The organism is Collinsella sp. BIOML-A6, from assembly GCF_009875845.1.
Lineage (GTDB): Bacteria > Actinomycetota > Coriobacteriia > Coriobacteriales > Coriobacteriaceae > Collinsella > Collinsella aerofaciens_H.
The window spans coordinates 1-46,179 of sequence record NZ_WWSL01000020.1 but is presented as its reverse complement, the minus strand read 5'-3'; the positions used below and the strand labels follow the sequence as shown (position 1 = coordinate 46,179).

Annotated in this window: 40 protein-coding genes and 1 tRNA gene; 6 read left to right on the top strand and 35 right to left on the bottom strand. The window is 60.8% G+C overall.

The window, feature by feature from the left end; translation table 11 throughout:
* Positions 1–119: 119 nt before the first annotated feature.
* From GT495_RS07695 to GT495_RS07620, 16 genes are all read right to left on the bottom strand, one after another.
* On the bottom strand, positions 120–404 hold the full coding sequence (locus tag GT495_RS07695) for a ribbon-helix-helix domain-containing protein (protein ID WP_152074060.1): 285 nt from the start codon (positions 402–404) through the stop codon (positions 120–122).
* Entirely contained in the window at positions 404–670 is a 267-nt protein-coding gene (locus tag GT495_RS07690) for a hypothetical protein (RefSeq protein ID WP_148332421.1), read from the bottom strand. Before GT495_RS07690 ends, GT495_RS07695 begins: the two co-directional genes overlap by 1 nt.
* Positions 671–728: 58 nt before the next feature.
* Positions 729–1,088: a DUF192 domain-containing protein gene (locus tag GT495_RS07685; protein ID WP_161162155.1), complete on the bottom strand. Its 360-nt coding sequence runs from the start codon at positions 1,086–1,088 to the stop codon at positions 729–731.
* Positions 1,085–1,561, bottom strand: coding sequence for a hypothetical protein (locus tag GT495_RS07680; protein WP_161162156.1), 477 nt, complete (start codon positions 1,559–1,561; stop codon positions 1,085–1,087). The genes GT495_RS07685 and GT495_RS07680 overlap by 4 nt, the downstream gene beginning before the upstream one ends.
* On the bottom strand, positions 1,561–3,726 hold the full coding sequence (locus GT495_RS07675; RefSeq protein ID WP_240128160.1) for a hypothetical protein: 2,166 nt from the start codon (positions 3,724–3,726) through the stop codon (positions 1,561–1,563). The genes GT495_RS07680 and GT495_RS07675 overlap by 1 nt, the downstream gene beginning before the upstream one ends.
* The gene (locus GT495_RS07670; protein ID WP_161162157.1) at positions 3,698–4,210 is read right to left on the bottom strand and encodes a TadE family protein; all 513 of its coding nucleotides are present in this window, start codon (positions 4,208–4,210) and stop codon (positions 3,698–3,700) included. The genes GT495_RS07675 and GT495_RS07670 overlap by 29 nt, the downstream gene beginning before the upstream one ends.
* Positions 4,173–4,391: a hypothetical protein gene (locus GT495_RS07665; protein ID WP_152074064.1), complete on the bottom strand. Its 219-nt coding sequence runs from the start codon at positions 4,389–4,391 to the stop codon at positions 4,173–4,175. The genes GT495_RS07670 and GT495_RS07665 overlap by 38 nt, the downstream gene beginning before the upstream one ends.
* A 1-nt stretch (position 4,392) precedes the next feature.
* Positions 4,393–4,752, bottom strand: coding sequence for a hypothetical protein (locus GT495_RS07660; RefSeq protein ID WP_161162158.1), 360 nt, complete (start codon positions 4,750–4,752; stop codon positions 4,393–4,395).
* A 164-nt stretch (positions 4,753–4,916) separates the two neighbouring features.
* The gene (locus tag GT495_RS07655) at positions 4,917–5,150 is read right to left on the bottom strand and encodes a hypothetical protein (RefSeq protein ID WP_152076574.1); all 234 of its coding nucleotides are present in this window, start codon (positions 5,148–5,150) and stop codon (positions 4,917–4,919) included.
* 10 nt (positions 5,151–5,160) lie between these two features.
* On the bottom strand, positions 5,161–5,802 hold the full coding sequence (locus GT495_RS07650; RefSeq protein WP_161162159.1) for a type II secretion system F family protein: 642 nt from the start codon (positions 5,800–5,802) through the stop codon (positions 5,161–5,163).
* Complete coding sequence (locus tag GT495_RS07645) at positions 5,799–6,725, bottom strand: type II secretion system F family protein (RefSeq protein ID WP_156063575.1); 927 nt, start codon at positions 6,723–6,725, stop codon at positions 5,799–5,801. Before GT495_RS07645 ends, GT495_RS07650 begins: the two co-directional genes overlap by 4 nt.
* Positions 6,698–8,026, bottom strand: coding sequence for a CpaF family protein (locus GT495_RS07640; RefSeq protein WP_161162160.1), 1,329 nt, complete (start codon positions 8,024–8,026; stop codon positions 6,698–6,700). Before GT495_RS07640 ends, GT495_RS07645 begins: the two co-directional genes overlap by 28 nt.
* The gene (locus GT495_RS07635; protein ID WP_161162161.1) at positions 8,023–9,672 is read right to left on the bottom strand and encodes a P-loop NTPase; all 1,650 of its coding nucleotides are present in this window, start codon (positions 9,670–9,672) and stop codon (positions 8,023–8,025) included. Before GT495_RS07635 ends, GT495_RS07640 begins: the two co-directional genes overlap by 4 nt.
* Positions 9,672–10,331, bottom strand: a complete 660-nt coding sequence (gene cpaB, locus GT495_RS07630; RefSeq protein ID WP_370457620.1) for a Flp pilus assembly protein CpaB — start codon at positions 10,329–10,331, stop codon at positions 9,672–9,674. The genes GT495_RS07635 and cpaB overlap by 1 nt, the downstream gene beginning before the upstream one ends.
* 252 nt (positions 10,332–10,583) lie before the next feature.
* Entirely contained in the window at positions 10,584–11,537 is a 954-nt protein-coding gene (gene rsgA, locus GT495_RS07625) for a ribosome small subunit-dependent GTPase A (protein WP_192924189.1), read from the bottom strand.
* Between the two features lie 482 nt (positions 11,538–12,019).
* Positions 12,020–14,701, bottom strand: coding sequence for a cation-translocating P-type ATPase (locus tag GT495_RS07620; protein WP_161162162.1), 2,682 nt, complete (start codon positions 14,699–14,701; stop codon positions 12,020–12,022).
* Positions 14,702–15,142: 441 nt separating this feature from the next.
* On the opposite strand from GT495_RS07620, the gene pyk reads away from it, so the two are divergent.
* Both pyk and GT495_RS07610 read left to right on the top strand, forming a co-directional pair.
* On the top strand, positions 15,143–16,603 hold the full coding sequence (gene pyk / locus GT495_RS07615) for a pyruvate kinase (protein ID WP_156597667.1): 1,461 nt from the start codon (positions 15,143–15,145) through the stop codon (positions 16,601–16,603).
* Between the two features lie 418 nt (positions 16,604–17,021).
* Complete coding sequence (locus tag GT495_RS07610; RefSeq protein ID WP_161162163.1) at positions 17,022–18,095, top strand: hypothetical protein; 1,074 nt, start codon at positions 17,022–17,024, stop codon at positions 18,093–18,095.
* Here GT495_RS07610 and GT495_RS07605 read toward each other — a convergent pair.
* The 6 genes from GT495_RS07605 to pheS all read right to left on the bottom strand — a co-directional run bounded on the left by GT495_RS07605 (position 18,092) and on the right by pheS (position 25,697).
* Entirely contained in the window at positions 18,092–18,940 is an 849-nt protein-coding gene (locus GT495_RS07605) for a hypothetical protein (RefSeq protein ID WP_161162164.1), read from the bottom strand. The two genes, GT495_RS07610 and GT495_RS07605, sit on opposite strands and share 4 nt — an antisense overlap.
* Positions 18,941–19,020: 80 nt before the next feature.
* Positions 19,021–19,791: an energy-coupling factor ABC transporter ATP-binding protein gene (locus GT495_RS07600; protein ID WP_161162165.1), complete on the bottom strand. Its 771-nt coding sequence runs from the start codon at positions 19,789–19,791 to the stop codon at positions 19,021–19,023.
* A gap of 44 nt (positions 19,792–19,835) precedes the next feature.
* Positions 19,836–20,672 (bottom strand): energy-coupling factor transporter transmembrane protein EcfT, encoded by an 837-nt coding sequence (locus tag GT495_RS07595; protein ID WP_161162166.1) that lies wholly within the window; start codon positions 20,670–20,672, stop codon positions 19,836–19,838.
* 4 nt (positions 20,673–20,676) lie between these two features.
* Complete coding sequence (gene cbiM, locus GT495_RS07590) at positions 20,677–21,735, bottom strand: cobalt transporter CbiM (protein ID WP_161162167.1); 1,059 nt, start codon at positions 21,733–21,735, stop codon at positions 20,677–20,679.
* Positions 21,736–21,982: 247 nt separating this feature from the next.
* Positions 21,983–24,436, bottom strand: a complete 2,454-nt coding sequence (gene pheT / locus GT495_RS07585; RefSeq protein WP_161162168.1) for a phenylalanine--tRNA ligase subunit beta — start codon at positions 24,434–24,436, stop codon at positions 21,983–21,985.
* A gap of 184 nt (positions 24,437–24,620) precedes the next feature.
* Positions 24,621–25,697, bottom strand: a complete 1,077-nt coding sequence (gene pheS / locus GT495_RS07580) for a phenylalanine--tRNA ligase subunit alpha (protein WP_161162169.1) — start codon at positions 25,695–25,697, stop codon at positions 24,621–24,623.
* A gap of 505 nt (positions 25,698–26,202) precedes the next feature.
* Here pheS and GT495_RS07575 point away from each other — a divergent pair.
* A complete protein-coding gene (locus tag GT495_RS07575; protein ID WP_161162170.1) occupies positions 26,203–27,777 on the top strand; it encodes a carboxypeptidase M32 in 1,575 nt (524 codons plus the stop codon).
* A 284-nt stretch (positions 27,778–28,061) separates the two neighbouring features.
* On the opposite strand, the gene glmM is transcribed toward GT495_RS07575, so the two are convergent.
* The 7 genes from glmM to GT495_RS07540 all read right to left on the bottom strand — a co-directional run bounded on the left by glmM (position 28,062) and on the right by GT495_RS07540 (position 37,601).
* Positions 28,062–29,393, bottom strand: coding sequence for a phosphoglucosamine mutase (gene glmM / locus GT495_RS07570; RefSeq protein ID WP_161162171.1), 1,332 nt, complete (start codon positions 29,391–29,393; stop codon positions 28,062–28,064).
* 3 nt (positions 29,394–29,396) lie between these two features.
* Positions 29,397–31,727, bottom strand: a complete 2,331-nt coding sequence (locus GT495_RS07565; protein WP_161162172.1) for a DUF4012 domain-containing protein — start codon at positions 31,725–31,727, stop codon at positions 29,397–29,399.
* Between the two features lie 149 nt (positions 31,728–31,876).
* Positions 31,877–32,899 carry a DMT family transporter gene (locus GT495_RS07560; protein WP_192924188.1) on the bottom strand — a complete coding sequence of 341 codons (1,023 nt, stop codon included), beginning with the start codon at positions 32,897–32,899 and terminating at the stop codon, positions 31,877–31,879.
* Positions 32,900–33,337: 438 nt separating this feature from the next.
* Positions 33,338–33,610 (bottom strand): hypothetical protein, encoded by a 273-nt coding sequence (locus tag GT495_RS07555; RefSeq protein ID WP_192924390.1) that lies wholly within the window; start codon positions 33,608–33,610, stop codon positions 33,338–33,340.
* Between the two features lie 384 nt (positions 33,611–33,994).
* A complete protein-coding gene (locus GT495_RS07550; RefSeq protein ID WP_233539623.1) occupies positions 33,995–34,900 on the bottom strand; it encodes a TVP38/TMEM64 family protein in 906 nt (301 codons plus the stop codon).
* Positions 34,901–35,082: 182 nt separating this feature from the next.
* Positions 35,083–36,870, bottom strand: coding sequence for an ATP-binding protein (locus tag GT495_RS07545; RefSeq protein WP_370457619.1), 1,788 nt, complete (start codon positions 36,868–36,870; stop codon positions 35,083–35,085).
* Positions 36,867–37,601, bottom strand: a complete 735-nt coding sequence (locus GT495_RS07540; RefSeq protein ID WP_161162173.1) for a response regulator transcription factor — start codon at positions 37,599–37,601, stop codon at positions 36,867–36,869. The genes GT495_RS07545 and GT495_RS07540 overlap by 4 nt, the downstream gene beginning before the upstream one ends.
* A gap of 259 nt (positions 37,602–37,860) precedes the next feature.
* Here GT495_RS07540 and GT495_RS07535 point away from each other — a divergent pair.
* Both GT495_RS07535 and GT495_RS07530 read left to right on the top strand, forming a co-directional pair.
* A tRNA-Val gene (locus GT495_RS07535) sits at positions 37,861–37,935 on the top strand.
* 402 nt (positions 37,936–38,337) lie between these two features.
* Positions 38,338–39,024 (top strand): DUF5710 domain-containing protein, encoded by a 687-nt coding sequence (locus GT495_RS07530; protein ID WP_161162174.1) that lies wholly within the window; start codon positions 38,338–38,340, stop codon positions 39,022–39,024.
* 38 nt (positions 39,025–39,062) lie between these two features.
* On the opposite strand, the gene GT495_RS07525 is transcribed toward GT495_RS07530, so the two are convergent.
* Both GT495_RS07525 and GT495_RS07520 read right to left on the bottom strand, forming a co-directional pair.
* Complete coding sequence (locus GT495_RS07525) at positions 39,063–39,347, bottom strand: hypothetical protein (protein WP_161162175.1); 285 nt, start codon at positions 39,345–39,347, stop codon at positions 39,063–39,065.
* 122 nt (positions 39,348–39,469) lie between these two features.
* Positions 39,470–40,552: an HNH endonuclease gene (locus tag GT495_RS07520; protein ID WP_161162176.1), complete on the bottom strand. Its 1,083-nt coding sequence runs from the start codon at positions 40,550–40,552 to the stop codon at positions 39,470–39,472.
* Between the two features lie 215 nt (positions 40,553–40,767).
* Between GT495_RS07520 and GT495_RS07515 the strand changes: the two genes are divergently transcribed.
* The gene (locus GT495_RS07515; protein ID WP_161162177.1) at positions 40,768–41,259 is read left to right on the top strand and encodes a hypothetical protein; all 492 of its coding nucleotides are present in this window, start codon (positions 40,768–40,770) and stop codon (positions 41,257–41,259) included.
* A gap of 100 nt (positions 41,260–41,359) precedes the next feature.
* Here GT495_RS07515 and GT495_RS07510 read toward each other — a convergent pair whose 3' ends face one another.
* From GT495_RS07510 to GT495_RS07495, 4 genes are all read right to left on the bottom strand, one after another.
* On the bottom strand, positions 41,360–42,826 hold the full coding sequence (locus tag GT495_RS07510; protein WP_161162178.1) for an ATP-binding protein: 1,467 nt from the start codon (positions 42,824–42,826) through the stop codon (positions 41,360–41,362).
* Between the two features lie 429 nt (positions 42,827–43,255).
* A complete protein-coding gene (locus tag GT495_RS07505) occupies positions 43,256–44,104 on the bottom strand; it encodes a PTS system mannose/fructose/sorbose family transporter subunit IID (RefSeq protein WP_192924133.1) in 849 nt (282 codons plus the stop codon).
* Positions 44,104–44,877, bottom strand: coding sequence for a PTS sugar transporter subunit IIC (locus tag GT495_RS07500; protein ID WP_117563725.1), 774 nt, complete (start codon positions 44,875–44,877; stop codon positions 44,104–44,106). The genes GT495_RS07505 and GT495_RS07500 overlap by 1 nt, the downstream gene beginning before the upstream one ends.
* Positions 44,878–44,958: 81 nt before the next feature.
* On the bottom strand, positions 44,959–45,993 hold the full coding sequence (locus tag GT495_RS07495; RefSeq protein WP_022094037.1) for an SIS domain-containing protein: 1,035 nt from the start codon (positions 45,991–45,993) through the stop codon (positions 44,959–44,961).
* Positions 45,994–46,179: the final 186 nt, after the last annotated feature.

Below are 46,179 nucleotides of genomic sequence, written 5' to 3'. Positions count from 1 at the left end.
GGGGCTAGTTCCGCGTTGCGCTAGCTGCGGAAACGCGGGGGCCGTTCAAGCTGTTGCGTTGAGATTGAAAATCAACCTCGGCCACGACCTCGATCCTATAGAGCGGCACGTCAGAGGCATCAACCCGCCGCAAGAAGTTTTTCACTCAGGGCCGCACGGGCAAACTCACTTGGCGTCATCCCCTCGGCAGCCGCCCGTCGACGAATAGCTTCCTTCATTCCCAGAGGAATCTTGACCGATAACGTTGCCGTTCCCTCACCCGAGAGTGGAGGCCGTCCATGCACGAGCCCACCAACGGTGTGTTCGCCATCCGGAAACTCTCCGCGCTCGTACGACTCACACCACGCGTCAATCATTTCATCCGTTACAACCTGACCATTGGCGGTCGTATATGTCTTGCCCATCATCGACCCCTTTGCCGAGCTCGCTCGATCTCTTGCCAGAATTTCTTCTGAACCGGAGACAAGGCATGAATAATGAGCCATCCACGAATAAGTTCGACCGCAACAAGTTCCACACTTCGACCGTCTGGAAGCCATCCAATGGCAAGCCATCTCGGCGGCTCGTCTTCCGACTCGCGGCGAATACACTCAGTAACCGCGAGCCAGGCACCAAGCACCTGTTTTTCCGTCAGGTGCTTCTTGGCGTTGGGATGGATCTCAACATCCATGCATCTCCTCCTCCATCCTACCCAATTTCGTATGACGAAAGTCAGTTGTCGTCAATTCTTACGCCGGCACTTGTTGAAAGGCAGGGGGCGCGGTGAAGATTGAGGGGCGCTCCAGCGTGGCCCAGGCGCATGGGTGGGAGCACATGCTCCAAGGGCGAATGCTTTCGTAGCAAGCGAGAACATTGCCATTTCGATCGATAAAGGCGATGTCGATGGGATAGGCCATAAAGCAGGTGTGAACCGATGAACAGCGCGGAAACGCCATGACAAGCGGCAGTCCGCTGGCGGCAATCGGCCGCCGTCCCAGCATGCCGCGCAGACGCACGGTAAACGACTCCGCCACCACAAACTCGGCCGGCGTCCAGCCCAACCTGTTGAGCGCCCGCGCGTAGGCGATATAGGACGAGACCGCGGTCACATGACCACCCCCGGACGCCATGGATCGACCGTCACCGCGCGTTCATGCGTGAGCACGGCCGGCGCCCCCAGGGAAACGCCGGCGATGCTCAGCGAACTCGGCCACGGCTCGTAGTGCATGGTGCAGGTATAGGTCCTAAACGTGCCAGTTAGAGAGAGCAGACCACCATTCGATGACGTCGTGCCCTGCTCGCTCGAGACCTCGACCTGTAGGTCATATCCCTCCATGGCATCCTGAATCTGAGCTTGAACGGTCGCGGAAGCGTCAATGGAGCTCTCGTCACCCTCCCCGCCCGGCGCCACAGCGTGCGCCAGCACGATGTCGGGCACCACGCGGTCGAAGCGCGCGACCGCGCCGGCAAAGATCATGACGTTGTACGCGATGAGAGCCAGCACGAGCAGGACAGGCGTGACCACGGCCATCTCGACCGTCGCCTGGGCACGCTCCTCGCGCAGGCCCGTGCGAATGCCCATTACGACCCACCGCCAAAAGCTCCCACCAGCGTGGCAACATCGACCGTGAGTGGGATGGAGCCGCCGCCGGGCAGCGGGATCTCCGCAAGTGTGAACACCGCGCCGCTGATGGTGCGCTCGACGTGATATTCCAAGGCCTCGCAAAGTGCCTTGGGGTCAGTCACGCCCAAGGGGATTTTTCGCAGGGTATCTTGAGTTTTGGAGATGTCTGCGATATCGGATCCCGGACTTTTGATGACATTGACGGTATCGGTCAGCACCGGTTTTCGCAGACGCAAATCGCACGGTTCGAGTCCCAGCGCCGCCACGGAGGACGAGACGGTGTCACCGAGCCAGGACGCGATGGAGCCCAACGCGCCGCTACCGCCTCCCAAGTCACCGATCAGCTCTCCCACAAGCTCGTCGGCCGCACCCTGGATGTCTCCGTACCCCACAAGCAGGCGGCCCCAAACATCCATAACGCCGTCGAGCACGCCGGCAACGCCGCCCGAACGCTCCTCCAGCGTCGAGAAAAACCGCGAGAGAACGTTATTTTGTGCCGTCGCATCATCGGGCGCGAGCACTGCGGCAGAAATTGCACCACGATCGCCAAGCTCAACTGCCGTGTTAAACGAAGAGTTGAGCTCGTCGGGACTGGAGATGGCGCCCGAGACCGCAAAGGCGACCACGCCGTTGCGACCGGGCGGGGCGATGCGCGGGCGCTCACCGGAAAGTTCTTTGATGGCGGTATCGAACGCATTGCCCGCACGGTCGGCTTCGTCCTCAGTTTGGCGCTCGAGCTCGAGCTCCTTGTTGCGACAGTCGACGTAGTCCTCCAGGGCGTCTTTAAACTTGTCAAAATGATACTCGAAGCCGTTTTCGATAGAGGTTGAAGGCGCCGCAACAGCACCAAGCGACGAAACGCCAAAATGGCATTTACTGCATTTGTCCTGTCCATCGTAAGCGGCAACCGAAGCAAATCCGCTCGGCGTTCCTTTCTTGTAGTTAGGGCAGGTCGTCCCGTAATGCAGATATGCCTTGTCATCGTTCACGCTCGTCGGCCATACCGCATCGGTGTAGAGTTCGGTCGCCCGAACCTCATCAGAGTTGCGCGGCAGCAGCGGAATATAGGAGGAGACCCTGTCTCCGTTCTCGGTTATATATGCCCGATCGACCTCTGCGCTCGCATAGGTATAAAACGCCTTACGCGCCGCAGACTCCGCCTTCATCTCGACACTCGGGCCTTGGGGCTTCTCATTTGCCAGACGCCAATGGTAGTAGTCCTTCGCGCGATCAAGGGCAACTTGAGGCTCCCACGTAACGCTCGATGAGTAATGCGGATTTTGAACACCGGAGAGATCACTTAGGCTTTTTGCGCGCTCCCACATACAAGAACAGCTGCCGACCGAACCTTTATCCGATCCACCGCAATCCGCTAGCCAGGCGCGCTCTTTAGCCTTTGCCGTCTCCTCCGATGCTTTTTGTAGCTCCTCGGCCGCGCGCTCCAGATCTTCCGACGCATCTTTAATGGCATCAGTCGAGATTTCGGATCCTTCGAGCGCAACAAAATCCGACTCGGATGTTCTGGGCACGGCAAGCGCCGTACCGGTATAGGTCACGCCATCGGTATCCTGCGCCGACACTGCCTGCATGGCGCGCGCGGCAACCAGGTACGGCAAGGCAGTCTCGATCTTTTGCAGGCCCTTTGCCGCGCTTTTGGCAAACTTGTTACGCGTTTTAATGATCTGGGTTCCCGTATCGATGATATCGCTGCCGACAACCTCGGCGCCCGGAATGAGAATGGCAACCAAGCCGGTGCCGATCGTGGCAAACCCCGCCAGGCCCAAACTCAAAATGCTCGCATCCACCACCGTGGCGGCTGTGTGATAGGACGACACCACGTTGGCGCCCGCCAGCGCACCGCTATCGGCCGCCACCTGGGTGTCTCCGGCGCGCGACATGCTCCATATCGCCGCGGTCGACGAAAACAGCAGCGTAAGCACCACCAGAATGACAACCGCAGAGGAGAGCGTGGTATAGGCACCGTCTTCGATAAACAAGTCGATACCGGCACGGCCCATAAAGCCGCCCCGCTTGCGGCGAGCGCCTGGTCGACGGCGGGCCGCAAACCCTTGTGTCACCCGCAGCAGGCAGCGCCTAATCCCATGCAGCAATCCATGAATCATAATCTCCCTCCAGCCATTCGGGACGCGATCGATACGAGACGTCAACCTTGAGCTCGACATAGCCGCCCTCACCCGCACTGCCCATGGCCTGCACAAATGCACCGATCACGGGCAGCGGCTTAACCTCGCCGGCAACAGACACGGACGAAACGCCACCGGTACCGGCCCGCCCCAACTCGATATCCCACGACAGCGGCCCGCCGGCATGAAAAATCGAGACGTTGGGCACCGCGGCAAGTCTGCGGCGAGTGAACTCCTTAAGGTCATCGTCGTCCTCCACCGTCGTCGTGGTCATAAGCCGCGCGGTCTCGGCGGCGGCAGACTCCATGACCGCGCGCGTATAGAGCAGGCACACCGGCTGCAACGCGAGCAAGATAAGCGTCAAAAACGTCGGCAGCAAAAAGGCGGCCTCGACCGTAGACTGCGCCCGATCCTCGCACGCGATATCAATACAGAGCGATGTCCTTGGCACCCGTTGCGGCATCGATAACCGACGATGGGGCGACGCCATGAGACGCTGCCCGCTCGACCAGTGCCGCCAAGCGCCCATCGGCGCCAGCGCGCCAAAGCCCCGCAATCGCCAACACAATCGATAACAACGCCACGGTGACGATGGCGTATTCGACGGTCGACTGAGCAGATTCCTCACGCAGGACATTAGGCATTTCACGACCCCTCCTTTAACTCCGTTGTTTGCGGAACCAGACGCACGGCACGCAGGCGGCACGAGGCATCGCCGGCATCCGCAGCAACCGTCACCATATCGACCCAGCCCCGCCCATCGCGCACGATGGCGCCCCATACGTTGCCTTTAATATCGAGATAGCCGCTCAGGGCGAGCTGGGCCGTGGGCACCTCGCGGTAGGCGCGCAGCAGGTCTGCCGCTGCCTCGGTCATCGGCCGGTCCTCGGACCATGCGAGTCGAACCGCGATCGTGTTGTCTGCAGACGACTCCGCGCTGGCCGCCCGCTCGTCGAGTGCCTGCAAAAAGGTCCGAGCCGTGACGGCGGCATTCTGACCGCCCATATCTCCCGCGTCTTCCGCTTGTGACACCGCTGCCGAGCCCGATCCCAAATCGGCAGTAGCACCTGGACGCTGCTGCCGCGCAACACCCAGCCCCCAAAGCGTCACCGCTATCGCCACGAGCAAACAGACGAGCACCGGCGGCGAACCAACAGGCCGCCTGCCTCCTACAGGCTGTTGATGCCGTCTTTGATCGCGTTCCATAGTTCTTCGACTTTGCTCTTAAACGCGACGATGGCGATAATCGCGATCACCACGAGCACGCCGACCAAGATGGCGTATTCGGTCGTGCCCTGCGCGCTCTCCTCCCGCAACAGCGCCTTGGCACGCTGGCGAGCGCGGATTGCCCGGCAAAAAGCCCAGCTCCATGCCTTGCCCGCAATGTCGGTCATCGTGTTCATGTATTCCTCCCTACATCATCCCGCCTGCTCCCAGCAGCGGGCCCAATATGGACAGAAGCAACGCCGGTAAAATGAGCGTGCCGGTGGGAATCAGCAACTTGACCGGTGCACGCTCGATCTCGCGCTCGACTGCGGCGCGATGGGCCGCACGGATCTCGCGACTTTGAGCAGCCAGCGTCTCGGCCAGCGGAGCGCCCAGGGCAAGCGCCTGCCCCACCGTGATGGCAAAGGTCTCGAGCGCCCTCACATCCAAATCACGCGCGGCAGCCAACAGCTCGGCCTCGCGCGTCCCCACGCCCACCTGCCACGCCATGCAGGCTCGCTCAAGACGGACGGCCAGCACCGACCGACGATTGGCACAGAAAATCTCGAGCGCCGCGTCAAACGAAAGGCCGGCAGAAAGCCCCAGGCGCACCACGTCGATCATCTCGGACACCTCACCGAGCGACACCCGCGCCGGGCCGCCCGCCCCAACCACACCCTTCATTCGCGCGGTCAGGGTATCAATCACCGAGCAGCCCACAGCAATGACCAGTACCGCCTCACGCTTGCACGTCTCTGCAATCTTGCGAGCATCCGCACGCTCCAAACCTGTCGCGGCAAATACGCTCAGGGCACACAGACAAGCCGCGACCCCGACCAGGGCGCTCATAACTCCACCCGCATAATGCGCCGGATAACTACCAGGGCAACGACGTTGAGGGCAAGTCCCAGCACCACGGCGCCCGCACCAGCCGGTGTCGCAAGACCGCGACGAAAGTCTGCCGAAAGCAAGGCCAGTACCGCACACATGCCTGCCGGCATCGCCGCGACCATGTGTGCCGACATACGCGCCTGTGACGTCTTAACGTCCAGACGGCGTTTGAGCTCAATGCGCTCACCCACCATGCTCGACGCCTCGGACAGCAAGCCGGCAAGCGGAGCCCCGGTACGCTGCGATACTTTGAGTGCCAAGGTGACAAGCGAAAGGCCGGGGGCATCGATGCGAACGAGTAGGTCATCGAGTGCGTCGGTCGCCGAGATACCGCAATCGATTGCCGCCGCCACCCGCAAAAACTCGGTATGCACCGGCTCTTGCGCATGGGCGCCCACAAAGCGCATGCCCTGTGCCAGCGAATGCCCCGAGGCAAGCGACATGGATAACGCTGTGAATGCCTCGGGCATGGCCTCTTCTACATCATGCTGTTCGCGTCGGCGATCGAAGGTGTCACGCGCGGCGCCCACGCCAAACGGCGTCGCCAGCCCCAAGACAAAGCCGATGGGCGACAATGACGCAACGGCCAGCAAAACGCTGCAGATACCGCTCGACAGCAGCAGAAATGACAGACGAGACGCGTTATCCTCAATAGCAAGCCCAAGGCGATCTGTGGGGATCAGCGACACCCACGAGCGGGCAATCTTTGTCAGCAGGTCGTTTTCCGCCACCTCACGCGGCAGCTTCTCCGCCATCGATTCGAGCGTCTGGCGCGCCAGCTCCGCCGGCGGCATCCGCGGCACACGAGGTTCTGCCCCACACGCCGTCGCGACAGAAAGCCCCGCCAAACCCCCTACGACGAGGGGCATAGCGATCTCCATTCGTCCACCTCCTCTTGTGTGAGCGTTCCCGACCGCAAGCCCTCCGCAATAAACGGCGGCTCGCGGTCGAGCGTCCAGGTGCGTTCGGCGGCATCGAACGTCACATAGCGTTCGAGCTCAACACCGCCCGACACGCCGCGGCGAACCCCCGAATATGAAGCCACAAAGCGCCTGCCATCTGCATGACGCTCGGACATCACGATGCCGTCGAGCGCCATGGCGATCTGCTCTTCGATAAGCTCACTCGGCAAATCGATGCCGTAGCGCGCAAGCAGCGTCAGGCGAACCACGGTCTCCTGCTCGGTACCCGCATGGAGCGTGGTGAGCGAGCCGTCGTGGCCCGTGTTCATGGCTTGCAGCATGTCGCAGCACTCGGCACCGCGCACCTCGCCCACGACGATGCGGTCGGGGCGCATGCGCAGAGCATTGGTCACCAGGTCGCGAATCGTCACCGCACCCTCGCCCTCGATTGACGCCTCACGCGCCTCCAGACGAACAACGTGTGGGTGATGTGCAAACTTGAGCTCGGCGGAATCCTCGATCGTCACGATGCGCTCGCCGGTGGAAATCTCGCACGACAGCGCGTTGAGCAGCGTGGTCTTGCCCGACCCCGTGCCTCCCGCAACTGCCAAGTCCTGCCGCAACGACACCGCGCACGACAGCAGCTGCGCATACCAAAGCGGCAGTGACCCCAACCCCACAAGCTCGTCCAACGAACAGATACGGTCCGAGAACTTACGGATGGTGAGGATTGGCCCGTCGATCGCCACGGGTGGAATCACCGCGTTGACGCGATAACCCGTCTTGAGGCGGGCGTTGACGATGGGGCTACGCTCGTCGATACGACGGCCGAGCGGCGAAATGATGCGGTCGATGAGCACACGGATCTGCTCGTCGTCCTCAAACGCATGCTCGATGGGATACAAAACGCCGCTGCGCTCAAAAAAGGCAGAGCGACAGCCGTTGATCATGATTTCGGTAACGGTGTCGTCCTCGATGAGCGGCTGCAGCGGTCCCAGGCCCACCACGTCATCTAGGATCTCGTCGATGATGGTCTCACGCTCAGGCGTCGCCAAGTCGGTCGGCTCTTCCACGTTGAGTGCCGCTTCCACCGCCGGACGTAACTCAGAGCGGGCAAGGGCCGGATCGACGTAGGCACTGATGCGCGCCACCTCGTCGTAGCCCATGCGGTCCATCACCGCACGCTTGGTGCGGCGTTTGACGGCACGGTGGCGCCCCGCATCAACGGGGGCAGCCGCGGCGACCGCGCCGGCGGCTTTAATCCTCGTCTGCAGACTCATCGCGAATCACCCTCACGCGACCAGGGAAGACGAATGCGCGGGCGCTCGGTGCGGGTCGCGCGGTCGGCGACCATATCGCTCCAGGGACCGACGGCGCAGCCCAGCTCCACGAGCATCTCGCGCGTGGCCTCGCGCACGCTGGTCGCAAAAGCGCTCGTCTGACCCACCGCCTCGTCGGCGCGACCGAATGCCATGAGCGCGGCCAAGTCCTGACCGCCATCGGCAATGCGGATCTTGGAGCTCAGTGCGCAGGCAATCTCGAAGCGCATGGCGACGTCCTCGTCGGCACCGCGCGCACCAAACCGGTTGAACACGGCGCTCATGCGCGTGCGTGGCACGCCCACACGGCTCGCCAGCTCAATGACGCGCGAAGCGGATGTCGCGGACGATACCGCTGCATCGCCTACGACCAGGCAACGGTCGCTCGCCGCCACCGCGGCGGCCACGGCATCACCCCAAAAGACCGAGGTGTCGACAAAGACCACGTCGGATTCGCGACACAAAACATCGAGCAATAACTCCACCGGACGTGCCATGAGCTCGGCCTTCTCGGGGGCCGCGACAGGTCCCCAGAGCGTGACGCCCGGGGCGACGCGCATCGATGCGGCCACGATATCCGGCTCGGCAAGTGCACCCGCCGCCGACGGCTCGATAAGCATCGCCATATCGTGCGGGGCATCGACACCCAGCAGATCGTATAGGTTTCCAAACATGAGGTCCAAGTCGAGCACAGCGGCACGCAAACCCAACAGCGACGCCGCATGCGCCATGGTGGCAACGATCGTCGACTTGCCGCAACCGCCCGAACCCGAAACGGCGCAGACAACCGGTGCCCGACGCGACGGAATCGAAGCGCCCGCCGACGGCGCGGGAGCTGACGGTGCAGGAACCGGCGACACGGACGCGGGCGACAACATCCCCGTCTCCCCCGCCGCGGTCACGCGCTGAGCCCAAGCCGGCATGGCAGGCTGCCCGGGCTGCGGTTCCGAAGCCAAAGACGCAACGGCACACGGCTCGTCAGCCCCGGCAAAACCCTCGACCTCGTCGAGCTCATCGGCCAGATTTACGCCGTGCACGTATCCCATTTCTTCAGCCAGAACGTCATCGCCATACGGTACCGGCCCTCCAGCGTCATCGTATGCAAGGGGATCCCGGGGGCGCCGACCATGCTCGGCTTCCGCTTTTCCATATTCATCAACACGCGGGCCTCTTGTAGCGCGAGGCGCCCCGGGTTCCCTATCAGCAAAAGCATCGGGCTCAATCGTCATGCGCCGATCGGAATCAACCGTTCCCTCACCCGCGCGCCCGTTGCCGCACAAACTGTGCGCAGCGATGACCTCGGTCGCCCCCGCGCGAAACAGCCCTTCGATATCCGACGGGTCGAGTGTCTCGATCAACACGACGACGCGACTCACACGGCCCTCGGCCGTCAGGCGCGCAACGGTCTTCCGCACGTCTTCGGTATCGAACAGAGACGCCGCGATGATGGCGGCACCGCGGCGCGACGGAAACGCCCGCGCCATGGATACCAGCCCGTCCAGGTTGCCCACGCGAAGCACCTGCGCGCCCACATCGCGACCCTCGACTTCCTGCTGTAGCAGCCCGTAATCGCCGCACGCGCAGCACGCAAGCCAGATCGCCTTCATCACTCGTCGCCTCCGCTCTTTTTGCCGCGCGCCGTGGCGGGAATCGTCAAGCTGACCGTCCCCTTTCCCGAGGCCCCCAGCAATTCCTTGACATCTTCGGGGTCTGCCGCCAGCGTCACCCACTCGATCTTGCCTTCACGCGTGGTGCCGGCATCTTCGCTGGTATCGATCACGTACGCGCCGCACAAACGATCGGTCACGCCATCTTTTTGCACGTACACGTCCACATAGCTGCCCACGCCCGTGGCGCCGCCGACCGAGTGTTCGGCATCGACCGCCACCGAAACGGCAACCTTGCCTTTAGGCACCTCGAGCTTGCGGCTCTCGGCCTTGGTGTAGACATTGCAAATCACGGCGTTTTTGGGAATGCGCGAGGTCGTCACCTCGCCGCGCACCTGACGCAGCTCGGTCGCCGCATCACGCGGCAGCAGACTCGCCAGCCATTCCTGAGTTATGACATTCGTCTCGTCGAGGGTCTCGCCGGCATCGATATCGCGCGCCGCGACGCACACCTCAACGCGGTCGCCGCCGTATTTTGCCAACGTCTCGGCCTGGGCCTGCTCGGCTTGCGAGCGGATCGACGAGCTGTAGACCACGCAGAGCACCGCGGCAAACACGCCCGCGACCAGACTGATGGCGATGCGCTTGCTCTTGTTCACGGCCGCTCCTCTCATGGCGGTGCCGGGCAAATGCCCGTGCCACCATTGTCTGGGCGGCCAGGGCGCAAAGCTGCGCAATCGCAATCTTGGTTTTACGTGTCAAACCAATTGCTGACCAAAAGCTGACCAGCCCGTCAAGCTCGTGGCAAGGTTTTGGTCAGAACGTCGGCAAAACGCATATTTCGAGGCACTTTGGCAGCAAAAAAGCCGCCTCCCAAGCAGTTGGGAGACGGCTGTCATAGGAAAAATCAATTACAGATGGACATCGGGGTCGAGCATTTGGGCACTCACGCGCATGGATGACGCCAGGTTTTGGAACGTCTCCAGGCGCTGGCTGTCGATCTGTCCCGCGTCCTCGGCCTCGCGAACGGCACAACCCGGCTCATGGGTGTGCGTGCAATCGCCAAACCGGCACGCGTGCGACGCCTCGACGATCTCGGGGAAGGCACGCGCCAGACCCCGCTCATGTCCCACGAGCGGCAGACTGCGCAGGCCCGGGGCATCGGCGATCACGCCGGCGTCGCCCGGCAGTGCCACCATCACACGCGCAACCGTGGTATGGCGACCTTGGTCATCACGCTCGCGCACGCCGCCAGTGGCCAGTGCATCGTGGCCCAGCAACGCATTGAGCAGCGTTGACTTGCCGGCGCCCGACTCGCCCAAGATCATGGCACAGCTCCCAGCCGGCACGCAGGCGCGCACCTCGTCCAGGCCGAGGCCCTCGGCAGAAGACGTCACGATTACGTGCACGTCCGGACCCACCAGACGGCGCACGCGGTCCAGATCGCGCTCGAGCTCATCGGCCTCGCAGCGGTCGGCCTTGGTGAGTACCACCACCGGCTCGGCGTCGCAGTCGAGTGCCAACACCAGTGAGCGCGCCACGCGGTCGAGCAGCACCTCGCCGGCGCCGAGCGCCTGCACAATCAGCACGCTATCCACGTTGGAACAAAGCACCTGGCGCTCACCGCGAGCGCGTCCGCGCCAACGCTCAAAACTCGTACGGCGTGGCAGCACGCACTCGATTACGCCCATGTCATGCCCGGGCGCACGACGCACCGCCACGCGGTCGCCCACGGCGGGCAGCAGAACTTCGTCCTCGCCACGCGACTTGGCAAACCCCACGGCATGCTCGGCACGGAAGGTATCACCGGCAGTCGCCACCAGCGGAAACCCGCGATCCAGGCGCACCACGGCGCCCAGCTGCATCTGCTCGGGCTTCTCGGCATGGGTGCAAAAATCATCGAAGGCAGCCCGCTGAGCATCATCGACCGGCAGGTCATCGAACGCCGGAACATCCTGCAGCGCATCGAGTCCCGGCACGCTTGCCAGCAGCTCCTCAGCAGATGCAGGGGCTTCGGTCGCAAGCTTTCGACGACGATCGCGCTTGGCCCGCGCCCCCGTCGTCTTTTTCTTCGCCTTCGCCTTAGCCTTAGCCACAAACGCCTCCCAGCACCAAAAATCACAACTGAGCAGGTATTTTACCCATAAAAAAGAGTCGGTCGAGCAACTGCTCGACCGACTCACACACTTTCCCTCAGCCCTTTATCATCCGCGCGGGAGAAAAGCCAGCAAGGATACCGCAGGGCCCGCCCGCCGGGAGGGGTTTCCTAAGGGCACATCCCGCAGCCGCAAAGCGGCGAGGACGTGCCCGTGGAAACCCCGCAGGCGGACGGGCCCGGACAGGAACGTTACTCTTTTTCGACCGCGCGCATGATCGCCTTGTAGATCTCCATCAGCGGAATGATCAGGAAGGCCAGACCCAGCGCGGCGATAACGCCCTTGAGCTCAAGCGTCACGGGGCCAAAGAACATCTCGGCAAGCGTCGGCTGCACGGTCACGATCACCGTCAGCACCAACGCCAGCGCGGCCGATGCCCACAGCCACTTGTTCTGCTTCTTCATCTTAAACAGCGACGTGCGACGGCTGCGCATATTGAAGCAGTGGAAGATCTCGACCATGTTGAGCGTGATGAAGGCCATCATCACGCCTTCCTCGTCGGCATTGCCGGCGATCATATCGGCGATGTGGATGTAACCCATGTCAAAGTACACGCCCACAAAGAAGCTCGCCAGCACCAGCACGGTGATGATCAGGCCCTGGACCACGCAGTCCAGACCCATATTGCCGGCAAAGACGCCGTCCTTGGCGTTGCGCGGCTTGCGCTTCATGATGTCGCCCTCGGCATCCTCCATGCCCAGCGCGAGCGCGGGGAAACAGTCGGTGACCAGGTTCACCCACAGCAGCTGCACCGGTTGAAAGATGGTAAAGCCGATGAGCGTGGCGATAAACACCGAGAAGACCTCGGCAAGGTTGGCCGAAAGCAGGAACTGGATGACCTTGCGGATGTTGTCGTAGATACGGCGACCCTCTTCGCAGGCACCGATGATGGTGGCGAAGTTATCGTCGGCAAGCACCATGTCGGCGACGTTCTTGGTAACGTCGGTGCCGGTGATGCCCATACCCACGCCGATGTCGGCGCGCTTGATGGACGGGGCGTCGTTGACGCCGTCGCCCGTCATGGCGACGATCTGGTCACGCGACTTCCAAGCCTCGACGATACGGGTCTTGTGCTCGGGCTGGACGCGGGCGTACACGCCGTAGTCCTCGATGTGTGCATCGAGCTCCTCGTCACTCATGCGATCGAGGTCGGCACCGGTAATGGCCTGGCTGCGATAGGCGACGATGCCCAGCTGCTTCGCGATGGCCACGGCGGTGTCGATGTGGTCGCCCGTGATCATGACGGTGCGGATACCGGCGTCGTGTGCCTCGCGGATAGCGTCAGCCACCTCGGGACGGACCGGGTCGATCATGCCGGACAGGCCGCAGAAGACCAGATCGTGCTCGAGCGCAGCGGGGCTGCAGTCGGCGGGAACCTCGGCGTAGGTGCGGCTCGCCAGTGCCAGCACGCGCAGGGCCTCGTCGGCCATGGCCTTGTTGGCTGCCACGAGCTCGGCGCGGCGCTCCTCAGTCAGCGGAACGACCTTCTCACCGTCATAGATGTGGGTGCACAGGCCGATCACCACGTCGGGCGCGCCCTTGGTGTACTGCTCGTACTCGCCGTCCAGGGTCTCGACGACCACGGACATCATCTTACGGCCCGAGTCGAACGGCGCCTCGCCCACGCGCGGGTGCTCGGCAGTCAGGCCAGTAAGACCAGCCTTGCCGGCATCATTGACGAGTGCGCACTCGGTCGGCTCGCCCACGGCCTCGCCCAGCTCCTCGTCCCACTGGGCATCGGAGCACAGCGCCATGCCGGCTAGGAACTTCTCCTTGGGCGCGGCGAGCTCGTGCTTGACGACGGTCATCTTGTTCTGGGTAAGGGTACCGGTCTTGTCGGAGCAAATGGTCTGTGTGCAGCCAAGGGTCTCGACGGCAGAGAGTTTGCGGATGATCGCCTGGCGCTTGGCCATCTTGGTCACGCCGAGCGAAAGGACGATGGTCACGACGGCGACCAGGCCCTCGGGGATGGCGGCGACGGCGAGCGAGACGGCAACCATAAAGGTGTCGAGCAGGGCAGTCGGGTCGGTAAGGACGTTGCCCACACCGTGGCGGAGGATGTCAACGCCAAAGATCACGACGCAGATGACGAGCACCATAATGGTGAGGATGCGGCTGAGCTCGGCAAGCTTCACCTGCAGCGGTGTGAGCTCTTCCTTGGCCTCGGCCAGGGCGCCGGCAATCTTGCCCATCTCGGTGTTCATACCGGTGCCGACCACGACGGCGCGACCACGGCCGTACACCACGGTGGAACCCATGTAGCACATGTTCTTGCGGTCGCCGAGCGGCACGTCGTCGGTGCCCGCGGCGAGCTCGATCACGTTGGCGTGCTTCTCGACCGGCACGGACTCGCCGGTGAGTGCGGCCTCCTCGATCTTCATCGTGGCGCTCTCGAGGACGCGGCAGTCGGCCGGGACGGAATCGCCGGCCTCGAGCATGATCACGTCGCCGGGCACGAGCTCGGAGCTTGGCAGGTGCACGAGCTTGCCGTCGCGCAGCACCTTGGACTGCGCTGCGCTCATCTCCTGCAGCGCCTCGAGGGCCTCCTCGCTTTTAGCCTCCTGGACCACGCCCAGCACCGAGTTGACGATAACGACGAACATGATGATGGCGACGTCGGCAAAATCGGGCTCGCCCTTGACCATGCCCGTGAGCGCGCTGATAACCGCGGCCGCGATCAACATGATGACCATGGGGTCGGCCATCTGCTCAAAGAACCGCTTCCACAGCGGTGTCTTCTCGGCTTCCTCAAGCTTGTTAGGGCCTGTCTTGGCAAGACGCGATGACGCCTCGCCGGTGCTCAAGCCGAGGTCCTCGTCGACACCTTGGTCGCTGAGCACCTCCGCCGCGGCGGACAGGTATTCCTTTTGCATATAGAGTCCCCTCCTGGGATTCGGGCCACTCAGCAGATTGATGCCCGATCATAATTCCCAGGAGAAGGGCAAGGGCTCATCAAGGCTGCCGTGCTGAGCGGCAGTTGATAGTGGAGCTATGGTACCCCAAAGCAGCGCGTCTAGCCAAAACAATCCATTTGGAAATACGGACTGTAAGCAACGGTGCAGACCGTGTGATGTTCGACATTGATAAAACGCTTTTTCTTCGGCGCATCGTCAAACTGAAATATCGCCCAGATAGCAGCGGTTAGAACGGTTGATAAAGATTTTTCATATACCGTTTTCCTGCAAAAAATGAACTTCTAATTCGGCATGCGGGCGATTTTTTGGGGTATTCGGTCGGCATTTCGTTATAATCATCTCGGTTTTATTTCTTATGGTTTATCTATCAGCGCAAGACGATGTCAGATGGAGGTCTGAATGTACAAGCGCACCAAGATTGTATGCACCATGGGTCCCGCCTGCGATAGCGACGAGACCATCCGCGAGATGATCAAGGCGGGCATGAACGTCGCCCGTTTTAACTTCTCGCACGGCTCCTACGACGAGCACCACGATCGCATCGAGCGCGTCCGCCGTATTTCCAAGGAGCTCGGCATGCCCGTCGGCATCTTGCTCGACACCAAGGGCCCCGAGGTCCGCACCGGCCTTTTGGTCGACGGCAAGAAGGTTGCCGTCAAGACCGGCGACAAGATCGTCGTCACCGCTCAGCCCACGTCCGAGGATTTCCACGGCACCGCTGAGCACATCTCCCTCGACTACCTGGCTCTGCCCTCCGAGGTCGAGAAGGGCTCCCTCATCCTGATCGATGACGGCCTGGTTGCCCTCGAGGTCGAGTCCGTCAGCGGCCAGGACATGACCTGCGTCGTTAAGAACGACGGCCTGATCGGCGAGCGCAAGGGCGTCAACATGCCCAACGTCAACATCTCGCTGCCCGCCATCACCGAGCGCGATCGTCAGGACATCCTCTTCGGCCTGACCGAGAACATCGACTACATTGCCGCTTCCTTCATCCGCGACGGCGAGTCCGTCCGCGGCATCCGCAAGCTTTGCCGCGAGAACGGTGGCGAGCACGTGACGATCTTCCCGAAGATCGAGTGCGCCCTGGGCGTCGAGAACTTCGACGATATCCTCGAGGCTTCCGACGGCATCATGGTCGCCCGTGGCGACCTGGGCATCGAGATCAAGCCCGAGCTCGTTCCCCACATCCAGAAGGAGATCATCGCCAAGTGCAACGCGGCCTACAAGCCCGTCATCACCGCTACGCAGATGCTTGACTCCATGCAGCAGAACCCGCGCCCGACGCGCGCCGAGGTTGCCGACGTTGCTAACGCCATCTACGACGGCACCGACGCCGTTATGCTCTCTGGCGAGTCCGCTGCCGGTAAGTACCCGGTCGAGGCTGTTAAGATGCAGGCCTGCATTGCTCTCGAGACCGAGAAGTACCTCCCGGCCCACGCTCCGCTCGAGGTTCCGGCTGATGCTCACGGCACCCGTGTCGTTAACAACGTTGTGGGCCTGTCCGCTGTGAACATGGCCACCACCGTTGGCGCCAAGTGCATCACCGTGCCGACGACCACCGGTCGTACCGCTCGCCTGATCTCGCACTTCCGTCCCAATATGCCGATCTGCGCATTCTCCCGCCACGAGTGGGCCGTCCAGCAGATGATCATGTACTGGGGCGTTATCCCGCATCAGGCTGCCATCACGCAGGGCACCGTCAATGGCACGATCGTCAAGGCGATCGAGACCGCTAAGGAGCTCGGCTACGTCGAGACCGGCGATCTGACCGTCGCCACCGCCGGCGATCCCCGCATGAGCGTCCAGCTCGAGGACAAAGTCTCCTCGACCAACGTCGCTTACGTCGCTCAGGTGCGCTAAGTCTTACTTGCAAGCAGATTTGCATTGTAAAGGACTCGGAAGGCAATGCCTTCCGAGTCCTTTTTCTGTGCCAATGCCGACACACGGCAAAACACGCACTCATTTCTTTACCAAAAGCGCGAAATCCACCCTTCGAGGCCCCAAAAATAAAGTCCCAAACGCTAAAAGTGTTCGCCCGGTGGCAAAACCACACCTTACCCGACGCTGCTAAATCGTTTTAGCAAGAGCCGAATCGACCGTGTTTTCGGAAGTGCGGGGAAAAATTGCTTACCCCCGAGCACAAGCCCTTTTATTTCAATAAAACCCCTGATAAAGTTGGCTTAAATACCGCTTGTGCCTGACCTATTTGTCTTTTTCCCCGCACTTCCGAAACGGATAGTTTTTCTAGCCCAATCACCGCTCAAACGATCGGATCGCTATGTCATTTCTTGCTTGCGGACCCACGGCTTTTCAGTACTATCGCATCCCACCCCAGATACTGGGACTCTATCCGGCAATCCTGCCGCCCGACCATGACCATCGCTTGGTGCATTACTCAAAACAACCAGTATTTAAAGACTTGCTCGGCACACCAGTTTGGAGATTCGTAGGCGAAAGAAAACAGCGCGCGAACGGAAAGCTATTTCACAGCCGTCTGCTAACCCAAGAGCCGCCTCCCGGGTCGTTTAGGCAGACTGAGCATGGGTTTGATGTCACATCCCCGGAGTTCACACTGCTCAACCTTTCTACGCAGGTCTCACGCAACCAGCTACTCATGGCTTGCTACGAGATGTGCGGCTCCTTTGCAGTGTTTAGGCCCTGCGAGCGAACGCAACAACAACTTGATGAAGCTATTTCGCTTAAGTTCATTCCGCCTGACTGTGGTTGGAAACGCGTTGTCGACAACAACGGCAATGACACCAATTTGTGGAAGCGCACGCCGCTTCTTTCCGCAGCGGATATCTCCGCGTTCGCCAAGCAGGCCGCAGGCCTGCGCGGCGTTAAACAACTGCGCTGGGCGGCCGAGCACATGACGGGGCAGACCGCCTCGCCCTTCGAAGTACAGACCTCCATGCTTGTCTCGCTCCCCCGCAACGAGGGCGGCATGGGCATCAACATCGCAAACAACGTGCGCATCCCACTCAGCGACGCCGCGCGCTCACTGTATGACAAAACCTGCTGCTACGCTGACATCCTCATAGAAAGCAGCACCGACAGCATGGGCGTTATCCTTGAATGCCAAGGCCGCTCCGCCCACGATGGCGAAGCCGCAAGTCTCTCCGATGCCGAGCGCACCACCGCCCTCACCAGCATGGGCTATGACGTTATCCAGATAACCTATGAGCAAATCAAAGACGCGAAGAGCTTAAACAACATCGCCGAGCTCATCCATAAAAAGGCGGGGCTCCCCTACATCCCAAAGACCGATCAGGAACGCGCCAGCGAAGATGCCCTGCGGCAAGAGCTACTTGTCGATTGGGATGAGCTATTCACTGCCGGGCCGGCCAGCTAGCAGCTAGTGATCAGGGGCAGCGCAGGCACATCGGGCGATTCGACACGGGCGGCAAAACCCGTCTCGGTCAGCTCGACAACCTCGGTAAACGTTGCGTTGAAGAACTCCTCAGTTAACAGGCGATACGGCGGATGATCGGGCTCTCCGGGGTTTTCACGTACAATCTCGTGCATGACGCCGATGGTCTTGAGCACATACTCCTTATGGATGGGATACTGCCCAAAACGCGTCGCAGCGGTATACAGGCGATCAGTCGCACGCGGAATGGAAACAATGCCCAGCGTCTTACCAAACCAGTCGAAATCGCCTTGCTTTTTAATGCGGAACTCCTCACACGGCTTGCCGCCGTGCGCCTCCAGATACTGGTTCACACGCGTGTTCCATACCGTGTCGGCCACCAGATGTGACCAGACGCCCAGCGTTAAATCGAGCAGCGACTGCGCCACGTCCTCGGACGCAAGCGAGAACTCGCAGGCGCCGGGACCGGCAACCGGCTCGGCATCCTTGTAGCGCTGGGGATAGTGCACGCGGTTCAGTCGCTCGCGTTCCTCGATAATCGAGGTCGCCGCGGCCGGTGCACCGGTGGGCGAACTTTTAAGCAACGGTGCCACATAGGTATCCCAGAACTCATGCTCACGAGGCTTTGGGATAGGCTCAGGCTTGGCAAAGTGCGTAATGCGGTACGGGATGGGATCGGAGATGCCAGGGACCATATAGCCCACGAAGATATCCGGAACCACGCAGCCAAACAAAAAGGCATTGCGGTCGCGCACGCTATCGGCAAGCGCACCGGTGCGCTCCAGCAAACGCTCCGTCTGAGCGATATGAATGTTCCAGCTTGGCATAGCCACCCCCATAAAAAACCTGGATAACTATACCATCACGGCAAAGCCGCGCGGGCGGCTACGCACGCTCTACGCAGCAACTAGTTCGTAGCACCGCTTTCGGTTCCATACGACGGCGAAGGCGCCTCGACCACATGGTGATATCGATCGATATAGATTGCACGGGCACCCAGGCGTCGCACCAAATCCTGGTGATGCGTACTCATCAAGACCGTCTTACCCGCCGCGACGTAGGCCAGCAAGAAGTTGACCACGATGTCGCATGAATCCTCGTCGAGCCCATTGGTAGGCTCGTCGAGGATCAAGATATCCGGGTTCATCGACACCACCGCAGCGAGCGCAACGCGCTTCTTTTGCCCGCCCGAGAGCTGATAGGGAGAGGCGTCGGCAAGGTCAGCAACCTGGAACAGCCCCATGGCATCGCGCACGCGACACTCGAGCTCGTCTGCCGGCAGCCCCATCTGCGCGGGACCAAAAGTAACTTCCTCGCCCACCGTAGCGCAGAACAGCTGGGCGTCGGCATTCTGGAACACAAAGCCCACGCGCTGATGAAAACGCTGAGCGGCCGCGGAATCCTTTAGAAACGCCGCATCGATCACGTGCCCGTCAAACAGATATGCCCCTGCATCCGCGAGTTCAAGGCCGTTAATAAGGCGCATAATCGTCGTCTTACCGCAGCCGTTGGGACCGAGCAGGGCAACGAGCTCCCCACGATCGACCTGCAGCGACACACCATCGACAACCGTATGCCCCGCATAGGAAAACACCACGTCGCGCAGCTCGATGAGCGGCGCGACCTCGGCGCCGCCCGCACCGTTCGTGCCCGCCGCACTATTCATATCGATCGTCAAAACGTCGCCCTTCCCTATTCATATCGACGGTCCGACCGCCAGCACTACAGCACAGCGCACAGCACCGCAAACAGCGCCACGGCAGCCGCATAAACCGCGTCGCGCCAGCCAAAGCCGCTCCGTGCAGGCGCCGGATACACGCCGGCAAAGCCGCGGCACAGCATGGCCTCGTCCATCGCGTGGCTGCATTCCATCGCCTTGATAAACGTCATGCCCATGATACCCGCCAGCGAGTCAGTGCGCGAAAAACCCGCAGGCACACGACCCACGCTGCGCAGCATGACCGATTCGCACAGATCATGCGCCGTGCGGCCCAGCACCTCGATATGCTTGAGCGCCATATCGAACGTAAAGATAACTTCGTCGGGTAGATGCAGCATCTTGAGCGCCGCCGACATGCGGCTCCACGTGAGGGTCCACGAAACGCCCAGCACCAGCGACACATTAATAAACGTCTTGAGCGCGATCTTGAGCATGGCACCCGTGGCAGACGCGCCCAGCAGCAGGGCAGGCAGCGCCAGAACCACCGCAAGCCCCGTGGCGCCGAGCGCCGGTACAAAGGTCGCGCGCAGCCCGCGTGCGGGGCGCACCGCGACCAGCACCAACGCGATCGCCGCCATCAACATCAGATACAGCGGGCTTTGCGTCAGACACACGCACAGAACGCAGACGAACATCCCAACCAGGCGTACCGGGGCCGAAACGAAAGAAAGGGCGCGGTCGATTATCGACCCGCCCTTGTGTGCGCCACCGCCCAGGCGGACCCGCTCAAGCAGGCTCGCCAGGTGCAGGACGTTCTTTTGCATCCCGCGATGACGAGCGCCCGTGGGCTCGTAACGCTGCTCGGCCGCAAGCCAGCTAGGCAGCTCGACCATCTGCATGCGCTCAGTTTTCCTTAACCGTCAGCGAGATCAGGCGGAATGCTATGGTGAGCACCGCCACGCCAATCACACCGGACAGGATATACATGGCAGCCTGGCCGGCAAAGTCAAAACCCTGCTCCTCGGAATAGGCCTGCAGGTAATCGCCCGTGGGCAGGGAATCGGCAAAGGTCGGGGTATCGAGACCGACCGAAGCCTGCAGGCTGTCGTCGCCAGCCTCCTGAACGGCGGTCGCGGCGCCCTCGGCGTCCCACTCACCCCAGGCGTCACCCGTGGCCAGCAGGCCCAGCGGCGTGGCCACGACAAGCACGGCAACCAAGATGAGCGTGGGGACCAGCGAGGTCTTCTTGGCGGTTGCGCCCTCGGCGTTCAGCATGCCGTCGGAAGCCTCGGGGCCAACGATAACGCTCGGCGCCGTCTTCTTAATGAAACCGTAGATGGCGGCCGTCGCTACGCCCTCGACTACGCCGGCAACCAGCATATGCGGGATCAACATGGCCGGAATAGCCACGGACAGCGGGAAGGGGCAGTAAAGCGGAGCACCCGAGGCGTTGGTGAAGAGCATCGGCTGAATGCCAAACTCGATCGCCGCGCACAGGGCCGCCAGGCACAGGCCGACCCAACCGCCCACGATGGCAGAAACCGAGGTGCCCCAGCTCTTGTCGTGCAGACGGCTGTTGAGCGCACGGAACACGATAGCAGCGACGAACGGCAGCACAAAGGCCATGTTAAAGCAGTTGGCGCCAAAGGACAGAACGCCGCCGTCGCCAAACAGCAGCGCCTGCAGCGCGAGTGCAACCGAGACGGCAATGGCAGCAGCCTCGGGGCCCAGCAGCAGCGCGATGAGCGAGCCGCCAACAGCGTGACCAGTGGTGCCGCCAGGCAGCGGCACGTTGAACATCATGAGCAAAAAGGAGAATGCGGCGCAAATGCCCAGGAACGCCATGTGCTCGCGATCGAGCGTGGCGCGCACCTTCTTGATGCAGTGGACCCAAACAGGCACCATCGCCACCGCCATGACGGCATCGGTTTGCGGGGATAGATAGTTATCTGGAATGTGCATGTACGCCTCCCGGTTGTCGGCGCACGGAATTGCGACGCCGCTTGAATCACCTTGTCAGTGTTACGTATTGTCAGATTCGTAACACGCCGCGGGCTATCATAGCAAACCGGCGCGCCGCCAACAAAGCAGCACGCCGTTTTGCAATACATATGTAACATATGAAGGCTCAGCGATGCCTTTTCCAAACACCGCGGTCAGCAGGACCCAAAAGCAACCGCCACTAGGCCCTGCGCTCCCGGCGCAAGCTCTAGCCGCGGACCTCGCCGTTTACGCCCTTGCACACCTTGGTGACGATCTTCTGGTGCGCCTTCTCGACCTCCTCGCTGGTGAGCGTGTGGTCGTCGGAGCGATACGTAAGCGCAAAGGCCATGGACTTTTTGCCCACGCCCACGCGGACCGGATCGCGGTAGACGTCGAACAGGCGCACGCCCTCGAGCAGCTTGCCGCCGGCGCTGGTAATACGGCGCTCAAGATCCTCGCAGGTCACAGCGTTGTCGACCACGATAGCAAGGTCGTGCTCAACGGCAGGGTACTGCGAGAACTCGCGGTAGTTCTCCTGGTTGCGGGCGCCCTTGATCAGCTTGTCCAGATCGAGCTCAAAGGCAACGACGACCTCATCGATGCCCATCGCCTCGCGCGCCTCGGGGTGAATCTCGCCGACCCAGCCCAGCACGGTGCCGCCGGACAGAACCTCGGCCGCACGACCCGGCTGCAAGAAAGCGTAGCCCTCGCCCTCGACGGGACGGAAGCGCACCTTCTCGATGCGCAACTGGGCGAGCAGCTCCTCGACAATGCCCTTGCCAAAGAAGAAGCGCAGCTTGCGGTACTTCATATTCCAGGACTGATCGCTCCACTGGCCCGAGAGCACGCCCGCCACGGACTTGGTCTCCTTGGGCAGGCTGGCGTTCGCGCGGCCGTGGAACAGGCTCCCGACCTCGTACAGGTGCACGTTGGGCGTACCGTGGGCCTCGTTGTAGGCCACGGACTGCAGCAGGCCCGGCAGCAGCGAACGACGCATCTCGGTCTGCTCGGCTACCAGCGGGTTCATGAGCACCACGGGGCAACCGCGGCCCTCGGTGGACATACCGATCTTCTCCAGGTCGCCCGGGGCGGCAAAGCCAAAAGTCGTGGTCTCGTTGAGGCCGCAGGCGCGCAGGATCTCGCCGACCTTGCGGGTGAGCTTCTGCTCGCGGGTCAGGCCGCCGATGTGGTTCTTAGCAGCCGGGATGGTCGCCGTCACGCGGCCCATGCCCCACAGGCGCAGGACCTCCTCAATCAGGTCAATCTCGCGCGGCAGGTCGGGACGGAAACTCGGCGGGGTGACCATGAAGTCCTCGCCGTCGCGCTCGACAGTGCAGCCCAGACGGGTGAGCGAACGCTCGATAAACTCGGGCTCGATGTCGGCACCGCAGATGGCATGCACGCGGGCCAGGCGCAGCTTGATGCTGCCGATGGGCTTGGGCGCGGGGAAAACGTCGACGTAGCCGGGAGCGACCTCGCCGCCGGCGATCTCCTCGATAAGCGCGCACGTGACGTTGGCGACATCCACGCAGCCGGTCTCGTCGACCTGGCGCTCAAAGCGAATGGAGGCATCCGAGATCAGCGACAGGTCGCGGCTGGTGTGCGAGGTGCGACCGGCGTTGAAGCAGGCACTCTCGACCATCACGTCGACGGTGTCGTCCTCGATCTCGGAATCCATGCCACCCATAACGCCGGCCAGCGCCACGGGACGCTCGCCATCGGTGATGAGGCCCATGCCGGCGTCAAGCGTACGCTCCTCGCCGTCGAGCGTCGTGAACTTCTCATCCTGCTGGGCGGCGCGAACCACCACGCGACGGTGGCCATCGCGCTCGGCAAAGGTAGACAGGTCAAAGGCGTGCAGCGGCTGACCGGTGAGCATCATCACGTAGTTGGTGATGTCGACGATGTTGTTGTGCGGGCGCACACCCAGGGCGTTGAGGCGCTTGACCATCCAGTCTGGCGACGGACCGACCTTCACGTTGCGCACGATGCGGGCGACATAGCGGTCGCACAGGCCCTCATCGGCGATCTCGACGGAAAGCTCGTCGTCGGTCGCGCGGCCGGTCTCGACCTTGATGGCAGGCAGCTCAACGTGGAAATCGCGGTCGAAGATGGCGCCGGTCTCGCGGGCCATGCCGATCATGGACAGGCAATCGGGACGGTTGGGCGTGATCTCGCAGTCGAGCACGGTGTCGCTCGAGCCCACGTACTCGGCAAACGGCATGCCGCAGGGCGTGTCCTCGGGCAGGATCATGATGCCGGAGTGGTCGCCGCCCAGACCGAGCTCGCGCGAGGAACAGTTCATGCCCATGGACACGACGCCGCGAAGCTTGCTCTTCTTGATCTTGACGTCGCCGGGCAGGACAGCGCCAATCATGGCCGTGACGATGTGGTCGCCGGCCTCGAAGTTCTGCGCGCCGCAGACGATCTGCAGCGGAGCGGGGTTGCCGTCGGTATCGAGATTCTTGTCACCCACATCGACCGAGCACACATACATGTGGTCGCTATCGGGGTGCGGGGTCTTGGTGAGCACCTTGGCAGTCACCACGTGGTCGAAGGACTCGCCCACGGTGTCGATCGCCTCGACCTCGGTGCCGGTACGGATATATTCGTCCGAAAGGGTCTTGGGATCCTCCGGAATATCGATCATGGTCTTGAGCCAGTCGTAAGAAACACGCATCTAGCTCTCCTTTCATACTGAAAGCCTGCGAAGAGATGCAGGTGGAAACTTCAACTTTGTGAACATTCCTTACAAAGCGAGGGTTGTCCAAGTGCGGCAGATCGGCCCGAAAGAGGAGCGCCGCGTACTTTGGTACGCAAGCGACGAATGAGCGCCGAGGTGCCGTGCTTGGGCAAGCCGCAGCCTAGAACTGATTCAAGAAGCGCATATCGCCCGTCATGAGAGTTCTGAGGTCGGGCAGGTCGTAGCGCAGGGCCGCGACGCGCTCGGCGCCAATACCAAAGGCGAAGCCGGTGTACTTCTCGGGGTCGATGCCACAGTTGATCAGGACGTTGGGGTCGACCATGCCGCAGCCCAGAATCTCGATCCAGCCGCTGTGCTTGCAGAAGTTGCAGCCCTTGCCGCCGCAGACGTGGCAGCTCACGTCCACCTCGCAGGAAGGCTCGGTGAAGGGGAAGAAGTGCGGACGGTAGCGCGTCTTGCGGTCCTCGCCAAACATGCACTTAACAAAGTAGTCGAGCGTACCCTTAAGATCGCCAAAGGTAATACCCTCGTCGACGACCAGGCCCTCGATCTGGTTGAACTGCGGCAGGTGGCAGGCGTCGGCCGTGTCGGGACGATAGACGGTGCCCGGGCAGATCATGTAGATGGGCGGCTTTTGCGACTCCATGGTGTGGATCTGCACGCCCGAAGTTTGGGTGCGCAGCAATACGTCGGACTCACCATGGGCGTGCGCCTCGGGGTGCGCGACGCTGCCGGGGTTGTTGTCGACCACGTAGAAGGTATCGCGGGCCGAGCGGCTCGGGTGATCCATGGGAGCATTGAGCGCAGTGAAGTTGTAGTAGGAGGTGTCGACCATGGGGCCGGACTCGACGGTGTAGCCGATGCCGCAGAAGATGTCCTCGGCCTCCTCGATGATCTGCTTGATCAGGTGCTGGTGGCCGATCTGCGGACGGATGCCCGGCAGCGTGATGTCGACGGCCTCGTGCTCGAGTGCGTGCTTGAGGGCGGCGGCCTTCATCTCGATCGTGCGCTCGTCGAGCATGCCCTCGATCAGCTGGCGCATCTCGTTGGCGCGCTTGCCCATCACGGGACGATCCTCGGGGGCGAGCTTGCCCATCATGCGCATCAGGCCGGTGATGCGGCCCTTGCGGCCGAGCAGCTCAACGCGCGCGGCCTCGAGCTTGGCGGTGTCGTCGGCGCCTGCGACGAGCTCCTTGGCCTCTTCCTCGAGTTTGACCAGGTCATCAATCAGACTCATGTCTTCCCTTTCGTCTCTCACGCTCCCCGCTTGCCGAGGCGGCTGCCGCCGTCTGACGTTGCGAAAACGCGGCCCGGTTCGGTAACAAAAAACCGTCCTCGGGCATGTGCATTGCCCAAGGACGGTTGAATTCCGCGGTACCACCTTGTTTGACCCGACGGATGTCTGGCCCGCCGCGCCCACTCTTTGCCCCTTGTCGCGAGGCTCACGGCTTCCCTACTGGGGACATCGCCGCCGCTGGCCGCGCGCCCGTTGAGGTCGCTGCTCGGGAGTGAACGCTTGGCCCTTGTCACCGCAGGAAGGCTTGCAGCCCATGACCTTCCCTCTCTTGCCGGCGACGCGGCGGGCAAAACCCTCTCCGTCAACGCATTGGGCTATAGGATACCACATTGTGTGGGCGTATCGCCGCGTTCCGTTTTGCTCGCGCTGGGTACAAGGCAGGTAGCTGTGCAAACTGGCCGTGCACCCGCTTGCGGCGCTCGGCTCGCGAGATTAAGGATATGGTATGGGAAAAAAGAACGATAAGAAGGTCAAGGCCGCAGCGGGCAAGACGCCCAAAGGCATGAAGGTCGACAAGGCCGTCAAAAAATTCCGCAAGCTCGAGGGCAAGCTGTGGACCCGCGAGTACCTGCTCAAAATTGCCGAGTTTGACGGCGCGACGATTGCTCCCGCCAACGGTGCTGCCGCCCGTGCCGACGCCATGGGCACCCTTGCCGGCGAGCATCACAAGCTGTTGACCAGCAAAAAGTCTGTTGATCTTGTGCACTCGCTGGCACGCGGGACCGTCGCCGGCGGCAAGATCGACGACCCGCAGCTGCTCGATGAAATCCGTGTGCTCGGCCGCGACCAGCGCGAGGCCAGCGCCATTCCCACCGAGGAGGCCGAGGCTTGGACCAGGCTCACCTGCGAGGCGGACGCCGTGTGGCACAAGGCTAAGACGGCCAATGACTGGGCAAGCTTTGAGCCCTATGTGGATAGAATCATCACCCAGCTTAAGCATCAAGCCGAGCTCATGGACCCCAAGCGCGACCCATACGATGTTTGGCTCGACCAGTACGAGCGCGGCCTTTCCGCCAAGAGCTTCGATGCGTTTTGCGATGAGGTCACGGCGACGGTTGTGCCGCTCGTGCACGCCATCGGCGAGCGCGGCCAGCAGCCCGATGCCGACTTTTTTCACGCCCACGTGCCCGAGGCTGCCCAGCGTGCCGTGAGCTTCGACCTGATGAAGCTCGTCGGCCTTGACCTGGACGACACCACGCTTGCCTTTACCGAGCACCCTTTTAGTGAGGGCTTTGCCGTGGGTGATGCGCGCATCGCGACGCACATCTACGAGGACGACTGTATCTCCAACGTCTACAGCATTATCCACGAGGCGGGGCACGCCATGTACGAGCTGGGCGTCAATCCTGCCTATGCGCGCACGTGCCTGGAGGGTGGAACCTCCATGGGCATCCATGAGAGCCAGAGCCGCTTTTTCGAAAACACCGTGGGCCGCAGCCGCGCCTTTATGGGCCCGTTGCTCGAGGTACTGCGCCGCCACGCACCCGAGGTCTATGGCAGCGTGGACGAGGACACGCTCTACCGCGCCGTGAACATCGCGCAGCCGTCGTTGATCCGCACCGAGGCCGACGAGCTCACCTACCCGCTGCATATTATGGTGCGCTACCAGATTGAGCGCATGCTGTTTGCCGGCGAGGCCACGGCCAGGGACATCCCCGCGCTTTGGAACCACTTCATGAATGAGTACCTGGGCATTCCCGTTCCCGACGACACGCACGGCTGCCTGCAGGATACGCACTGGAGCGGCGGTTCGTTTGGCTACTTCCCCACCTATGCGCTGGGCAGCGCCTACGACGCCATGTTTGTGCCGGCCATGTGCCGCGACGGCGTCGACCTTACCGGTGCCTGCGCGGACGGCGATCTGGCGCCCGTCCGTGCCTGGCTGGGCGAGCACATTTGGCAGTGGGGCCGCGCCAAGGACGCGCCGGAGCTCATCAAGGGCGCCTGCGGCATGACCTTTGACGCCCATTACTACTGCAGCTACCTGCAGGACAAGTTCACCACGCTGTACCAGCTGTAAAGCTTAAGCAACACGCAGCGCAAAGGGGCGCCGCAGGATCTATCCGCGGCGCCCCCTTTTTCCACCTAGTCATTGGGGACGTTCTTAAATGACTACTCTTTGAACGTCAACCATGTTGACGCCGATGTCCTGGCAACGTCAGCGAAAACGGCCCCAAGCGAGCAAGGTGACGTGAAATGAAAGAGCGCTGACCTTCTGGTCGCGCCCTTGAAATTGAACGTCAGATTGCCGCTTGGGTCCGTTTGCAGCGTCGAGCAGTTACGCGGTTTGGTAAAACCGCGTAACTAAAGGGCCTCCAGTGCGTTGGCGATGCGCTTCATGGCGGCGTCGGCGGCCGATTGGTCCGGAGCCTCAGCCAGCACGCGGATCACTGACTCGGTTCCGCTCTTGCGCACGAGCACGCGGCCCTCGCCCGCCAGCGCGGCCTCAGCCTCGGCGATGGCAGCCTGCACGCCCATATTCTCGAGCGCGGCATCCTTGTCGCCCACGCGCACGGCAACCTGAGCCTGCGGCAGTAGCTTGCACGGAACCGTAAGCTGCGAGAGCGTCTCGCGCTCGGCGCGAATCACTTCCATCACGCGCAGCGAGGTCATAATGCCGTCGCCCGTGCACTCGATATCGCCAAAGATCGTATGGCCCGTCTGCTCGCCGCCCAGGCTGTAGCCGCCCTCGCGCATCTTGGCATACACATGACGGTCGCCCACGCCGCTGGTCACGGCACTCAGACCGGCAAGCTCCAACGACTTGATCAGGCCAAAGTTGCTGGCAATGGTCGGCACCACGGTACCGCCCGAAAGGCGACCGTGCTTGTTCAGGTACACGCCGCACACGTACAGGATCTGGTCGCCGTCAACCACACGACCGCGCTCATCCACGGCCAGGCAGCGGTCGGCATCGCCGTCGTAAGCAAAGCCCACGTCCAGGCCCTGCTCCACCACGTGGCGCTGTAGGCGCTCCATATGCGTGGAACCGCAGTCGACATTGATGTTAAAACCATCGGGTGCGGCGTTGATTACGCGCACATCGGCGCCCAGCGCGTCGAACACCGGCTTGGCCACCGAGGACGCCGAGCCGTTGGCGCAGTCGATGCCGATCTTGACGCCCTGGAGCGAAAAGTTCGCACTCGCGATGAGCGAGGCAATATAGCGGTTGCGGCCCTGCATGTAATCGACCGTGGCGCCAATGTGGTTGCCCGTGGCCAGCGGCACCTCGCTCTTGCCATCGATATAGTCCTCGATGAGCTCCAGCACGTCCTCGTCCATCTTAAAACCGTCGCTGTTGACGAGCTTAATGCCGTTATCGCAAAACGGATTGTGGCTCGCGCTGATCATGATGCCGCAATCGAAGCAGCCCTCCACGGTCTGATGCGCCACGCCCGGCGTCGGGATCACGTGCAGCATGTAGGCGTCCGCGCCGCTCGCGACCAAGCCGCTCACCAGCGCCGCCTCGAACATGTAGCTCGAACGACGCGTGTCCTTGCCCACGATCACGCGCGCCTTGCGCTTGCGGTTGGCGCCGTAATACCAGCCCACAAAACGGCCAATCTTATAAGCGTGCTCTACCGTCAGCCCAACGTTGGCCTCGCCGCGAAAGCCGTCGGTGCCAAAGTACTTCATATCTTACTTATCCTGTTCGAACGTTTGAGCGGTTGGCGTGGTGCGAATCTTAAGCTCTTTGTGCCCAGAGTCCTTCGAAGTCGTGACCGTGTACTCGACCTTTATGTCTTGTCCAAGAAGCATGTGGACACCGCCCCATGCAACCTTCAGGCCATCGTGCGTCGCTTCGTTCATTTCGATAGAACCGGAGCCCGAAGTCTTGATGTCCGAAATGCTGCCTCCCGCAGGAGCATAGAGATAAAGCCTCAGCACCTCATCATCAATATCCTGGCTAATGCCGTTATGGCCCTGGAAATAACCAGGCATCTCGGCCTTCTCCTGGGGGGTCATCGTGTTCTTGAGCGTGGTGGTCACTCGATACGTCGTCGAGCCATCGGCATTTTCAACCGAAGAATCGATGGTGACTCGCTTATCGAGGAACCAATCCATCTTTGAATAGCTGTAGTTGTTCACATAGACGCCCAAGATCGGAGCCTCCGACGTATCGGTTTGGAGGGCGCCCGATATTCCAAGGGCCTTCGCGGCCTTTTCCTCGTCATCGTTTCTCGAATACATGAGGATGCGACCCTCGGAAGCACCCTTTTCGATGGCGGCAGCGATCTTAGTAATATCGCTGGACCCCAGTTCGTTCACAATTTTGTTAAAAGCCGATCCGGCGACGGCCGCAAAAATGGCGTCCTGTTCCTCTACCGGGTAATTCCAATAAATATCGTGCAGCAGCACCTTTGCGGCGTTGCTTCCATCGACAACGGTGCCGTCGGGAAGCTGCGTGCCGCCCACAATGCCGAGCATATACTGCAAAAATACCGGATCAACTGCAAATACGCCATCGATGTCATCTCCGACAATGGCCTTCTGCATATCGCTGGCAAGCTGAGCCGCACGCGGATAATCGGGCGTCATCGTAACGTCGCCCATCGTGTATCCGAGCGTGTTGAATCCGGTCAGGCCCCATCCGGTCGTGAACAAGTTTGCCTCTTCATCGGTGATGGGAAGCGGGCTCAAAGGCTCTTTCATCATGTCGACTTTGACAAAATCGCCCAGTTCGAGCTTACCGTCAGTCACCGACATCACGCCGCGAGAACCGGGGAAACCGCCGCAGGCACGGATCTCAACATTGCTCATCGCGAGCACAAGATAATGACGCGTCTGGCCGTTGGCACCGAGCATCTGGGGAAGGACGGGGGCGACCTTCTCCGCCGCGTCGACCGCGCCGTTGAGGGTGGCAAAGCCGGCCTTGGCCTTATCGACCAGCTCGGTCACCTGGGAAATATGAGTATCGCCAATGCTCTGGATCTTCTCGTTGGCACTCTTGAACACCTTCGAACTATCGGAGAGCGAATCGGCGACCGCCTGCAGCGCGGACACATTGATTGTCCCATCCTGGAACAGCTTGCCGGGCGTTGCCTGCGAAAGGTTATCGGCCATGGGAACCAGCGCGTTGCTCGAGACATCGGACAGGGCGTCGATCATGGTGCGGGCCGCATTGATATCGCTGCCATACACCGGGATAAACGAAGCCGCCGTCCACAGCGGGCTCGAGGTCTCCGCCTTCATGCTGTCGCAGAGCTCATCGATCTTCTTCGCGTCGTCAGGCAGCGTCGAAAAATCGCCCGACGTGACCTTGTCCTTAAGGCCACCGACGATCTCGACAGCCTCCTTCGCTTCGCTCTTTACGGTCTTTGCCGAGTTAAGCAGCATAAAGCCGCTTGCGCCAAGCGCAACGAGAAGCACCACGACTACAGCGGCAATAATGGCGCCAGTGTGACGCTTTTTGCGCTCGCCCTTGCGATGGCGATGACGGACCAGACCGTCAGAGGTCGAACTCGACGAAGCGTCGCCACCGTAGTTCAAGCCAAAATCGTAATAATCTTCCTTGGAACCCGAGCCCGCAAACTCGACACCGCTATCATCCAGGCGGGCGAACGTGCCAGTCTCGGAGGCGCCGGTGTAAATCGTGCCAAGGTTACCCGTAAGCCCCACGCCACCGGAAGAGGGAGTATTGTTGGCGGCCCTGCCGGCATTAACGTTGCCGTCGGTATTCGCGGCGTTGACAGCACCTGCGTTGTTCGCAGGTGCCGAAGGAGCCCCGCTCGGCTGCGACGTGGAGGTTGCACCGCCCGCAAAGACATTCCCTCTTGCACGGCCGGTCTTTTTTGCCTTTTGAGACTGCTCGTACAGAGCGGTAAACATCGCCGTCTCGCCCGGGGACACGCGCTTACCAGAACCGCCCTGTCCAGCGCCGCCCGGCGTGCCGGCCTTACCAGCCCCGTTCGGACGCGGCGGAACTGCAGGACGGCCGCTATCGCTGCTCTTAAAGTGATTACCAGCCATAAAGAAATCCTCGCAATTGAGTCGCAATGAAAAAGTCCATAACGTTGCTAGTTTATGGCATTTTGGGCATCGACAGCTAAACTCCAGACACGGACATCAATTGGCGAAAATGTGGCACAACACCTTTTCTGTCTTGGCGGCGGCGCCAGCTACACCGTGAGGAACATCATCACGATGATCATGGCAAAGCCGATAAGGTCGGTCGGCAAAAACACCGTGCCCAGCATAACGGCGCTGGTGATGGTCGCCGAAACCGGCTCCACAGTTCCGATGAGGCTCGCACGTACCGAGCCGATGTCCTTAACGCCCTGCATATAGAGCATGTAAGCAAAAAACGAGCCGATAACCACGAACACCGCGAGCGCCTCGACGCCGGCAGCGTCGAGCGCCGGCATATGCGCCCAAGGCTGCACGAAGAAACACGAGACCACGCCCGCCGTAAGCATTGCCGAGCCCGTGACGATGGGGCTGCCGTATTCGGGCAGGATCTTGGCGGGAATCACCGCCATGCATGTAGCGCTGACCGCACACATGAGACCCGCGATCAGGCCGAGCGGCGAGATATTCAGGCTGGTGGGGTTGCCACCGGTGGCGATTAAAAAGGTGCCACCCAGAGCCAGACCGATGCCGATGACTTCGCGAGTACGCGGCATGCGGCGACCGGTCACGCAGGTGTAGCCCATGATGATAACGAGCTGCAGGCACTGGAGCACCGTCGCAGTTCCGGCGTTCGTCAGACGCACGGCCGAAAGATAGCAAAACTGATTGAACAGCAGGCCAAAGGCGGTAAAGAGCAGCAGCTGCTTGCGATCGGCGGCTGTGGTCCAGAGCTTAATCAGGCGCTCGCGGTCGCGCGTAACAACCACGGCCATAAAGAGTAGACCGGCGAGAATCTGGCGCACGCTCATAAGCCACAAGGTGTCGACGTGATAGGTATCGAACAGAAAACTCGCGCTGGTGCCCGAGAAGCCCCAAAACGAACCGCCCACCAGCGTAGCCAAGACGCCCATGATCAACTTGCGCGTCGAAGCGCTGTTCAGGCGGTCGCGCCATGCACGGCGGGTGCTGCGGCTGAGCTCGTCGGTGCCCTCGGGCACATCAATGTTCGATATATCGGTCATCGGCACCGAAGCTCCTGCGCCTTCGACCTGCTCGACGCACTCTTTGCTCATTCCACTCCCCCGAAACAGCCTGGAAACAATTCGGCTTACCTTACCACGGCGAAGGCACCAGCCGGAGGCTTGTCCGCTTATCGGTAGGACAATTCCGCAGGCGTCTTTCCATAGCTCGGTACCGCAATGGCCTTGCATTATGCGACAGTCAAATCGCGGCAGCAGGCTCTTTTGAAATGGATATGACAAAGCCCCCGAATTCCACAATGCAAGGGTTGATTTCCGATCTCAGCCGAACACATTGAGCAAATAGGCCGTTCCCGCACCTAGCCGAACGCCCCCGTGGCCCCTCCTGGGGCCCGGGGGCGCCGTTTTCCCAGTTGAAGGAACGGTGGAGATGTGTTTCGATGGGTCCGGTGGCCATGCTCCGCCCGCCGCCCGGCGCCTCTTCCCAGACTCAGCCGAACGGTCGGTCAGTCTATTCCGTTTTCCCTTAGGCTAGGACAGCGGGGCATCGCCCCTTTCCGCGCGCGCCCGCGCGATGAGCCCCGGCGTCAGGTCGAGCTCGCCGATGGGCACGTCCTCCACGCCGTAGGCGTCCAGCAGCGCCTCCGCGTCGGCGCCCAGCATCGCCCGGAAGGCGCGGGCGGGCGTCGCGAAGCCGAGCGCGCCGCGGGGCTCGGAGTTCACTTGCGACATCGCCAGCGACAGGTCCGCCGGGGCCAGCCGGTCGAACCTGAGGCCGCGGCCCTTGGGGGCTGCTCGAAGCAAAAACGAACGATCCCACGGACCTCGCGCGCACCGTCGAGCTCATCGAGATCGGCGGGGGCATCGACGCGTGCCGTGATCTCGCACTCAAGCTCGCGCAAGAGGCGCAAGACACCAGCCGTGCGCTCGCCGAGAACGGCGTCATTTCGCACAACGCCGCTGACCTGCTCTGCTCCATGGCCGATTTCTTCATCAATCGGAGCGTATAGCGGAGTCGCAAGCGCGTAAACCCTCGAAACCTCCCCCAGCAGTGCATTTTGCTCGCGTTTCCGCAAGATTTCGATTTCAGAATGCACATGTTGGGGAGGTTTTGGATTGCTGTGGCGACCGGCGGTCCGATGTAGCCGCAAAAGGCCCATCAGCCGCCGTACATCCTCGCCGGCCGCCTCAGCTCGCCTTGGCACGCAGGCGACGATACAGCAAGCCGCCCAACGCCACGCACAGCAGTGACACGGCAACGACGACACCAACCACCAGCCAGTTTCCGCTGCCCGCAGCGGATGCCGCGGCCGTCGAAGTCACAATGGAGGGAATGCGCCCAAACGTTGCGATGAGCACCACGGGGGCGAAGCGCATCTTGGTGAGGCCGGCGAAATACGTCAAGAAGTCCTTCGGGGTTCCCGGGATCAAGAAAATCACCAGCATGACCAGCTCGAGTCGCTTCGCATTATTGAGCCACGAAAACCGGTCGAGAAGGCTGCGGTCGAAGAAGAGGCCAACCAGGCTCCAGCCCCATCGACGCGTCGCCCAATAAATCGCCGACGTCGCCAGCCCCGAGGCGACGAGACACAGCGCCGTCCCCTCCCAGAAGCCAAACGCGTAACCACTCGCCAGCTCCACAGGCTCGCCGGGCAAAAAGGCCAAGAAGATCTGAGTGACGTTGATTCCAAGCATGACGAGACGACTTATCACGCTGTGGTCGGCGACGAACGACCGAACCGCCTGAGGGTCTGCAAGCCATGCCAAGATCCCCGGAAGATATTCCCAGCATGCAGTCGCGAGGATCGCGGCCGAGGCCGCAAGCGCCAAAAGCACGCGACGGCGCAGGATTCGACGGCGGGCATCGAGGCCATCGTCCTCTGCGACGGCCTCGGCCGACATTGCCGCAGCGGTCGCGAATGAGGGGGCGTTTGCGGTCCGCGCGCCGGCAGAAGAGGCGTCGTCCAGCGCGTCATGAGCGCCCGCGACTCGATTGCGAAGCTCGCTCAAAGCGCTTACGTCAAGACGGCGAGCGGCGCCCCCGCAAGAAACCTGATCGGAATACCCTTCGGCTTCGGGCTGCATCCTCATCATCGCGTTACCTCCTTGTGTACCTGACAAGGACAGTTTCGCAACTTGGTGTCTATGTTTTGTCTACCAGCAATGACAATTCAGTAAGCCTTACGTTAAGGTAAGTCATTCTTAAGGTAAGAGCAGGTAACTGGTTCGCCGACGGCTCGATGAGCCCGGCGACGCCCGCGCAGCGCGCGCCCTCGTCACAACTCCCCCGTTTCGTCCCCATCGCCGCCCGTGCTAAACGTCGCCGTCACACGTGCCCCGCCGGTCGAACCATTCCCTAACTCAAGCGCTCCCCCGTGTAAACCGCACAAAATGCTCGACACATTCAAGCCCAGTCCAAAATGCTCGGCAGATTTGTTCTCGCTAAAGAACGGATCGCACCCGCGCCGCAGGGCTTCGGGCGTAAAGCCCGGACCATCATCGGCAACGCTCAGGGCCAACCTGCCCTCTCGAACAGAAATCTCAACCTCGATGACGCCCTTCGCATGGCCGCACGCATTGCTCAAGAGGTTGTCGAGGACCTCTTCGACCAGGGGTAGATCGATGTGGGTCATGTCGGCGCGGGCGCCATCTTCACCTTCGTCAGCTGCAACCCTCAACGCGAGCCCTTCCCCGCGCGCCGCAACAACCTCGTTCGCATGCGACTCGAGCTCATCCACAAGAGACCGCGACGCCAGCGGCTTGCGGTCTACAGGCCGATCTTCGAGCTTGCTCAGCCCTCCCATCTCCGTTGCGTACCGCTCCAAACGCACCACCTGGGCCGACAGGGCATCCAACGAACCAACATCGAGCTCATCGCCGCGACGCAGGCGCATCTGCGCCATCTCGACCGTCCCCTTGAGCACCGTGATCGGCGTTCGGAGGTCGTGCGCAAACGCCGCATTGAGCTGACGCCGCCCTTCGGCGGTGCGCCACAGCTCGCGCTGGGCATCGAGCAGCGACGCCCTCATATTCTCCAGCGTCTCGGACAGGCGACCAAGTTCTTTGCCCCGCACGCGCTCGATCGAGAAATCCAAATCCTGACCGGCGATGCGCCCCGCGGCGCTCGCCAGCTCCCCCAAGGGCCCGGCGATGTGAACGCGGTAGAAGTGCTTGAACGTGAGCCAACCCAGGCCGCCGTACGCCAAAACGGGCACAAGCCCCGTCGCAAGCGTGAGGACCCAAGGCATCGGACCATCGGGAGGCGGTGAAGCCGCATAATAGGCAGTGTTCGAGACGAGCCCTTCGCCAAACGTCTCCTCAAGATCGGCTCCCGTCATGTTTTCAAACAGCTCCACGCTCTGCGCGCGGCCCGCGCGGCTCAACGCGTCATAGCGGGCGAGGTTCTCCGCTGGAATCGTGCTGTTCACCTCGAGAATCTCCTCCTGCGGATAGCCCTCGTTGTAATTGAGCCCCCAGTCGTAGAGCTGCACCTGGCCGCTACGAACCATGTCGACGGTCGCGTACAGCGTGCTGATGGTGCGCCCGCCCTCCGGCACGTAATCGCTACCGGTCCCCCAATCGCCCGTCGCAATGAAGACCGCGTACGGCCCATCGCCTGGCAAGTTGAGCTCGGATGCGGGAAGCAGCTGCTGAGAGGTGGGGTCGTAGATGTATGGGCCCGAATCGATCACGCCGTGCTCGGTCAAACCGTTGTCGAGCGTCACCTCGAGTTCGTAATATCCATTATTCCAAGCCGCGAGTACCTCAATGGCGCTCAGCGCAAGCACCGTGGCGACAACAAGATAGGCGACCAGATACGCCGTGAAGATCACGCCCAACGGCCGCAGGCTCCACCAGGTACGCAGGCGCTCTTTTCGCGGCAGACGTTTCAGCTGTTCGCGCTCAAGCTCGCGGGCCGCGCGTCGCTCGGCGCGGCGAGCTGCGCGGCGGTCGCGCCTGCGGACAGAACCGCCATTGTCCCGACAACCGTCCTCGCAAGCGACAACTCGGCCGTCTTCGTGAGGCGCATGGCGCCCACGTGGGCCCTTACCAAAACCTGTCACTTTGCCACCCACTTGTAGCCCACGCCCCATACCGTTGCGATCGGATCGTCCGCGATCCCCGCCGACGTAAACTTGTTGCGAATGCGGCGAATGTGCTCGCGCACCTGCGACGGGTCACCCGCGGCGTCCCATCCCCACACGCGCTCGTAAATCACATCGCGGTCAAACACCTGGCCAGGGCGCTTGCTCAACAGGGCGATGATGTCGAACTCGAGCTTGGTCAAGTCGACGGTCACCGCGTTCGAATCGCCCCCGGCGGACGAATCCCGATTACCACCCGCACCGTGAACCTCAACGATGCGTTGAGCGTAATCGATGGTCATCTCGCCAAAAAAGCGGACGGCGCCGTCGCTTTGCCGATCGCGAGTCCTTCCCTCGCGCGCCATGTGCGCCGCCACGCGACGACCCAGGACCTCGAGAGAAAAAGGCTTGAGCACGTAGTCGTCGGCACCCGCCGCAAAACCATCAAGCTGGTCCATATCCTCAACGCGCGCCGTTAGAAAGATGATCGGGCAGCTCACATGCTTCCGCACGCGGCGGCAGACCTCGAAGCCGTCCATCCCCGGCATGTTTACATCGAGCAGCATGATATCGGGGGTGGGGCCAGAAGAAGCCGCCGCCAGGGCCGACGGCCCGTCATGGGCAACCGAAACCTCGTAGCCCTCCATGCGGAAAAACTCCGCGAGCATATTTGCGATATCAACCTCATCATCTACGACCAGCATGTTCATGGTCGGCCCCCATACTACTCAAACAACGGCACACGCCTCGTGCAATCGTGCGCAAGACGGCGAAGCCAGCACATACTTCCCTGAAACCTTGCCACAAACCTGTCTACGCTTTGTCGATAATTTGACCGCAAACGGTCACCTGCAGGCGGCGAGCGGCTTTTTCTCACCAGACCACAATGCAAGCGATTTTTAAAAATGTTCTTGCCACCGAGTTCAGGCTCCGTTATATTATCCCTTGCGCACTTGCGCACCCTTGATCGGGCGTTTAGCTCAGGGGGAGAGCGCTTCCCTGACACGGAAGAGGTCAGAAGTTCAAATCTTCTAACGCCCACCAAATGTTCACAGCTCAGAGGCTATGTCTCTGGGCTGTTTTGTTTTATGTCGCCAAATCCGCTGGCAGCTCCAACCATCATCGCAACGTAGCATCAATTCACCTGACGAATGGCTGCCAAATAAATTCAATACCCCAACATCAACAATAGCCAGGCACAAAACTGCGCCGCAAACTGCTCCAACCGCTCAAACAACCACCCTGCCCATGCACAAAACCGCGTCAGCAACCCAAGTGCCTATCCCGGCTGACTCCGCAGTCAATCAAAACCGCCCCAATAGCCACCGAGGCCGAGACCAACGCGTCTCGAACCCATCCGAACCGCAACTTCTCAGCAAAACGCCGCGATGTCTGCGCCCTGCGGTATCCTTGAGCCACTTGCACCTGCAGCACCAAGGAGCCGCCATGCGCACCGAGCTCGATGTTCCCTTTTCGCACAAAGACGAGGCCAAGGCCCTGGGCGCCAAGTGGGATCGGGCTAAGAAGATCTGGTATGTACCCAGCGGCGTTAACCCCGAGCCCTTTGCCGAGTGGCTGCCCGGCGTTGACCGATCCGACCCCTCAGCGCCGTATATATATCTAGTACTGGGCAAGCGCGAGTGCTGGAAGTGTCACAAAGAGACCTCGGTCGCGGCCTTCGGCATTCCCTATCGAACCGATAACGACGAGAGCATCGCCATCGCGCACGCGCCTAACGAAGCCGGGCACATTGCCATCGACACGGCCAGCGCCAACGCACTCGCCATCGTGCCCACTCTTGGCTGCGTGCCGGGCGAGATCCGCGACTACCTTCATAAGCGCTGCGGCTACAAGCCCGTAGGCGCGCGAGCCTCCAAAGCCCCGTCGCTCGGCAACACGTGCACCAGTTGCGACGCGCTGCAAGGCAGCCGCTATCTGTTCGAGGAGCCCTCGTCCCCGTTTGCCCTCACTGCCATCAACAAGCTACCGGCACTGGAGTTTGTGCGCGTCGAAGTTGCCGGCGTCTTTGGCATCCCAGCCACGCGCACCGACTTTGACCAGGCGCTCTTTACCTGGGCACGCGACCATCACGCCGAGTTCCACAGGCAACTCGGTGAGGGGGTTTATTTGTAGAGACGGAGAGGCCTTCACAGCCAGCTCCTCCGCATCACCTATCCCTCGTCGCCGGCGTCGTACACGATATCGAGACCACAAACAGAGCATTTCTCCGGATACACCGGCATATGAACGCCCGTGCGTTTCCTCACTTCGTCACTGAGTTTGTCGTGCGCATCGATGAACCGAATGTCGAGACACGGTATTTGCGAGCCGCAGCAAGGGCAGGCAACGACAAACGACCCGCAATCAACCTCTACGCTCGGAAACATATTGTTGTCGATAAGGGCACGCGGCAGTTTTCCGTACTTCCCCATCGCGACATCGCCTCGCCAGCTCATACACGCTCCCCTCTCGCTATACAAATCAGGAAGAGCATGCACCGACGGGCGTGCGCGAGATTGCATCGCCACGCGATCCGATCAAACGACACGATCGTCAAAGAATGCCAAAACCAAATACGCTAATACGGCAGAAGCCCCGCCTTTTCACGCTTCTTTTCCGAGCGATCGAACTCAATGCGATGGGCCTCAAGAAACACCGTATTGGGTCGCCACTGATGCTCATTCGGCTGCCTTAGCGTCGCACCCGCAAAGGAAACGTAGTCGGTCTTATCCAGCAGGTACGATCCACACAGCCGATATTCACCACAAACAGGCTCAAACGAAATCAGGTGAGCATCAAATAGGGAATGAAGGTCGCGCCGAAGCAGAATGCCGTTGCTGGCAACCTGCGATTTGGGTCCCGAGTAATTCTCGATATGCGCAGCCTCCAGAGCTTCGCTGACGCCGCAGTCCGACACCGCACAACGGCCGTCATAGGCGGCAACGAGCTGCTTGCGGAACCATTGTTGCCCCAATCGCTCGCGCCTTAACGCATAGCGGACCTTTTCGTCGTCGGTCGCACCCTGTCCGGCAAACTCAATATCGACGGGCATGCGCTTCAGATAACTCATGTCGGGTGCAAAACGTGGGTCCGGTCCGCCTTTATGAACAGGACCGTGCAGAACAAACCATCCGTTTTCGGGCTCGAACCGCTCAACAAACGCAAGGCCGAGCACCTTATAGCCCACCTCGGTTGCAAATATGACTCCGACTGGGACGCCACATTCCATGCAGTTGAGCATTTTACGGTTGTAATTCTGGTCTCGAAAACCAACGGTACCCGGCGCTTGAACCGAGTACTTAATGACCCACGTACCATCGTCCAAATAGAGCGGAGGCACATCGGTGTAGAAGCTCTTTTTGAAGTTATGGACCGAGAGCGCAAAGATCTTATTGGGATCTTGCTTCACCCGATCCTGGCCCGGCCAGAAGATCCCTGAATCCCGCGTTACGGGAAAGAAGTCCGAGCCAATTCTCAAACGATACTGATACTGAGGGCTATCTTCCTTGGTGTGGTGCGGAAGGCTGGTCCAAACGCCGCCGCGCTGCTCCTCACCCAGAAACCACTCCCATGCCTCAACGTATTCAGAAGGCACAAGACTGCAGGCACGGTCATAGCTTGGTCCATTCATCAACGGAACAGCAAGGTCAATGTCGTTCATCGCCAGCACCTACAACCATACGAACGCGAGTCATGCCCCTCAATAATATGACCGAGAGTCAATTATTACGAGATCTCATTCCGTGATCGGCACATCGTTGATGCTCTCGGTTTGCCGTTGGCGCGCTCGTACCCCGCCATCCCACTCCCCTGTATACTGATGTAGCACGTGTTTCATCCGGGCTTGTTGGGCCGGGTCGTTCATGGGAGGGTCTTGTGGCTGTTTCGAATCCGCCTAAGGGGAGCGTTTCTTCTTCGTCCATCAAGCCGGTGACGCGCAAGGCCGTGCGCTGCCAGCGCGAGGTCGCCTGGCTTGTCACGCAGGCAGCGGGCAGGCTCGTGGCGAGCACGGAGGACGTCAACGCGCCTACGCCGAGCTTTGTGCTGGCAGCGGCGCTGGATTTCGTGCGCCAATTGGAGCTTGCCGAACAGGATGCCGGCGGCCACCTCGACTACCAGAATGTTATGGCGCCCGACCTGCAAACGTTCTGCCACATGGCCAAGTTGCCCGCCGCGCCCAATGCGCTTTCGGACGCAGGCTACATGTTTACGCTTTCGGGCGCGGACCTTATCCGCGACATCTATGCATACTGCAGCGAGCTCGCCGAGCGCCACGTCTTTGACGCGGCAGAAGTCAAACCGGGATATGTCATCAAGCTGGTTCTTAGGCTGTTCTTGATGGACGGGTTCGGGGCCATGCCGGCGTAAGCCGAGTCTTCAGCATCACCGTCGACTGAGCAACAACCGCTTTACCTTAGTGGGCGCCAATTGAGGGTCGATTATTGGGTCGCCTCGTCCACTAATGCATTTATTCCACGCGCTCTGACAGTCGATACTTGCGGTTGCGGCTCGTCGCCGGCGCCGTGGGCTCAAGCTCGCCCTGTGCGATGAGCGCATTGACGCGTACCCTAACCTGGGAGACGGTGAGTCCCGTGCATTCTGCCAGTTCACGTGTTCCCAGTTCGCCGTTGCGCTTGAGTGCCGCCATGATCAGGTCCCCACCATGATCGACCTGCTCAACCTTGGAGCGATAGAGGACAACCTTAAACCGGTCAAAACCAGGGCAAAACAGGGGCTCGGCCAGACCGTGCGCACGCATGGCATCGACCATCATCGGGATGCCCGATCCGTTGCCCTCGGCAGGAGAGCCCGCACCGTCGGGCAATGGGACAAGCGACATGAGCTTCACGAGCGTCGCGTTGCGGCACCGAGAACTACCGTCAAACAGATTCTCGCGAGTTTTTCCGCCATAAAGACCGCCAGGGTTCGTCACCTCGATACGGTCATCAAAGACGTCAACAGCGATCGACTGTCCACAGAACCGATCTCTGTATTCTCGGTGGATTACGGCGTTGGCAATCGCCTCACGCAAGACTTCCTCGGGAATCTCCAGCGAGTCGATACGCGAGACGCCTTGAACGGTCGAGGTGCGACGCAGGTTTTTGGCGACAGCCGCGACAGCATCCGAAATCATCTCGCCCAAGGTGCCCTCGCAGACTGTGCGGTCCATAAACCTTAGCGGTCCCGCAGCGCCCTTTTGAGTTCCCGCATGGACAGCTACATCAATAAAGAGCTTGGGATAGAACTGCTGAGGGTAAACGCCCGCGGCAAGGAGGCCAGCCTTGGTAACATTGCCCTGGGGGTCGAGGAAATTCAGACGCTCCATCTTTGTCTTCCTGTCCGTCGCACCGTGCATCGCTCGAGGCGTCAACGAATAGGCACGCTCTATCGTGCGGTCGACCAGCGACTCGTCGAGATCGCCCACACTCGTGCCGGGCACCGTATCGCGATCGCTAGGACTCGTCCGTTCGTATGACGACAGCGCCAAAACCTCGGTCGACGAAAGCGGCACGTCTTTGTCATCGATGCGCTTGTAGCTGCCGCCCTGGGCGCCCCGTTCTATTACATAGCAAGGCTTGCTCGACGGGTCGAGCTCCTCGATTGTGATGACGAGAACAACGGTACCCCGAAGCTCCACGCGCTCAATGGTGTATTTGGGCGGATTGGCCAGCTTTCCACGACCGCCGGCATCGCCCATGCCCGCCACGAATTGGTTGAGCACTTTCTCGGTCTCAAAGTTTGCAACTGGGACAAAACCCGCACGCTCGCTCACTCCGAGTACGATGATGCCGCCGGCGGTGTTTGCGAAAGCGCTGACCGTTTCCCATACGTCGCGGGAAAGCGTCGTGGCGCTCTCTTTTACTTCGACGTTAAGGTCATCCGAACCCATGCGCTTTAAAGACTCGAGCAAACCGGCCAGCTCGTTTTCGTTCATCTGCACGTCCCTTCGCTCGGCCCTGCGGAGAATGCCGCAGACGGATTTCCCTCGTCTCTCAGTTATCTCTCGTAATTATCTCTCGTCTTTCTGTTATCTCTCGTATTAGATATGAGTGAAAGATGAGAGATAAGATATCTCTACCTGCTTCATTAAATCATGTTTTTGCTGGTGGAACAATCGATATTGAGACAATACCATGGTTGCTTGTCTCTTTGCTGCTGAGCTATCTCTCGTAATTATCTCTCGTCTTTAATCTATCTCTCGTGTTAGTGACGAATGAAAGACGAGAGATGCGCGAGTGATGCATGAGCGTGGATTATTGGACGGTCGGAAAATCCCTCAAACAAAAAACGGGGTCGGCCTTACGCCGAGCCCCGTTTTCAAACGGTCAGTTAGTTATCCAACGCGCGAGCATAGCAGTCAACATTACGCCGCCGCGAACACTCCCAAGCCCGTTCCGATGATGCAGATTGCGAAGATGCCCAAGATGATCCAAATGGTCTTGACGCCCTTTTTATAGAGGGCAACGCAAGCGAACGTTGCCAGCAAGGGCAGCAGACCGGGGAAGATCGAATCGAACAGATCCTGCAGGACAATCTCCGAACCACCCACGTCAAAGGTCAAAGCCGTGGACAGCGAGACCTGTGCCGCAATCATGGCGCCGATAACGGTCATTCCGAGGACACCGGCAGCATGCGTCATGCGAGACATAAGGTTGCTCTCTTCGGACTGCTGCAAAAACTTGGTTCCCAAGTCGTAACCCAGATGGGCGGCGACGATACGCGTTGCAAAGTTAATCACGGAGTAGATGAGCGCGTACACGATGGGGCCGAGCGGGTTGCCCGTCGAAGCGATGCCAATACCAATGCCGGCGGCAACCACGCGGAACGTACCCCAGTAGAACGAATCGCCGATGCCGGAAAGCGGTCCCATGAGGCCGACCTTCATGGCGTTAATCGAGGACGTGTCGAAGTTCTTATCGGCAGCCGCCTGCTCTTCCATCGAAACCGTTAGGCCGGCTACAAACGGAAGCACATGAGGCGTGATGTTAAAGAACTCGGTATGGCGATCGAGCGCCGCATAATAATCGTCGTCGTTGGGATAGATCTTTCGCAGGGGCTTCTGAATGGTGTACATGAAGCCCATTGCCATCATCTTGTCGTACGACTGCGAGCACTGGCTCGTAAACTGGCGAAGGAACATGCTCCGATACATATCGGGAGTCATAATCGCGTCCTTCTTGGCCTCTTTGAGGTCGGTGTTCTGGATAGCCATTAGAAGTCCTCCTCTTCATCTGCAGCAACCGTCTGCGGACCGGACGAGCCCTCGCGGAAGGCCAGGAGCAGCGCGACGCAAATGGCAGCTGCGGCGACGCCGACCACGTCCATCTTGAGATAGATGACCATAATGAAGCCCAGGAACAGCCAGGGAAGGAGCTTGTTATCGCCCATGGTCCTGATAAGAAGTGCGAAGCCGATGCAGACCATGACGCCGGATGCAACGTTGAGGCCGTCCATCACAAACTGCGGAATCGCGTTGAGCGCATTGTTGATGAGGTCGGCACCAAAGAACAGTGAGCCAAACACCAGCAGTGCAGACGGAATGCCAATCGACAGCGGCACGATAGTCAGATGGTACAGATTCGCCTTGGCAAGATCGCGATTTGCCAGAGCGGTCTCAATCTTCTTGCAGGCAAAGGCACCCGGAACGGCGTAGCAGAAGTTGCGCCACACCTGAAGGAAGACGGAGACGGGAAGGGCGAGCGCGACGGCAGTTGCCGTGCCCGTACCCGTAATGACGGCAAACGCGCAGCCAAGCACGCCGGAGGCATAGACCTCGGGAGGAACCGCCGCGCCGACCATGATGGCGCCCATGAACATGGACTCCAAAGCAGCGCCGACGATAACGCCCTGCTGGACATCGCCAAGGATCAAGCCGACAAACAGGCTCGTAAACAGCGGACGACCAAGCATCGTAATGCCAAATAATTGCTCGTCCATGGACGCAATAAATGCGACCAGTGCAACTAGAAGATACTGGACAACCATTTCGATCAACCCCAGAAATAGGTCTGCAGGCGAGGCATTCTGCGCAGCTCGCCTGCAGACAACCGCAGCAATTTGAGAGGATTAGTAGTTCATCTGGTGGTAGTAGCGACGCGTGGTGAGCGGGTGGTTGCGGACGTGCTCGAGATGGCAGCTCAGGCGCTCGGTGATGGTGTAGGTGACCATCGGGGAGACGATCTTGCGGAACTCGGGGTCGCTGAACGGCAGCTCGACCTCGGCGGTGTCGAACTTGTTCACGCGGACATGGACGCCCTTCTCGTCGGCGAGCATGTGAGTGAAGTTGTCCACGCGGTCCATGAGCTTACGGGTGTCGTCCTCGCCGTAGAGCATGATGAGGCTCGTGCCCTCCTCGCACAGTTCGATGGTGCCGTGGAAGAACTCGGCGGCGTGGATAGACTTGGTCTTGATCCACTGCATCTCCTCGAGAATGCACATAGCGTAGTCGTAGGCCTCACCCCAGAGCATGCCGGAACCAATCACCATGTGGTAGTCGGTGTCCTTGAAGTCCTCGGCCATGGCGGCGCAGCGCTCGTCCTGAGCGTCCTTGGCCTTGATGAGGTACGGAGCGATGTTGCCGAACTCCTCCATGAAGGTGTCGTACTTGGGGAAGGCGCCGGCGTTCTTGAGGAAGCGGGCGACCAGCGTGATCTGATAGGTGTAGATGGCCTCGCACAGGACGTCGTCCTCGGCGAAGCTGAAGAACTTGTAGTCGGCGTACTCGGTGGCCGGGGTGTTGTCGTTGGAGACGTACATCAGCGTGCGGGCGCCCTGCTCCTGGCAGAACTTGGCGGCCTCGATGATCTCGGGGGTGGTGCCGGTACGGGTGGAGAAGACGCAGACCGAGTCCTTGTTGAAGGTCTTGGGCGGACATGCGAGGAACTCAGCGGCAATCTCGCAGTGGACGTCGACGTCGGCCGTGGTGGTCTCGACCCAGTACTTCATCGGGAGCGTGTGGGCCCAGGTGCCGCCGCAGCCGATGAAGAAGATGTTGGAATAACCCTGCTCGCAGACCTTGTCCACGGCAGCCTCAATCTGAGGACGGAGAGCGAGGGCATCGCTCACAACCTTCTCGTAACGAGGCTCATCGAAATTGAACATCCCTTACTCCTAACTCACTTGGATGAACCCTTCATTCATCACATGGCGTTATAATACTTTATATAACTAACTATGCAAGAACTATTTCAGATTTTTTTGATTTTTCTTTAATCAGAACCACCCTTAAAAAGGGTGGTTTGCTCTTAGGGTATAACCCACGGGCCCCGGGCTCGCGTCTAAAGGCGC

What these genes read in the sequence shown, in the direction of transcription:
- GT495_RS07695 (WP_152074060.1), bottom strand. Translation starts at nt 404, where the DNA reads ATGGGCAAGACATATACGACCGCCAATGGTCAGGTTGTAACGGATGAA.
- GT495_RS07690 (WP_148332421.1), bottom strand. Translation starts at nt 670, where the DNA reads ATGGATGTTGAGATCCATCCCAACGCCAAGAAGCACCTGACGGAAAAA.
- GT495_RS07680 (WP_161162156.1), bottom strand. Translation starts at nt 1,561, where the DNA reads ATGGGCATTCGCACGGGCCTGCGCGAGGAGCGTGCCCAGGCGACGGTC.
- GT495_RS07675 (WP_240128160.1), bottom strand. Translation starts at nt 3,726, where the DNA reads ATGATTCATGGATTGCTGCATGGGATTAGGCGCTGCCTGCTGCGGGTG.
- GT495_RS07670 (WP_161162157.1), bottom strand. Translation starts at nt 4,210, where the DNA reads ATGCCGCAACGGGTGCCAAGGACATCGCTCTGTATTGATATCGCGTGC.
- GT495_RS07665 (WP_152074064.1), bottom strand. Translation starts at nt 4,391, where the DNA reads ATGCCTAATGTCCTGCGTGAGGAATCTGCTCAGTCGACCGTCGAATAC.
- GT495_RS07660 (WP_161162158.1), bottom strand. Translation starts at nt 4,752, where the DNA reads ATGGGCGGTCAGAATGCCGCCGTCACGGCTCGGACCTTTTTGCAGGCA.
- GT495_RS07655 (WP_152076574.1), bottom strand. Translation starts at nt 5,150, where the DNA reads ATGAACACGATGACCGACATTGCGGGCAAGGCATGGAGCTGGGCTTTT.
- GT495_RS07650 (WP_161162159.1), bottom strand. Translation starts at nt 5,802, where the DNA reads ATGAGCGCCCTGGTCGGGGTCGCGGCTTGTCTGTGTGCCCTGAGCGTA.
- GT495_RS07645 (WP_156063575.1), bottom strand. Translation starts at nt 6,725, where the DNA reads ATGGAGATCGCTATGCCCCTCGTCGTAGGGGGTTTGGCGGGGCTTTCT.
- GT495_RS07640 (WP_161162160.1), bottom strand. Translation starts at nt 8,026, where the DNA reads ATGAGTCTGCAGACGAGGATTAAAGCCGCCGGCGCGGTCGCCGCGGCT.
- GT495_RS07635 (WP_161162161.1), bottom strand. Translation starts at nt 9,672, where the DNA reads ATGAAGGCGATCTGGCTTGCGTGCTGCGCGTGCGGCGATTACGGGCTG.
- rsgA (WP_192924189.1), bottom strand. Translation starts at nt 11,537, where the DNA reads ATGCAGCTGGGCGCCGTGGTGCGCCTGGATCGCGGGTTTCCGCTGGTG.
- GT495_RS07620 (WP_161162162.1), bottom strand. Translation starts at nt 14,701, where the DNA reads ATGCAAAAGGAATACCTGTCCGCCGCGGCGGAGGTGCTCAGCGACCAA.
- pyk (WP_156597667.1), top strand. Translation starts at nt 15,143, where the DNA reads ATGTACAAGCGCACCAAGATTGTATGCACCATGGGTCCCGCCTGCGAT.
- GT495_RS07610 (WP_161162163.1), top strand. Translation starts at nt 17,022, where the DNA reads ATGTCATTTCTTGCTTGCGGACCCACGGCTTTTCAGTACTATCGCATC.
- GT495_RS07605 (WP_161162164.1), bottom strand. Translation starts at nt 18,940, where the DNA reads ATGCCAAGCTGGAACATTCATATCGCTCAGACGGAGCGTTTGCTGGAG.
- GT495_RS07595 (WP_161162166.1), bottom strand. Translation starts at nt 20,672, where the DNA reads ATGCAGATGGTCGAGCTGCCTAGCTGGCTTGCGGCCGAGCAGCGTTAC.
- cbiM (WP_161162167.1), bottom strand. Translation starts at nt 21,735, where the DNA reads ATGCACATTCCAGATAACTATCTATCCCCGCAAACCGATGCCGTCATG.
- pheT (WP_161162168.1), bottom strand. Translation starts at nt 24,436, where the DNA reads ATGCGTGTTTCTTACGACTGGCTCAAGACCATGATCGATATTCCGGAG.
- pheS (WP_161162169.1), bottom strand. Translation starts at nt 25,697, where the DNA reads ATGAGTCTGATTGATGACCTGGTCAAACTCGAGGAAGAGGCCAAGGAG.
- GT495_RS07575 (WP_161162170.1), top strand. Translation starts at nt 26,203, where the DNA reads ATGGGAAAAAAGAACGATAAGAAGGTCAAGGCCGCAGCGGGCAAGACG.
- glmM (WP_161162171.1), bottom strand. Translation starts at nt 29,393, where the DNA reads ATGAAGTACTTTGGCACCGACGGCTTTCGCGGCGAGGCCAACGTTGGG.
- GT495_RS07565 (WP_161162172.1), bottom strand. Translation starts at nt 31,727, where the DNA reads ATGGCTGGTAATCACTTTAAGAGCAGCGATAGCGGCCGTCCTGCAGTT.
- GT495_RS07560 (WP_192924188.1), bottom strand. Translation starts at nt 32,899, where the DNA reads ATGAGCAAAGAGTGCGTCGAGCAGGTCGAAGGCGCAGGAGCTTCGGTG.
- GT495_RS07550 (WP_233539623.1), bottom strand. Translation starts at nt 34,900, where the DNA reads ATGATGAGGATGCAGCCCGAAGCCGAAGGGTATTCCGATCAGGTTTCT.
- GT495_RS07540 (WP_161162173.1), bottom strand. Translation starts at nt 37,601, where the DNA reads ATGAACATGCTGGTCGTAGATGATGAGGTTGATATCGCAAATATGCTC.
- GT495_RS07530 (WP_161162174.1), top strand. Translation starts at nt 38,338, where the DNA reads ATGCGCACCGAGCTCGATGTTCCCTTTTCGCACAAAGACGAGGCCAAG.
- GT495_RS07525 (WP_161162175.1), bottom strand. Translation starts at nt 39,347, where the DNA reads ATGAGCTGGCGAGGCGATGTCGCGATGGGGAAGTACGGAAAACTGCCG.
- GT495_RS07520 (WP_161162176.1), bottom strand. Translation starts at nt 40,552, where the DNA reads ATGAACGACATTGACCTTGCTGTTCCGTTGATGAATGGACCAAGCTAT.
- GT495_RS07510 (WP_161162178.1), bottom strand. Translation starts at nt 42,826, where the DNA reads ATGAACGAAAACGAGCTGGCCGGTTTGCTCGAGTCTTTAAAGCGCATG.
- GT495_RS07505 (WP_192924133.1), bottom strand. Translation starts at nt 44,104, where the DNA reads ATGGCTATCCAGAACACCGACCTCAAAGAGGCCAAGAAGGACGCGATT.
- GT495_RS07500 (WP_117563725.1), bottom strand. Translation starts at nt 44,877, where the DNA reads ATGGTTGTCCAGTATCTTCTAGTTGCACTGGTCGCATTTATTGCGTCC.
- GT495_RS07495 (WP_022094037.1), bottom strand. Translation starts at nt 45,993, where the DNA reads ATGTTCAATTTCGATGAGCCTCGTTACGAGAAGGTTGTGAGCGATGCC.